At 29.2% G+C, this 57,671-nt stretch carries 53 protein-coding genes (2 of these 53 only partly in view); 19 read left to right on the top strand and 34 right to left on the bottom strand.

Annotated features, from left to right (window positions below):
• Window positions 1-554, top strand: the 3' portion of a protein-coding gene (locus FDT66_RS05910; protein ID WP_138535222.1) for a hypothetical protein. Its footprint begins 1,096 nt before the window's first position; the window shows 554 of its 1,650 coding nt (coding positions 1,097-1,650); the start codon falls outside the window, past its left edge; the stop codon is at window positions 552-554.
• 37 nt (window positions 555-591) lie between these two features.
• On the opposite strand, the gene FDT66_RS05905 is transcribed toward FDT66_RS05910, so the two are convergent.
• From FDT66_RS05905 to FDT66_RS05885, 5 genes are all read right to left on the bottom strand, one after another.
• On the bottom strand, window positions 592-1,254 hold the full coding sequence (locus FDT66_RS05905) for a peptidoglycan-binding domain-containing protein (RefSeq protein WP_138535221.1): 663 nt from the start codon (window positions 1,252-1,254) through the stop codon (window positions 592-594).
• 240 nt (window positions 1,255-1,494) lie between these two features.
• Window positions 1,495-1,854, bottom strand: a complete 360-nt coding sequence (locus tag FDT66_RS05900; protein WP_138535220.1) for a hypothetical protein — start codon at window positions 1,852-1,854, stop codon at window positions 1,495-1,497.
• A gap of 35 nt (window positions 1,855-1,889) precedes the next feature.
• On the bottom strand, window positions 1,890-3,278 hold the full coding sequence (gene mnmE / locus FDT66_RS05895) for a tRNA uridine-5-carboxymethylaminomethyl(34) synthesis GTPase MnmE (protein ID WP_138535219.1): 1,389 nt from the start codon (window positions 3,276-3,278) through the stop codon (window positions 1,890-1,892).
• Between the two features lie 88 nt (window positions 3,279-3,366).
• A complete protein-coding gene (locus FDT66_RS05890; protein WP_138535218.1) occupies window positions 3,367-4,254 on the bottom strand; it encodes a mechanosensitive ion channel family protein in 888 nt (295 codons plus the stop codon).
• Window positions 4,255-4,273: 19 nt separating this feature from the next.
• Window positions 4,274-4,774 carry a Dps family protein gene (locus tag FDT66_RS05885; protein ID WP_138535275.1) on the bottom strand — a complete coding sequence of 167 codons (501 nt, stop codon included), beginning with the start codon at window positions 4,772-4,774 and terminating at the stop codon, window positions 4,274-4,276.
• Window positions 4,775-4,962: 188 nt separating this feature from the next.
• On the opposite strand from FDT66_RS05885, the gene FDT66_RS05880 reads away from it, so the two are divergent.
• Window positions 4,963-5,301 carry a DUF4870 domain-containing protein gene (locus tag FDT66_RS05880; protein WP_138535217.1) on the top strand — a complete coding sequence of 113 codons (339 nt, stop codon included), beginning with the start codon at window positions 4,963-4,965 and terminating at the stop codon, window positions 5,299-5,301.
• Window positions 5,302-5,472: 171 nt separating this feature from the next.
• Here FDT66_RS05880 and FDT66_RS05875 read toward each other — a convergent pair whose 3' ends face one another.
• Window positions 5,473-5,904 (bottom strand): DUF4268 domain-containing protein, encoded by a 432-nt coding sequence (locus tag FDT66_RS05875; protein WP_138535216.1) that lies wholly within the window; start codon window positions 5,902-5,904, stop codon window positions 5,473-5,475.
• Window positions 5,905-5,932: 28 nt separating this feature from the next.
• Window positions 5,933-6,514, bottom strand: a complete 582-nt coding sequence (miaE, locus tag FDT66_RS05870) for a tRNA-(ms[2]io[6]A)-hydroxylase (RefSeq protein ID WP_138535215.1) — start codon at window positions 6,512-6,514, stop codon at window positions 5,933-5,935.
• Between the two features lie 350 nt (window positions 6,515-6,864).
• Between miaE and FDT66_RS05865 the strand changes: the two genes are divergently transcribed.
• Window positions 6,865-8,718 (top strand): cation:proton antiporter, encoded by a 1,854-nt coding sequence (locus FDT66_RS05865; RefSeq protein WP_138535214.1) that lies wholly within the window; start codon window positions 6,865-6,867, stop codon window positions 8,716-8,718.
• 6 nt (window positions 8,719-8,724) lie between these two features.
• Here FDT66_RS05865 and FDT66_RS05860 read toward each other — a convergent pair whose 3' ends face one another.
• A complete protein-coding gene (locus FDT66_RS05860) occupies window positions 8,725-10,449 on the bottom strand; it encodes a DNA polymerase III subunit gamma/tau (protein ID WP_138535213.1) in 1,725 nt (574 codons plus the stop codon).
• A gap of 319 nt (window positions 10,450-10,768) precedes the next feature.
• Here FDT66_RS05860 and msrA point away from each other — a divergent pair, with 319 nt between their 5' ends.
• Window positions 10,769-11,419, top strand: coding sequence for a peptide-methionine (S)-S-oxide reductase MsrA (gene msrA / locus FDT66_RS05855; RefSeq protein WP_138535212.1), 651 nt, complete (start codon window positions 10,769-10,771; stop codon window positions 11,417-11,419).
• Window positions 11,420-11,494: 75 nt separating this feature from the next.
• Here the strand turns inward: msrA and FDT66_RS05850 are convergent, their stop codons facing one another.
• From FDT66_RS05850 to FDT66_RS05820, 7 genes are all read right to left on the bottom strand, one after another.
• Window positions 11,495-13,270: an AMP-dependent synthetase/ligase gene (locus tag FDT66_RS05850; protein ID WP_138535211.1), complete on the bottom strand. Its 1,776-nt coding sequence runs from the start codon at window positions 13,268-13,270 to the stop codon at window positions 11,495-11,497.
• Window positions 13,271-13,594: 324 nt separating this feature from the next.
• Entirely contained in the window at window positions 13,595-14,392 is a 798-nt protein-coding gene (locus tag FDT66_RS05845; protein ID WP_138535210.1) for a pentapeptide repeat-containing protein, read from the bottom strand.
• Window positions 14,393-14,656: 264 nt separating this feature from the next.
• Window positions 14,657-15,466, bottom strand: coding sequence for a helix-turn-helix domain-containing protein (locus FDT66_RS05840; RefSeq protein ID WP_138535209.1), 810 nt, complete (start codon window positions 15,464-15,466; stop codon window positions 14,657-14,659).
• 51 nt (window positions 15,467-15,517) lie between these two features.
• The gene (gene purL / locus FDT66_RS05835) at window positions 15,518-19,204 is read right to left on the bottom strand and encodes a phosphoribosylformylglycinamidine synthase (protein ID WP_138535208.1); all 3,687 of its coding nucleotides are present in this window, start codon (window positions 19,202-19,204) and stop codon (window positions 15,518-15,520) included.
• A gap of 148 nt (window positions 19,205-19,352) precedes the next feature.
• Window positions 19,353-20,441 (bottom strand): endonuclease, encoded by a 1,089-nt coding sequence (locus FDT66_RS05830; RefSeq protein WP_138535207.1) that lies wholly within the window; start codon window positions 20,439-20,441, stop codon window positions 19,353-19,355.
• Window positions 20,441-22,654: an endonuclease gene (locus FDT66_RS05825; protein WP_138535206.1), complete on the bottom strand. Its 2,214-nt coding sequence runs from the start codon at window positions 22,652-22,654 to the stop codon at window positions 20,441-20,443. The genes FDT66_RS05830 and FDT66_RS05825 overlap by 1 nt, the downstream gene beginning before the upstream one ends.
• Window positions 22,655-22,729: 75 nt before the next feature.
• Complete coding sequence (locus FDT66_RS05820; RefSeq protein ID WP_138535205.1) at window positions 22,730-23,941, bottom strand: RsmB/NOP family class I SAM-dependent RNA methyltransferase; 1,212 nt, start codon at window positions 23,939-23,941, stop codon at window positions 22,730-22,732.
• A 78-nt stretch (window positions 23,942-24,019) separates the two neighbouring features.
• Between FDT66_RS05820 and recG the strand changes: the two genes are divergently transcribed.
• Window positions 24,020-26,116, top strand: a complete 2,097-nt coding sequence (recG, locus tag FDT66_RS05815) for an ATP-dependent DNA helicase RecG (protein ID WP_138535204.1) — start codon at window positions 24,020-24,022, stop codon at window positions 26,114-26,116.
• A 13-nt stretch (window positions 26,117-26,129) separates the two neighbouring features.
• Here the strand turns inward: recG and FDT66_RS05810 are convergent, their stop codons facing one another.
• The 6 genes from FDT66_RS05810 to rlmH form a co-directional block, all read right to left on the bottom strand.
• Window positions 26,130-26,426: a hypothetical protein gene (locus FDT66_RS05810; RefSeq protein ID WP_138535203.1), complete on the bottom strand. Its 297-nt coding sequence runs from the start codon at window positions 26,424-26,426 to the stop codon at window positions 26,130-26,132.
• Between the two features lie 223 nt (window positions 26,427-26,649).
• The gene (locus FDT66_RS05805) at window positions 26,650-27,690 is read right to left on the bottom strand and encodes a M28 family metallopeptidase (protein ID WP_138535202.1); all 1,041 of its coding nucleotides are present in this window, start codon (window positions 27,688-27,690) and stop codon (window positions 26,650-26,652) included.
• A 71-nt stretch (window positions 27,691-27,761) separates the two neighbouring features.
• On the bottom strand, window positions 27,762-28,562 hold the full coding sequence (locus FDT66_RS05800; RefSeq protein WP_138535201.1) for an ABC transporter ATP-binding protein: 801 nt from the start codon (window positions 28,560-28,562) through the stop codon (window positions 27,762-27,764).
• Window positions 28,563-29,591, bottom strand: coding sequence for a FecCD family ABC transporter permease (locus tag FDT66_RS05795; protein ID WP_138535200.1), 1,029 nt, complete (start codon window positions 29,589-29,591; stop codon window positions 28,563-28,565).
• A gap of 38 nt (window positions 29,592-29,629) precedes the next feature.
• Complete coding sequence (locus FDT66_RS05790) at window positions 29,630-30,211, bottom strand: non-canonical purine NTP diphosphatase (RefSeq protein ID WP_138535199.1); 582 nt, start codon at window positions 30,209-30,211, stop codon at window positions 29,630-29,632.
• A gap of 137 nt (window positions 30,212-30,348) precedes the next feature.
• Entirely contained in the window at window positions 30,349-30,822 is a 474-nt protein-coding gene (gene rlmH, locus FDT66_RS05785) for a 23S rRNA (pseudouridine(1915)-N(3))-methyltransferase RlmH (protein WP_138535198.1), read from the bottom strand.
• Between the two features lie 168 nt (window positions 30,823-30,990).
• Here rlmH and nadC point away from each other — a divergent pair, with 168 nt between their 5' ends.
• The 6 genes from nadC to folE all read left to right on the top strand — a co-directional run bounded on the left by nadC (window position 30,991) and on the right by folE (window position 36,452).
• The gene (gene nadC / locus FDT66_RS05780; RefSeq protein ID WP_138535197.1) at window positions 30,991-31,848 is read left to right on the top strand and encodes a carboxylating nicotinate-nucleotide diphosphorylase; all 858 of its coding nucleotides are present in this window, start codon (window positions 30,991-30,993) and stop codon (window positions 31,846-31,848) included.
• A complete protein-coding gene (locus FDT66_RS05775; RefSeq protein ID WP_138535196.1) occupies window positions 31,849-32,421 on the top strand; it encodes a pentapeptide repeat-containing protein in 573 nt (190 codons plus the stop codon).
• Window positions 32,418-32,897: a hypothetical protein gene (locus FDT66_RS05770; RefSeq protein WP_138535195.1), complete on the top strand. Its 480-nt coding sequence runs from the start codon at window positions 32,418-32,420 to the stop codon at window positions 32,895-32,897. The genes FDT66_RS05775 and FDT66_RS05770 overlap by 4 nt, the downstream gene beginning before the upstream one ends.
• A 29-nt stretch (window positions 32,898-32,926) precedes the next feature.
• A complete protein-coding gene (locus FDT66_RS05765; protein ID WP_138535194.1) occupies window positions 32,927-33,871 on the top strand; it encodes a YihY/virulence factor BrkB family protein in 945 nt (314 codons plus the stop codon).
• A 110-nt stretch (window positions 33,872-33,981) separates the two neighbouring features.
• Window positions 33,982-35,616: a histidine--tRNA ligase gene (gene hisS, locus FDT66_RS05760; RefSeq protein ID WP_138535193.1), complete on the top strand. Its 1,635-nt coding sequence runs from the start codon at window positions 33,982-33,984 to the stop codon at window positions 35,614-35,616.
• A 149-nt stretch (window positions 35,617-35,765) separates the two neighbouring features.
• Window positions 35,766-36,452 carry a GTP cyclohydrolase I FolE gene (folE, locus tag FDT66_RS05755; RefSeq protein ID WP_138535192.1) on the top strand — a complete coding sequence of 229 codons (687 nt, stop codon included), beginning with the start codon at window positions 35,766-35,768 and terminating at the stop codon, window positions 36,450-36,452.
• A gap of 85 nt (window positions 36,453-36,537) precedes the next feature.
• Here the strand turns inward: folE and FDT66_RS05750 are convergent, their stop codons facing one another.
• A complete protein-coding gene (locus tag FDT66_RS05750) occupies window positions 36,538-37,479 on the bottom strand; it encodes a hydrogen peroxide-inducible genes activator (RefSeq protein ID WP_138535191.1) in 942 nt (313 codons plus the stop codon).
• Window positions 37,480-37,596: 117 nt separating this feature from the next.
• Between FDT66_RS05750 and FDT66_RS05745 the strand changes: the two genes are divergently transcribed.
• Window positions 37,597-38,070 (top strand): Dps family protein, encoded by a 474-nt coding sequence (locus FDT66_RS05745; protein WP_138535190.1) that lies wholly within the window; start codon window positions 37,597-37,599, stop codon window positions 38,068-38,070.
• A 79-nt stretch (window positions 38,071-38,149) separates the two neighbouring features.
• On the opposite strand, the gene FDT66_RS14160 is transcribed toward FDT66_RS05745, so the two are convergent.
• Genes FDT66_RS14160 through fumC form a run of 3 tightly spaced genes read right to left on the bottom strand, consistent with a single transcriptional unit; the run spans window position 38,150 to window position 41,114 of the window.
• A complete protein-coding gene (locus tag FDT66_RS14160) occupies window positions 38,150-38,743 on the bottom strand; it encodes an acyloxyacyl hydrolase (RefSeq protein WP_246034768.1) in 594 nt (197 codons plus the stop codon).
• A 57-nt stretch (window positions 38,744-38,800) separates the two neighbouring features.
• Window positions 38,801-39,688, bottom strand: a complete 888-nt coding sequence (locus FDT66_RS05730) for a 3-hydroxybutyryl-CoA dehydrogenase (protein ID WP_138535189.1) — start codon at window positions 39,686-39,688, stop codon at window positions 38,801-38,803.
• Window positions 39,689-39,713: 25 nt separating this feature from the next.
• Window positions 39,714-41,114 carry a class II fumarate hydratase gene (gene fumC, locus FDT66_RS05725; protein WP_138535188.1) on the bottom strand — a complete coding sequence of 467 codons (1,401 nt, stop codon included), beginning with the start codon at window positions 41,112-41,114 and terminating at the stop codon, window positions 39,714-39,716.
• A 153-nt stretch (window positions 41,115-41,267) separates the two neighbouring features.
• Here fumC and FDT66_RS14000 point away from each other — a divergent pair, with 153 nt between their 5' ends.
• Complete coding sequence (locus tag FDT66_RS14000) at window positions 41,268-41,441, top strand: hypothetical protein (RefSeq protein ID WP_171032326.1); 174 nt, start codon at window positions 41,268-41,270, stop codon at window positions 41,439-41,441.
• A gap of 114 nt (window positions 41,442-41,555) precedes the next feature.
• Here the strand turns inward: FDT66_RS14000 and FDT66_RS05720 are convergent, their stop codons facing one another.
• The 3 genes from FDT66_RS05720 to prfB all read right to left on the bottom strand — a co-directional run bounded on the left by FDT66_RS05720 (window position 41,556) and on the right by prfB (window position 45,601).
• The gene (locus FDT66_RS05720) at window positions 41,556-44,021 is read right to left on the bottom strand and encodes a TonB-dependent receptor domain-containing protein (protein ID WP_171032325.1); all 2,466 of its coding nucleotides are present in this window, start codon (window positions 44,019-44,021) and stop codon (window positions 41,556-41,558) included.
• A 104-nt stretch (window positions 44,022-44,125) separates the two neighbouring features.
• Entirely contained in the window at window positions 44,126-44,467 is a 342-nt protein-coding gene (gene arsC, locus FDT66_RS05715; RefSeq protein ID WP_138535187.1) for an arsenate reductase (glutaredoxin), read from the bottom strand.
• Between the two features lie 36 nt (window positions 44,468-44,503).
• Window positions 44,504-45,601 (bottom strand): peptide chain release factor 2, encoded by a 1,098-nt coding sequence (gene prfB, locus FDT66_RS05710; protein WP_138535186.1) that lies wholly within the window; start codon window positions 45,599-45,601, stop codon window positions 44,504-44,506.
• Between the two features lie 86 nt (window positions 45,602-45,687).
• Between prfB and FDT66_RS05705 the strand changes: the two genes are divergently transcribed.
• Together FDT66_RS05705 and FDT66_RS05700 are read left to right on the top strand one after the other, a co-directional pair.
• Entirely contained in the window at window positions 45,688-48,114 is a 2,427-nt protein-coding gene (locus FDT66_RS05705) for a zinc-dependent metalloprotease (RefSeq protein ID WP_138535185.1), read from the top strand.
• A 13-nt stretch (window positions 48,115-48,127) separates the two neighbouring features.
• Complete coding sequence (locus FDT66_RS05700) at window positions 48,128-49,147, top strand: threonine aldolase family protein (protein ID WP_138535272.1); 1,020 nt, start codon at window positions 48,128-48,130, stop codon at window positions 49,145-49,147.
• Here FDT66_RS05700 and FDT66_RS05695 read toward each other — a convergent pair.
• The 3 genes from FDT66_RS05695 to FDT66_RS05685 are packed head-to-tail and all read right to left on the bottom strand — an operon-like array spanning window position 49,144 to window position 50,750.
• Window positions 49,144-49,629 (bottom strand): hypothetical protein, encoded by a 486-nt coding sequence (locus tag FDT66_RS05695; RefSeq protein ID WP_138535184.1) that lies wholly within the window; start codon window positions 49,627-49,629, stop codon window positions 49,144-49,146. The genes FDT66_RS05700 and FDT66_RS05695 overlap by 4 nt on opposite strands.
• 9 nt (window positions 49,630-49,638) lie before the next feature.
• Window positions 49,639-50,253 (bottom strand): hypothetical protein, encoded by a 615-nt coding sequence (locus tag FDT66_RS05690; protein WP_138535183.1) that lies wholly within the window; start codon window positions 50,251-50,253, stop codon window positions 49,639-49,641.
• A 2-nt stretch (window positions 50,254-50,255) separates the two neighbouring features.
• Window positions 50,256-50,750: an RNA polymerase sigma factor gene (locus tag FDT66_RS05685; RefSeq protein ID WP_138535182.1), complete on the bottom strand. Its 495-nt coding sequence runs from the start codon at window positions 50,748-50,750 to the stop codon at window positions 50,256-50,258.
• A 120-nt stretch (window positions 50,751-50,870) separates the two neighbouring features.
• On the opposite strand from FDT66_RS05685, the gene FDT66_RS05680 reads away from it, so the two are divergent.
• The 4 genes from FDT66_RS05680 to FDT66_RS05665 all read left to right on the top strand — a co-directional run bounded on the left by FDT66_RS05680 (window position 50,871) and on the right by FDT66_RS05665 (window position 54,589).
• Complete coding sequence (locus FDT66_RS05680) at window positions 50,871-51,764, top strand: MerR family transcriptional regulator (protein WP_138535181.1); 894 nt, start codon at window positions 50,871-50,873, stop codon at window positions 51,762-51,764.
• Window positions 51,765-51,825: 61 nt separating this feature from the next.
• Window positions 51,826-53,289 (top strand): phytoene desaturase family protein, encoded by a 1,464-nt coding sequence (locus FDT66_RS05675; protein ID WP_138535180.1) that lies wholly within the window; start codon window positions 51,826-51,828, stop codon window positions 53,287-53,289.
• Between the two features lie 5 nt (window positions 53,290-53,294).
• Window positions 53,295-54,137 carry a phytoene/squalene synthase family protein gene (locus FDT66_RS05670; protein WP_138535179.1) on the top strand — a complete coding sequence of 281 codons (843 nt, stop codon included), beginning with the start codon at window positions 53,295-53,297 and terminating at the stop codon, window positions 54,135-54,137.
• The gene (locus tag FDT66_RS05665) at window positions 54,137-54,589 is read left to right on the top strand and encodes a sterol desaturase family protein (RefSeq protein WP_138535178.1); all 453 of its coding nucleotides are present in this window, start codon (window positions 54,137-54,139) and stop codon (window positions 54,587-54,589) included. The genes FDT66_RS05670 and FDT66_RS05665 overlap by 1 nt, the downstream gene beginning before the upstream one ends.
• 197 nt (window positions 54,590-54,786) lie before the next feature.
• Here the strand turns inward: FDT66_RS05665 and argH are convergent, their stop codons facing one another.
• The 3 genes from argH to argB all read right to left on the bottom strand — a co-directional run.
• Entirely contained in the window at window positions 54,787-56,061 is a 1,275-nt protein-coding gene (gene argH, locus FDT66_RS05660) for an argininosuccinate lyase (RefSeq protein WP_138535177.1), read from the bottom strand.
• Window positions 56,062-56,141: 80 nt separating this feature from the next.
• Complete coding sequence (locus FDT66_RS05655) at window positions 56,142-57,212, bottom strand: M20 family metallo-hydrolase (protein ID WP_138535176.1); 1,071 nt, start codon at window positions 57,210-57,212, stop codon at window positions 56,142-56,144.
• A gap of 2 nt (window positions 57,213-57,214) precedes the next feature.
• Window positions 57,215-57,671, bottom strand: partial view of an acetylglutamate kinase gene (argB, locus tag FDT66_RS05650; RefSeq protein WP_138535175.1) — the 3' portion only. Its footprint extends 320 nt past the window's final position; only the last 457 of its 777 coding nucleotides appear in the window; its start codon lies beyond the right edge, outside the window; the stop codon is at window positions 57,215-57,217.

Raw genomic sequence — 57,671 nt, 5'->3', positions numbered from 1 at the left:
TTTCAAATATTTATTTTTCTTATCATCCAACATTTAACAATCTTATATTTAATTTTTTACTAACCTTAGCGTTGTTTTTAAGTATTTTATTATTCATTTTTAAGACAACAGATATAAAAACTATTTTATTAAGCGTTGTTGCAAGTTTGGTTGTTTTGGTCGTTATTGTTTGGTTAATGTCGAGTTCAAAAAGCTTTTTAGAAGGCGAAAATATTAGAAATTATAGAGAATTTTTAATAATGATGTTTATTTCATTTACCATAATTATTTTAAGCATAATTTCTTACACAAAACATTGGAAAAAATTATTTATTCAGATAATTTGGACGTTAGGTATTTTTGCATTTCCCCTGTTTTTCCTTTTTTCTGGATTTGCTTACAGTAAATATTTGGATTTGTCTCATAAAAAAATATATCCAAAAGATTACGATTATGTGAGTGGTTTCGAAAAGTGGTTTAATGCCTTTGGCTTCTCGACAGTAATCTTAATTTGGCTTATAACAGTATGTATCTATTCTATTTATATTAGAAAGTTAAAAGCAAGACCAGAATAAATAATTTTAAACAACGAATTCAAAAGAGTTCGTTTTTTTATTTTAACAAAGTATCCAAGGTCAATACATCTAATTTTCCATCTGCAAAAAGATTGTTTTTTGCTTCAAAAGATTTAATAGCATTAGAAGTTTCTGCTCTATAAATGCCATCTACAGCAATATCAAAGCCATTTTTTACCAATAGTTTTTGTACTTCAAAAATTAATGCAGTTTTTTGATTGTAAACTATTTTTTTAGAGTCAGCAAACAAGGCTCTCATCCTTTTATTGTAAGAAACCATTTCTTTTTGTTGAAGATGCGTTTTTAAATCAGTGCCAGTTTCTTCTAAAAATTTAATTTCTTTGTTAGAAAGACCTTTTTCTTTTAGTTTTTTAGAGTTTTCTAATATTGACTCATAATATTTTACAGTCGCTAATTTACTAGCATAGGTTTTTACAGCAGATGTTGTTTCAGTATCATCGCTCTCAGGAGCTCTAACATCTATTTCGTTTGCAGTCCACTGTAATTTTACGTAAGTATTTAAATTTTCAACAGCATTATGATAATTTATAAGAGTTTCTTGATTGTAATAATTAAGATCTAAAATTTTATCCGTTTTGTAATCAACATCTGGCGAATTGTATCTTTTGTATTTACTATATTGTCCATAACCAATTATACCGGCAATTATAAGTAACAATAAAATAATTAGTTGTTTCATAAGTTTTGGTTAATTTAATGGTAAATATAACAAATGTATTTATTCTTTTCACAATAGTATTTAATTGATAGTTTTTAAGATTTTTTTAATTTCAAAACTATTCGAATATATAATTGCTTACATATAAATTTGTTGAAAAATATTGAATCGTAAATATCGAAAAGATTACTTATTTGTGAGTTCAGAATGAGGTGTAGAATTGTACAATTCTAAAAAACTAAAAGAAAAAGAGGATTCTAATTAATTTATTATTGATGGAGTGGTTTTTATTCTAAAACAATTTTCTTCTCCTAAATAAAGAGGATTACCATATTGTTCTGACCAAAAACCTTCTAAAATATCTTTATTCAAACATTTGTAAACAACAACTCCTTTGTAAGTTTCGTTTTCATCACCTTGATATTCGAAATTGATAACTAAAATATTATTTTTAAAAAATCCTAACCCAAATTGTTGTTGACTTTTGTTAATTAACCATTTGGCAACAATCCTATTATTTTTATCTAAAGTTAAAGAAAGTAAACCCTTATATGTTTCCTTAGAACCATTTTGATTGCTTCCATTAATTTGATAATTGCCAATTAAATCTTCAACTTTCATTAAAACTTTATTAAAGTACAATTAATTAGTGAACGTTATTTTCCGATACAAAAATTTCCAAAAATATGGCCAAGTATGTCTTTATCAACATCATATTCTCCTGTTATATTTCCAAGATGTCGCAAACACTCTCTAATATCGATGGAAAACAAATCTGTTGAAATATCTAAATCTATACCTTGTTGTACAGAAGTTATTGCAGTTAGGGCATTATTGAGTGCTTCAAAATGACGTGAATTTGTAACAATGGTTTCGTTATTACTTAAAGCTCCTATGTTAACTAAAGAAGTCAACTCATTTTTTAACTCTTCAATTCCTGTTTTATTTTTTGCAGATAAAGGAATTAAATTTTCGATTTCTGATAGTAGAGTAGTAGTTTCATCTTTTGAAATTAAATCTACTTTATTGGCAATAATTAATAAACGTTTATTAGGAAAGCGTTTTTTTATAGTTGCAATTTCTTTTTTTCTTTGTTCTCTTTTTTCTTTTCTGGCATCAATAATAAAAATAATAAGTTGTGCGTTTTCAGCTTTTTCATAGGCTTTTTTTATACCAATATTTTCCACAACATCTTTTGTTTCTCTAATTCCTGCTGTATCAATAAATCTAAAAGCTACACCTTCAATAATTATTTCGTCTTCAATAGCATCTCTTGTGGTACCAGCAATATCAGAAACAATGGCTTTTTCTTCGTTTAAAAGTGTATTTAATAAAGTAGATTTCCCCACATTTGGTTCGCCAATGATAGCAACTGGAATTCCGTTTTTCATAGCGTTTCCAAATGAGAAAGAGTCTATTAATCTTTTTAAAACAAAGGTGATTTTTGTAACTAATTCTTTAAACTTGGTTCTGTCTGCAAATTCTACATCTTCACCAGAAAAATCAAGCTCTAGTTCAATTAATGCTGCAAAATCTAATAATTGATTTCGTAATTCTTTCAATTCATTAGAAATACCACCACGCATTTGCTGAATTGCCATTTGGTGACTAGCTTCGGAATTAGAGGCAATTACATCTGCAACTGCTTCTGCTTGAGATAAATCCATTTTTCCGTTTAAAAAAGCACGCATGGTAAATTCACCATTATCTGCCATTCTACAACCATTTTGTAAAAATAATTGTATAATTTCTTGTTGTATGTAGTTGGAACCATGACAAGAAATTTCCACTACGTTTTCACCTGTATAAGAGTTAGGATTTTTAAAAACGGACACTAAAACTTCATCAATAATAACATTATTATTAATGATATGACCTAAATGTATGGTATGTGTTTTTTGTGTTTTTAATGATTTGTTTTTTTTAATTGACTTAAAATATGCATCAACAATAGCAATTGAATCTTCTCCAGAAAGTCTAATTACAGAAATAGCACCAACTCCAAATGGAGTTGCTAACGCAATAATAGTGTCGTTTTGAATCATATTGCAAAAATACACAAACATTTTATCAGAAAATAAAAAGCTCGTTACAAATTGTAACGAGCTTTTTATATGATTTGTTCAAATTAAATTATGAACTTTCTTTTTCTGTTTCCTGTTCTTTAATTTGAGCCAAGTTTAACTTGTTGTTAGGTACAAATTCTAACGTTCTCATTGGGAATGGAATATTAATATCTGCAGCATCAAAAGCTTTCTTAATTTCAATAATAGCTTTACTTTTTGCTTTTAATTTTTCTAAAGCATTTTCTGAATCTACCCAAAATCTACATAAAAAGTTAATAGAACTATCTCCAAATTCTGTAAAATAAAACTCTACAGTTTTTCCAATTTCATCTTGGTCGAAGTTAGAATTGATTGTTTTTTTAGTTAATTCTTCTACTTTTTCTAAATCTGCTCCATATTCAACACCACATTCAATAGATATTCTCATTTTAGTTGTTAAAGAGTAGTTTTTAAAAGGACTTTCTAATATAGTTTTGTTAGGTATTACAACCATATTATTATCAGCTTCTTTTAAAACAAAATAATTTAAGTTAATATCCATAACTTCACCAGAATAACCACTGGTTTCTACCCAATTTCCAATATTTAAATTTCTTCTGAAAGATAATACCACACCAGAAATAGTATTTGATAATGTTCCTTGTAAAGCCAAACCAATAACAATACCAGATACACCAGCTGCAGAAACAATGGTTTTTAAAGTATCATCAAACTTTAAAACAGTCATTGCTAAATACAAACCAACTAAAATAGTAATTGCTGAGGCAACTCTAGAAACTAAATCTCTAACAGATTTTTGGCTAATTCTACGTCCAATAGTTCTGTTTACAATTTTATTCATTCCTCTAGAAGCAAAATAAGCAATTATTAAAACTACCAATGCAATTGCTAAGTTTGGTATGTTTTTAATAAATATATCTTTCCAATCTTCTAATTTTTCTATAACTTTATTCATATCTTTTTTTTAATTTTTTTTATTTTACAAAACTTGTATTTAATTCATCTTTAGTGTCTTTAGACCAAGCATTTAACATCCAAGTAACTTTTTCTAGCTCTCTAATATAAGCACCAATTAAATCTATAGTTCCTTCGTCTTTAGCCTCATTTGCTTTTTCAATAACTTTATTTAATTGTTCTAAAAGTATTTTATGATCTTCAATAAGTATGGTTACCATTTCTTTATCAGTAAGTAATGGACTAGATTCTTTTATTCTAGAAATTTCTATGTAGTCAGATAATTTACTGATTGGATGGTATTTAAGAGTAATTATTCTTTCAGCAACTTCATCAATTTTAATTTTTGTGTCATTATACATTTCTTCGAACTTTCTATGTAATTCAAAAAAGTTTTTTCCTAAAATATTCCAGTGAAAATTTCTTAATTTTTGATAATACACATGATAATCTGCCAGAAGAACATTTAATTCTGAAACAATTGGTAAAACCCTATCATTTTTTACATTTAAATAATTCATCATTTTGTGTTTTAGTTTATTATACACACCAAAATTAAGACTGATATCAATTTTTTATTACCTCTTACAATTTACATTTTAACGCAAATCATATATATAGAGGAATTAAATTTTAAATTTTGTAAAAGGTAATCGTAACAAAATCAATAAATTTGCGTCTAATAGTTACTAATCAAACTAAAAAAAAAATGAAAGAAGACAAACAATTATTAGTAATAACACACATAAGTCAATTACTAGATTTCGTATCAGGAATTGGTGGTTTTATAGTTCCATTAGTTTTATGGCTAACAAAAAAAGATGAAGTTTTGGGTATGGATTATCACGGAAAAGCAATTTTAAACTTTAGAATTTCCATGTTTTTATACATTTTAATATGTATCCCTCTTATAATATTTTTCGGACTAGGAATTTTGGGTTTAATTGTAGTTGGTATTTTCTATTTAATATTTCCTATCATAAATGCAATTAAAGCAAGTAATAACGAGCCACCAAACTATCCATTTAGCATACAATTTATCAAATAAAATCAAAACCGTTTTTTTTTAAACGGTTTTTTTATTCAAGTCATTTTTTGGGCGTTCCCTTTCAGGTCAGGCTTTTCGCACTCGCTTTTTTTGCAAAAACAAAAAAGAGCTCAAACAATTGCTACAATCCTTAACGCAGGCAAGTTTATTTACAAATAGCAAGCAAAAAAGTTAAATATTTTTTATAATATCTTCGTATTCGTAATAAAAAAGCTCAAATTTTGTCATGTTTTCCATATAAAATTCATAACAATCGCGCCAAGTATTTTTATTATGAATGCTAAACTTACCTTCGTAAGGAATATAAATTCTATGAATTTTTTTTCCACTATCCAAGGTATATTCATCATCAAAAATTACTTCTGGTAAATCAGACTCTAACAAAGTTTTTAATGATAGTAATTGGTCATAGTAAAGCATGTTAACTAATTCATCAGGATTTTCTAAATCCAAAGCAACCATTGCTTTTTTTCTGTCTGCTACAAATTTAAAAGCAACACCCTTAATTTTTGTATTGTACAAAAGCCATTTTCTTGGAAACGATTTTCCGAAACTTGTCCAAAAGTCTTTTCGTAATTTAGCAGCTTCTTCTTTAGAGAACATATTTTTTTAGTTTCTAAATTTGGTATTTCTAACCGTGAATTTTTGCAGCATTTCCTCGCTCACGCATCATTTCAGCTTCAAAAGCTAAGAGTGCATTCCATTTTTCATCAACAATTTTTCTATCTTGATATTCTCTAGCAAACTGTAAAAAAGTAGTGTAATGTCCAGCTTCAGAAATCATTAAATTTTTATAGAATTTTTTTAATTCCTCATCTTCCATGTTTTCAGAAAACACTTTAAATCTTTCGCAACTTCTAGCTTCTATTAAAGCAGCAATTAACAAACGTTGTACTAAGGCATTTGTTCTATCTTTAGTTTTTGGAAAAAATTTCTGTAAACGAATTGCATAATCGTTTTTTTGCTCTCTTCCTAAAACCATACCACGTTTTACCATTAAAAGATGTACCATTTTAAAATGTTGCATTTCTTCGATAGCAATATTGTTCATTTCTTTAACAAGCTCAGTTTCTTCAGAATAATTTATAATAATGGAAACCGCATTAGAAGCTGCTTTTTGCTCTAAAAAAGCATGATCTGTTAATATTTGTTCTAAATTTACTTTGGCAATTTCTGCCCAAGAAGTTTCGGTTTCAAACTGTAGTCCTAACATTGTATATTAATTTTTTATGCTTGCTAAACAATTTATAAAATAATGTTTAAGCTTTAAAGAAAGATAGTTATTATTACTTTTCAAAAGCAAAATTAATTCATCTGTAAAGCAATCTCTAATTTTTTCTACTTTATTTATAGTTTTTTTGTAGATACATCTTATAAATTCAGTCATTAATATATTAGCAATTCTCTCAACTTTAAAAAAAGGTGATTAATTTTTTTTAAAAGTTATGTATTGCTAATCTCTTTCAAGTATAAAAGTAACTTTGGTTACAAGAAAAAAACAGTAAATTTATTTTTATGCTACAGAAACATCCTTAAATTTACTTTTTTGAAAATTGAAAACGTATGTTAGAATTAGCTGGAATTATTATTTTAGGAATATTAGCACAATGGGTTGCTTGGAAATTTAAAATTCCTGCAATTTTACCTTTAATTTTAATAGGTTTATTGGTAGGACCAATAGCTGCAGCATATTTAAGTGAAGATGGTTCTAAATGGATTGAACCTATATGGAATGGACAAAAAGGGCTTTTTCCTGGTGAGAGTTTGTATTATTTTGTTTCTCTTGCTATAAGTATAATTCTTTTTGAAGGAGGTTTAACTCTTAAAAGAGCTGAAATTAAAAATGTAGGTCCTGTAATTACAAAATTAATTACACTAGGTTCTGCTGTTACTTTTTTTGGTTCAGGGGTTATTGCACATTATATTTTTGAATTAAGTTGGGATTTGTCCTTTCTTTTTGCAGGATTAATTATTGTAACTGGACCTACAGTGATTACGCCAATTTTAAGAAACATACCTTTAAAGAAAGATATTTCTACCGTTTTAAAATGGGAAGGAATTTTAATAGACCCAATAGGAGCCTTAGTAGCAGTATTGGTTTTTGAATTTATTAGTGTTGGAGGTGGAGGAGGTTTTACCAAAACAGCTTTAATTGAATTTGGTAAAATTTTGTTATTTGGAACTACTTTCGGATTTACATTCGCTCATGCTTTAGCTTACGCAATTAATAAAAAATTAATTCCTCATTATTTATTAAACGTTGTTTCACTATCAACAGTTTTATTAGTTTTTGTAGAATCCGAACTTTTTGCACACGAATCTGGATTATTAGCAGTAGTGGTTATGGGAATGGTTTTAGGAAATGGAAAATTAAAAAACTTAAAAGAATTACTTTATTTTAAAGAATCTTTAAGTGTTTTATTAATTTCTATTCTTTTTATTTTATTAGCAGCAAACATTGATATTGAAGATTTAATGTTATTATACACTTGGAAAACAGCAGCATTATTTGCAATTGTAGTGTTTGTGATAAGACCAATAGCTGTTTTTGCAAGTACTTACAAGTCCAAATTAAAATTAAATGAAAAACTATTTATAAGTTGGGTAGGCCCAAGAGGTATTGTAGCAGCTGGTATTGCTTCACTATTTGGAAGTAAACTTTTAAAACAAGGTGTAGAAGGTGCAGAATATATTACGCCATTAGTATTTACAATTGTTTTAGGTACTGTACTTTTGAATGCAACTACAGCAAGATTGTTTGCAAAACTTGTGGGTGTTTTTCTAAAAAGTTCAAATGCTATTTTAATAGTTGGAGCATCAAGTCCAGCAAGATTAATTGCACACTACTTAAAAGAAAATAATAAAAGAGTAGTTTTAATAGATTCAAATAAAAACTTCATACAAGAAGCTAATAATATGGATTTAGAAGCATATGCCATTAATATTTATGACGAAGATTTAACTGATAATATTGAGTTAAATGATGTAGGATATTTAATAGCAATGACAGGAAGTGAAGCTGTAAACCAATATGCAATTAACAACTTTACAACAGCATTTGGTGAGCATGGTTCATACAGATTAGCTACTTCCAAAGAAATTAGAAACAAAAATTTAAAAAGTAGAACAGAATTTTTAACTCCAAAAGACGATTACATTAATTTAAGTGAAGCTTTTAGAGACAATCCAAAAATTTACGAAGTAGCTATTAGTACTGAAGATGCTTATGAAGCTATGATTTCTAAACTGTTTAGAGAGTCTAGATCTGTACCTTTATTTGTGAAAAAAGAAGAAGAAATGTATTTAATACCTGAATTTGAGAAATTAGAAGAACCTAAAGAAAACTGTACATTGGTGTATTTAGGAAAACCTTTAGAAGAAAATAAAGAGAGTGATAAATCAAAATTAACGGTTTAAAATCTTTTACAAATCTAACTCAAAGGTTTGACGTAATTTTTCTAAAAGTGGGTTTTTCTCTTTCAGTTTATTAAACTTTTCTTGAGGTGTGTATGCAAACTTTTTTTCTACAGCTTCATTTAAAATTGTTTCTATTGTAATTCCGTAATTATTTAAGTTTTCACGCAAAAACTTAAGCAATTTCGGTCTTCCTTTATGAAACTGATCTTGCATTAATTTGTTTGGAACTGTAAATGTAATTGTAAAAGGTGGTGTAAAATTTGGTTTGTCTGTTCCAACAATAGAAGCCATGCTTTTTTGCCCTTTTTTCTGCAAATTTTTAGCATATTCTTTCCACAAATTTCTAAGCTGAACTTCTGTAAAAGCATCTTTTGGATGATTGTCATAATTTTCTTCAAGCTTAGCTTTAACCGTAGTTTTTTTCTCGTAAATACTGTTTAAAGAATAAGATGATTTTCTTTTGGTAATATTTAATTTAGGTACTTTTTGTACTTGCTTTTTCTTTTCAGTAGTAACAGTAGTTTCTAACGAAATAGCATCTTTTTTATAAACTGATTTTTGTTCAGTTTTTAAAGTTGAAGCTTCAGTTTTTACTACTTGTTTTTTTGCAGGAGATAGTGCTTGAAAAAAAGTTGCTGGAATTATGTAATTAGCTGGCTTTTTTTTTTCTCCATCAAAAGTGATAGAGGCAATTTGCATTAAAGTTAGTTCCACCAGCAAACGTTGGTTTTTGCTTGCTCTATAATTTAAGTCGCAATCATTTGCCTTACTTATTGCTTGCATTAAGAAAGGAATGCTTGCTTTTTCAGCTTGTTTTAAATACTTCTTTTTTGTAGCATCACCAACTTCTAATAAACCTAAAGTTGCTTTGTCTTTGGCAACTAATAAATCTCTAAAGTGACTTGCTAAACCATTTATAAAATGATGTCCCTCAAAACCTTTTTCTAAAACAGTATTTAACGCATTTAATACATCTGGTATTTTGTTTTCTAATGCCAAATCTGTCATATTAAAATACGTTTCGTAATCTAAAACATTTAAATTTTCTGTAACAGCTTCACGCGTTAGGTTTTCTCCTGAAAAACTAACAACTCTATCAAAAATAGATAAAGCATCACGCATTGCACCATCTGCTTTTTGAGCAATAATGTGCAAAGCATCGTCTTCAGCAGTAATATTTTCTTTCTCGCAAATGGTTTTTAAATAGTTTTTAGCATCTAAAACACCAATTCTTTTAAAATCGAATATTTGACAACGCGATAAAATAGTAGGAATTATTTTATGTTTTTCTGTCGTGGCTAAAATAAAAATAGCATGAGCAGGAGGTTCTTCCAATGTTTTTAAAAATGCATTGAAAGCAGATTGAGACAACATATGAACCTCATCAATAATATAAACTTTGTATTTTCCTGTTTGTGGTGGTATACGAACTTGGTCAGTTAAACTTCTTATATCATCTACAGAGTTATTTGAGGCTGCATCTAATTCAAAAATATTAAAGGCAAAATCTTCTTCTTCAGAAATATCTGCATCTTGCTGATTTATTTTTTTTGCCAAAATTCTTGCACAAGATGTTTTTCCAACACCTCTTGGACCAGTAAATAATAAAGCTTGAGCTAAATGATTGTTTTTTATAGCATTATCTAACGTATTTGTAATGGCTTGTTGCCCAACAACATCTTCAAAATTTTGAGGACGATATTTACGTGCTGATACTATAAAATGCTCCATTTATAAAATCTAATTTTTTTTTTTTCAATTAAAGACTTACAATTCGTTAGGATTATTTTTTTCAATTAAAAACAATCTAAAATTTAATCATTATTTAACAAAAATAATCATCTAAAGACTCTTAAACAAATAGGTTTCTTAATAAAATGCTAAAGTTGTAAACAACTGTAAATAGATGTGTAATTTTGCGACTAAATGAATGTTCGAAAGTTATTGTTTTCGAGTTAAAAGTTCCGAAAATTGCACTTTGATTTATTTGTAATATTCTCAGTGCAATTTTTACTTTAAAAAAATGATTTATTCAAAAAAAATAAAATTTATGAAAATTATAAAATCTCTATTAGTGCTTTCTTGTACTATCTTATTAATTTCTTGTTTTGGTTTTTCTAATAAAAAACAAGGTAACCAACAAGCTATGTATACACCACAAGAAGATACCAAAGTCGCTTATTTTGCAAGTGGTTGTTTTTGGTGCGTTGAAGCTATTTTTGAAAGTGTAAATGGAGTAGAGGAAGCTGTTTCTGGTTATGCAGGTGGTAATACATTAAACCCAACTTATGAAAAAATTGGAACAGGAAGAACTGGTCATGCAGAAGCTGTTGCTGTTTACTACAATCCAAAAAAAGTAAGTTTCGAAACTTTAGTTACTGTTTTTTTTGGGTCACATGACCCTACAACTGTAAACGGACAACATCCAGATTATGGTACTCAATATCGTTCAATTGCTTTTTATAAAACTGCAGAAGAAAAGCAAATTATAGAAAATGCAATAAATAAATTAAATAAAGATGTTTACAATGGCAAAATTGTTACAGAAGTTAAAGAGTTAAAGCGTTTTTATAAAGCAGAAGAGTATCATCAAGATTTTGAAAAAAGAAACCCGAATCAAAGCTATGTAAAAGCAGTTTCTGTACCAAGATTAAATCGTTTTAAAAAGAAATTTCCAGAATTACTAAAAGATACTCATTAATTTTATTGGATAATGTTAATAAACTAAAAAAGCAACTCTTTTGAGTTGCTTTTTTAGTTTTGTAAAACTTACTTATTATTCTCTATAAATTTTTTCGTATAAATCATTATAAATATCTTTTATAATGGAACGTTTCATTTTCATAGTTGGCGTTAAGTGTCCTCCATCAATAGACCAAACATCTGGTGTGAGCTCAAAACGTTTTATTTGCTCCCATTTTCCAAAATGTGTGTTGCATTTATCTACTTCTTTTTGAATTCTATTTTTAATTATTTCTGAGTTGATAATTTCTTCGTTGGTTTTTCCAATTTTATGACCTTTTTTATCAATCCAATCTTTTATAAATTCAAAGTTTGGCTGTATGATTGCTGCAGGCATTTTTTCACCTTCACCAACTACCATAATTTGTTCTATAAATAATGATTGTTTTAATTCACCTTCTAATAATGGTGGAACTACATATTTACCTCCAGAAGTTTTAAACATTTCTTTGGTTCTACCAGTAATGCTTAGAAAACCTTCGTCATCAAATTGACCTTTATCACCAGTATGAAAATAGCCATTTTTTAATACTTCTGCAGATTTTTCTTCATCTTTATAATAGCCCATCATAACGTTAGGTCCTTTCACTAAAATTTCTCCGTTTTCAGCAATTTTTACTTCTACATCTCTAATTACTTTACCAACTGTACCTATTTTAAAGCCTTTGTTTCTTTGATCATTTACAGAAACAACAGGCGAAGTTTCTGTTAAACCATAACCTTCCATAATTGGCATATTTGCAGCAGCAAATACTCTAGTTAATCTTGGTTGAAGTGCAGCACTACCTGAAACCATTAACTTTAATTCGCCACCAAGTGCAGCTTGCCATTTAGAAAAAATTAATTTTCTAGCCAAACCTAATTGTTTTTCATACCACCAACCATTAGCGCCATTTGGTTCATATTTTAAACCTAAATTAACTGCCCAAAAGAATAATCCTTTTTTAATACCAGATAAGGTTTCGCCTTTTAAAATGATTTTATCGTAAATTTTTTCATACAAACGTGGTACAGCTGTCATTACGTTTGGTTTAATTTCTTGTGCGTTTTCTGACAGTTTTTCAATAGATTCTGCAAAATAAATTGAAACACCACAGTATTGATATAAATACAAAATCATGCGTTCAAAAATATGACAAACAGGTAAAAAGCTTAGTCCTTTTGAGTTTCCATAATCTAAAGGCACTCTTTCTTTAGAAGCTAAAACATTGGTTACAATATTTTTATGCGAAAGCATTACACCTTTTGGTTTTCCAGTGGTTCCAGAAGTGTATATTAGTGTTGCTAAATCTTCTGTTTTTATAGCAGCTTTTCTTTTATCTAATTCTGGTTGGTTTTCAGTATCTTCTCCAGCAGTTAAAACTTCATTCCAAGATTTTTCACCAGCAATATCATCAAATGTAAATACAGCTTTTAGTTGTGTATTTTTTTTGATTTTATTTATTTTTTCTAATACTTCTGTATCTGAAACAAAACAGTAAATAGATTCTGAGTGGTTTAGTACATACTCATAATCTTCTTTACAAATTGTAGGATATATAGGTACATTTTGTGCACCAGTTTGTAAAATTCCGATATCACAAATATTCCACTCTGTTCTGTTGGTGCTAGAAATAACAGCAATTTTATCATTTGGTTGTACTCCTAAGCGTAACAAGCCTCTACTAATTTTATTAGCGCTATCTATATACTCTTGAGTAGAAATCGTTTTCCATTCATCTTTGTATTTAGAGGTAAATGCGTCTTTTAAATTATAGGTTTCTAATTGATAATAAGGAAAATCAAATAGTCTTTTTATTTCTATTGCCATGTGTGTGTATTAGTATATTGCAAATTAGGAAATTTACGGCTATTTCACAAATACTTATTACGAGTCTTTTTGGTAGTGATTTTAAGAGGTTTTAAGTATATAAAAAGATTCATCAATTAAGATGAACCTTATTTAAAAAAAAATCATTTTAATATGATTTTTGGGGAATATAAACTTTTAATTTTTTGTCTAAAAATACGAAACTAGCTTAATCAAAATTGAAAAAGCTAGCCGTAAACTGATTTTGGTTAGCCCCTAATTCCAACCATAATCTATTAATACAAATTTACAATGTATTATTAAACTGTATATACGTATTAATACCTATTTTTTGTCAATTAGATATTTGCTAAAACTTTTACCATTTACTTTTGTGTACTTAGAATCAATATCATAAGCAACATCCATCCCAGAAATATTAAAATCGCCAGAAACTTTCATGTACTTAATATTTAAATCTTCTTCAAATTTTGTATTTTTAAAAGAAACACCATCGTAAAAGTTTGTATATTTAAATATGGCAGAATCTTTAAAAATTGAATTTGAAAAACTAACGTTTGTCTTAAATTTAGCGTACTTAAAGGTTGCTACTTCATCAAAAGAAGTGTTTTCAAAATTAGCTTTATTATCAAATTTAGCATATTTAAAAGTAGTGTCATCATCAAAAACACTACCTGAAAAGTCTGAATCTCTTTCAAAACGAGAGTATTTAAACATGGCTTTTCTTTCAAAATTACAGTTTTTGAAAATTACATCATTTTCAAAACTAGCAGTAAATGTATAGCCAGAATCTTCATCTGGAATGTATGCTAATACATCATTTCTAAATGTACAATTTACAAATGAAATTTTAACATCAATTAATTTCTTAATTTGGTTTCCATTATTTCCATTGTTATTCCAATTAAACCAGCTATTTTTTTTCTTTTTCGGAAGTTTTTCTAAAGCTTCATCCATATACGTAAAATCCAAAACACCAACAATAGTAACATTGCTATAAGAAATTGTTTTGCCTGCTTTTATGTCTTTAAGTATATCTGAAGCTTCGATGTTGGTTTGAGCAAAAGAAATTGTTGAGATAAATAATACGATAAGTGAGAATAAGGTTAGTGTTTTTTTCATTTTTTAGAATTTAAGTTGTTTTTATTATAAAGACCACACAAAACTTAAAGTGTGACAGTATTCACATATTTTAAATCAACTTAATTCTTTTTTAAAATAAAAAAAGATCGAAATTAATCGATCTTTTTCATTTCATAACAACTTTAGTTAGCTGTTTCTTTTTCATGTAACTTTATATTAAATTATCCCCCTAAATACAATTTAATAAACTAACCAATACAAAGGTAAACTCATTTTTTGTTTAATTTTTGTAAATAATCGTAATTAGTTGTTTTTTAACGCTTTTTTTATGATTGCGTATTCGCTATTAAAGTATTTTTTAGGTGACTGAGAAGTGAAAAGCTTAAAGTCTTTATAGAAATGAGCTTCATCGTAATAATCATACGTATAAATTAAATCTTTTAAGTCTATTTCTTGTTGTTCGTACTTGCGCATTAAATTTATAAAACGATGTAAACGAATGTACTTGCCAGGAGTTAAACCTACAATCATTTTAAACTTTGTTTCTAATGTTTTTTGTCCAATAGGAAGTGTTTTTAGCAAACTTGTAACAGACAACATTCCCTTTGATTCATGAATTTTGTCTATTAAAACATCAATTATTTCTGTGTATTTTGTTTCGTGTAAGGGTAATGATAGAAGAGTTTTTTCTAATTCGGAAAATAATTTTTCTTTATTATTTTTATAATTGATAAATATGGGAGATAATTTATTGTTCAAAAATTTATCAATCTTTTCAAAATAGAGGTGTTTATTTGTGAATTGAGAAACATCTAACTCAGTTAATTTATAAAGACCTGTAGGTTTAAAATTTAAGCCACAAGATTCCCCAGATTTTTGCACACAAAATTTATAAGGTTTATAAAACTGACCGTTAAGAACTAAGTTTTTTAAAACAGTTTCTTTATTATTTTGTACTGCTTTTTGTCCATCATCATAAATAAAGGTTGCTCCAGTAAAACCAAATGGAATTATAGTTGTGGAGTATGGAACAATACTTTCAGAGAATGATAAGGTATAAAACTCAGTAATGAGATGAGAAATTTTAGACGTATCAAAATATGAAAGCTTCATAAGAGCTAAATCAGTTTTTATTTAAAAGTTTTTAATTTAATAAAAACAATATTATTTATTTTCTATCCAATTTTTAGCATTTACAAAAGCTTCTAACCAAGGAGATACTTCGTCTTTTCTTCCAGATGGATAATTTGCCCAATTCCATTGAAAAGTAGAACGCTCTATATGAGGCATTGTTACTAAATGGCGTCCAGTTTTATCGCACATCATAGCAGTGTTAAAATCTGAACCATTTGGGTTGTTTGGATAACCCTCATAACCATATTTGGCAACAATATGATAGTTTTCTTCCGTTTCTGGTAAACTAAATTTTCCTTCTCCGTGAGAAATCCAAACACCTAATTCTGTTCCAGCCAAACTTGATAACATTACAGAATTATTTTCTTTTATTTTTACGGATGTGAAAGAACTTTCGTGCTTTTTAGAATCGTTGTAAGTCATTTTACCATGTACTTTATGCTCTGGATTGATGAGTTCTAATTCCATCCATAATTGGCAACCGTTACAAATTCCCACAGACAAAGTATCTTCTCTTTTAAAGAAGTTTTTCAATGCTTTATTTGCTTTTTCGTTGTATAAAAATGCTCCAGCCCAACCTTTTGCAGAACCTAAAACATCCGAATTAGAAAAACCACCAACAGCACCAATAAACTGAATATCTTCCAGCGTTTCACGACCAGAAATTAAATCGGTCATGTGAACGTCTTTCACGTCAAAACCAGCTAAATACATAGCATTTGCCATTTCACGCTCTGAGTTGGAACCTTTTTCTCTAATTATGGCTGCTTTTGGACGAGATTTCTCGACTGCGCTTGAAATGACAGGTAATTTCCCAGTAAAATGTTTTGGAAAAGTGTATTGTAAAGGCTGCTTTTTATAATTATCAAAACGATGTTTTGCTAATCCGTTTGCAGTTTGTTTATCATCTAATAAATAAGATGTCTTATACCAAACATCTCTCATTTCAGTTACATCAATAGCGAAGGTTTCTTCGTTGTTTTTAATGGTTACTTTTCCTGAATTGTTTGCAGTTCCTATATTGAATGCTGCAATTCCATTGTCTTTTAAAATAGCTTCAACAGACTCATCTGCTTGAAAAACAATTCCTGCATTTTCAGAAAATAATAATTTTATTGTGTCTTCTTCATTCAATTCAGAAAGATTAAAATCGGCTCCTAAATTTACATCAGCAAAACACATTTCTAATAAAGTGGTAATAAATCCGCCAGAAGCAATATCATGCCCAGCAACAATTTTATCGTCTTTTATTAATTTTTGAATCGTATTAAAAACAGTTTTTACATATGTTGGGTTTGTAACATCTGGCGCTTCATTTCCAATAGCATTTAAAGTCTGATTAAAAGAACTTCCACCTAATTTATATTCGTCTTGCGAAATGTTTATGTAGTAGATATTTCCACCATTGACTTGTAAAACAGGTTCTACAACTTTGTTAATTTCGTTACAATTTCCTGCTGCAGAAATAATCACTGTTCCTGGAGAAATTACTTCACCATCTGGATATTTTTGCTTCATAGAAAGCGAATCTTTTCCTGTAGGCACATTAATTCCTAAATCAATAGAAAACTTTGAAACCGCTTTTACAGCTTTGTACAAACGTGCGTCTTCACCTTCGTTTTTACATGGCCACATCCAGTTTGCAGATAATGAAATACTTTTTAAATTATCTTTTAATGGCGCCCAAATCATATTTGTTAATGCTTCTGTAATAGAATTTCTACTTCCAGCTTCTGGATGAATTAATCCAGAAATAGGGGAGTGCCCAATTGTGGTTGCAATACCTTCTTTTCCATGATAATCCAAGGCCATTACACCCACATTATTTAATGGAATTTGTAAAGGACCAACACATTGTTGTTTGGCAACTTTTCCACCCACACATCTATCGACTTTATTTGTTAACCAATCTTTACAAGCCACAGCTTCTAACTGTAAAACTTGCTTTAAATAGATTTCTAAATTCTTGATTTTATAACGCGGATTTTTATAATTTCTGATGACAGTTTTGTCTGTCATAATTGTTTTTGGAGAAGAACCAAACATGTCTTCCAAAGCTAAATCCATTGGTTTTTCGCCAGTAGTTTTAGATTCGAAAGTAAAACGATCGTTTCCAGTAACATCTCCAACAGTATACATTGGCGAGCGCTCGCGCTCTGCTATTTTTTGTAATGTATCTATGTGTTTTTCTGCAATTACCAATCCCATTCTTTCTTGAGATTCGTTACCAATAATTTCTTTTGCAGACAAAGTTGGATCTCCAACAGGTAATTTATCTAAATCTATTTTTCCTCCAGTATCTTCTACCAATTCCGACAAACAATTTAAGTGTCCTCCAGCTCCATGATCGTGAATAGAAACAATAAAATTCTCATCACTTTCTACCATGCCACGAACAGCATTTGCAGCACGTTTTTGCATTTCTGGGTTCGAACGTTGTACAGCATTTAACTCAATTCCTGATGCAAATTCTCCAGTATCTGCAGAAGAAACTGCAGCACCACCCATTCCAATTCTGTAGTTTTCTCCACCCAAAATTACAATTTTATCGCCTTCTTTTGGAATATCTTTTAATGCTTGCTCTGCTTTTCCATAACCTATTCCACCAGCTTGCATAATTACTTTATCGAAACCTAATTTTCTTGGGTTAGCTTCACTTGAAGATGAATTTTCTTCATGCTCAAAAGTTAATACAGACCCTGTAATTAAAGGTTGCCCGAATTTATTACCAAAATCGGATGCTCCATTGGATGCTTTTATTAAAATATCCATAGGAGTTTGGTATAACCAATTTCTTTCTTTGAATTTGTGTTCCCAATATCTATCTTCTTCTAATCTCGAATAAGAAGTCATATACACAGCAGTTCCTGCCAAAGGTAAAGAACCTTTTCCACCAGCCAATCTGTCTCTAATTTCTCCTCCAGAACCAGTAGCAGCTCCATTAAAAGGCTCTACTGTAGTTGGGAAATTGTGCGTTTCTGCTTTTAATGAAATTACAGAATCGAAATCTTTTGTTTCGTAAAAATCGGGTTTGTCTGCTGTTTTCGGCGCAAACTGCTCCACTTTTGGCCCTTTTATAAAGGCTACATTGTCTTTATAGGCAGAAACAATATCATTAGGATTTTCCTTTGAAGTTTCTTTTATCATTTTAAATAGGGAAGTAGGTTGCTCTTCACCATCTATAACAAAAGTTCCGTTAAATATTTTATGACGACAGTGTTCTGAGTTTACTTGACTAAAACCAAATACTTCAGAGTCTGTTAATTTTCTTCCAATTTTTGTAGCAACACCTTCTAAATATTCAACTTCTTCATCACTTAAAGACAAGCCTTCTTGCTGATTGTAAGCAGCAATATCATCAATATTTAAAATGGCTTCTGGTTGTATGTTTATGGTAAATGATTCTTGGTTTAAGCCCTTGAATTTCTCTGAAATCATTGGGTCAAAATCTGTAAAATCTTCTGTAACAGCTGTAAATTCTTCAATTCTTATAATGTCTGAAATTCCCATATTCTGAGTAATTTCTACAGCATTTGTACTCCAAGGTGTAATCATTGCTGATCTTGGACCAACAAAAAAAGCATCTAAATTGGTTTCTTCTATTTTTGGTTGATTGCCAAAAAGCCAAGTCAATTTATCAATTGTTTTTTTAGCTAATTTTTTTGTGGTTTGAACAGCGAATACTTTACTGTTTGTATTTCCAAAGAAATGAATCATTTTAGTGGTGTTTGCGTGTTGTTGTAAAAATGCAAATTTACCTTTTTTCAACTTAATTTTAATAAATTATTTAATTGAAATTTAGGAGTTATTCACGTGTTTATCAACCAAAAAAAAAAGACAACTTTTTAAGAGTTGTCTTTTAATTTTATGATTTTATTAATTTTTTTGTAATGGATTTGTTTTGAGAAATTATTTTTATCAAATAAACTCCTTTGTTTAAATTGGAGAGGTTAATTGTATTATTTGAGGCATTTACACATTCGGAAATAACAAGCTTACCAATAACATTGTAAATTTGAACTTCACAGTTTTGTGTTGTTTTTACAAATAAATTGTTTCCGTTTGTAGGATTTGGATATATCTTAATATTATTTATTGTAGAAAAGTTTTCAGTAGATAATACTGCACCCCAAATTTGATTTACATATTCAGGATGATCTACAAAAGGATTTCTATTTTTTTGATGTTTAAAAATTTCATCATTTCTATCCAATTCTTTTTGGCTTACAGGATCTTCTAAATGCCAGTGATACAACATGTCTAAAGCCCACTGCTCAAAAACCTTATCACTAGTTCCATTAAGCATATTGTCAGCTCCATTGTTATTGTTTTCCCAGTTATTGATTTCATCTTGATAACGAACTGAAACGTAAAATAATGCTCTAGCAATATCTCCCTTATATTCATTTATGGGCTCAAAAACTTTATCATTTGGTCCAGTAATACTACTTGTACCTCTTTTAGAACCATTATTCGAAGTATAATCTGCAGTTAAAACTTCACCAAAAGCATAATTGCTTCTTATTCCGTTTACTTTTTTATCTGAAGGAAAAACATGATGCGCATCTCCTCTTAAGGGATGTGAGTTGCTGCCTCCATACCAGCTTTGTGCAAAAGTATGCTCTCTATTATACTTATCGCATTCTGTTGTACCTCCAGAACCTCTATCTTGATCTGTTGAAAAGGTAAAGTTACAATTGCTATAAATATCCCAAACTTTTCCATCATTTCTTACGTCTGATGTTTCATACAAATCCCACAAATCACCATAAGTTACACTTGTATCGTGAAAGGCTTGTCCATTTTCATCATTTATATTGTCTATAATTGATTTCAATTGTGTTTTTAATGAGTAACCACTTGCTGTTGCATTATCATAATATCCTGTAGGAATTTGTGAATAACCAAGTAATGTGGTTGACAAAAATAAAAAAATAAGTAATTTTTGTTTCATTACTTTTTAATGAATTTAGTACTATAAATAGTGTTATTTATATTGAATTTTATAAAATATACTCCATTACTTAGAGTAGAAACATCTATATTATTTTCAGGTTTTTTTACGGTGATTATTTTTTTACCTAAATAATTAAATATTGTCATGTTTTTAATGTCAATATTATTTTTATTGTCTATAAATAAAGTTGAATCAGCTGGATTAGGATATAAATAAATTTCATTTTCTAAAAACGATTCGACATTTAAAATTGCGCTATGTGTTCCAATTCCATCTACAGTATCTTTTGGTAAAATATCCCATTCGTTATCAAGATCAAAAGCAGTATTTGGTTGTACCACTCCATTTTTTCTTCGTAAGGTTTTATCTTTTCCAAAATTTCCACCTCCACTATTATAGGTTCCAACAATATCTATTAAAACATCGTTCTTAAACAACCCAATAGGATCATCACCATTAAAGTTTATTGGTGCACCAAAATTTGTTTCACTTGCATTTGGCTGAATAAAATCTGCTTTAGAAATTAAAAAGTCTCCTGCTATAGCTACATTAGGGTCACTTGAAGATGAGCTAAATTCTGCACCACCATTTACAATAACATACACCATTTTAGACTTTATAGTTCCAGAGAGTTTTAGTTCGTTTTCCCAATCATCTCCAGCGTCTTTACCTCCATTTTTTTGTCTTTTTAAACTATATGCACTCAAATCGATATCATTTGAAGTTACGTTTACTATTTCTACTGCCTTATTATTAGATGAACCTTCTACATATTCAGAAAAAAATAATTCATTGGCAGTAGTTGTAGAACCATCTGTAGTTGTTGCATTTACAGCTGTACTTAAAGGAGATTTATTGTTTACAGCATCTTTTGCTGAAATTTGTACAGCATAAGTCGTAGAAGTAGAAAGATTTGCAACAGTATATGTTAGTTCTTGTGTTGAAGCTAAAAAACTTCCATCTACAAAAACGTCATAACCTATAACTGCTGTATTGTCTGTAGCCGCATTCCAAGAAGCTACAAAAGAAGTACCAGATTGATTACTTATAACAATATTTGTTGGTATAGATGGTGCTTCAGTATCTTCTAAAGTTGTAGTATTTATTGCTGTGCTTTGAGCAGAAGTATTATTGGCTATGTCTTTTGCTAAAACTGTAAAAGAATAGTTTGTATTTGAATTTAAGTTGTTAATAGTTGTAGAAGTTTCAGTTGTGTTTTTGGCTAAAACACCATCAACAAAAACATCGTAACTAGTTACTGCTGTATTATCTGTTGAGGCTGTCCAAGAAATATCAACCGAAAAAGTGGTAATGTTTGAAACTATTAAATTATTAGGTATTGATGGTGCTTCAGTATCTGAACTGGTATAAATACCCCAAGTATCTTCTGCTTTTGGACCTCCCCAAATTCTAGTTGCTAAAATAGGATTGTCAATAAATGGGTTTCTATTTCCTTGCGCATGTTGGTTTGCAGTATTTTCATGATAGTTGTTTCTTGCTTTTTCAAAATCGGAAACTGGATCTTCTACATTCCATTTTAAAAATAAATCGATCATATCATCTGGAGTAGAAGAGGAGCTACCTAAACCAACATTTGTTGGTAAGCATCTGTCACCATAACGTAAATACATATACATAATCATTCTTGCAACATCTCCTTTCCATTCATCTCCAGGAAACCAACCAAATGAATTTGTACCATCTATTGGATCTATATAAGATTCTGTAGTGGCTCCAGAACTAGCACCAGAACCATCAGAAAAAAATCTGTTTCCTCTTGATGAATTTCTTTGAACGTCTGAAGGTCTTAAATGATGTGCATCTGATCCAGGACCAGCTTCTCCAAGATTTGGAGTTCCTAAAGAACGAGAAAAAATATGCTCTCTATTCCAATCTCCAGAACTTCCGCTAAAATCATTTATACCTCGAGTTCTGTTGTTTGTAACATCTGAATCTGTTCCGTTTTCCCAACCATAAACTAACAAAACCTCTTGAGGGTTTGTAGGGTTTACATCTGTTGCTTGTGAAGCATTCCAAATTTGGTCATAAAATAAAAATTGCGAATGTGTAGCAATAATTTTAGTAGCTAACTCTTCTTTTAGAGTAATACCTGTTAAGTTTAAATTAACATCTGAATAATAACTTTCTTGAGAGAAACTTATAAGTGATGTAAATACTATGAATGAAAAAGAAAAAAATCTTTTTAACATATAAAATTGATTTTAAGATTAGACTATTTTTTCTTTTTCAATTATTTAAAATTTCAACTAGCAATTATTGAAATTTTACTTTTTTTCTAGTAAAGCCATATAAAATCCATCAAAACCAGATTTGTGAGCTAACACTTTTTTGTCGGATACAAAGGTAAACTCTTTTCCGGCTTCTGATGTTAAGAAAGTATTAACTTGATTTTGATTTTCTGATGGTAATATAGAGCATGTTGCATACACCATTTTTCCTCCAGGTTTTACCATTTTAGAATAACTTTGTAATATTTCTTGTTGAACTTTTTTAATATTATCTATAAATTCTGGCTGTAATTTCCATTTAGAATCTGGGTTTCTACGAATAACTCCTAAACCTGAACAAGGGGCATCAATTAAAACTCTGTCTGCTTTACCATAAAGTTTTTTAATAGGTTTTGTAGAGTCAATTACTCGCATATCTATGTTATGTGCTTTGTTTCTTTTAGCTCTAACTTTTAATTTACGAAGTTTGCTTTCGTAAATATCCATGGCAATAATTTGTCCTTTATTTTCCATTAAGGCAGATAGGTGTAGTGTTTTACCACCAGCTCCAGCACAAGTATCTACAACTTTCATACCTGGTTTAACATCTAAGTAAGCTGCAACTAATTGAGAAGAAGCATCTTGAACTTCAAAAAAACCATTGTGAAAAGCTTCTGTTTTAAAAACATTGGCTCTTTCTGGAAGCAATAAAGCATCTGGATGATTAGGTACAAATTCAGTATCTACATTTTCAGATTTTAATTTCTTTTGAAGAACTTCTTTGGAAATATTTAATGTATTGGTTCTTAAAATTACTTTTGCTTGTTCGTTTAAAGCAGCAATTTCTTTTGTCCAAACTTCTTCACTTAATTCAGCTACACAAAGTTCATCCATCCAATCAGGAATAGATTCTCTATATTTTCTTATTTTAGATAATTCAGCAAAACGTCCTTTAATTCTTCTTTCTGGAACATCACCAATTTGATTCCAATCAGGTAAAGAAATTCCTCTTAAAATACACCAAACAGAAAATAACCTCCAAATATTATCTCTGTCATAAGGTATTTTTACTTCGGCAATTTCTGCATATAATCGGTTCCAACGAACAATATCATAAATAGTTTCAGCAACAAATTTACGATCTCTTGCTCCCCAGCGTTTGTCTCTTTTTAAGGCTTTTTCAACAGCTTTATCTGCATAAACACCTTCATTAAATATATCTCTAATGCTATCTATTACAGCAAATGTTAAATTTCTATGTAATCTCATTTTTCAATTATAAATCGAGTGCAAAGATACGTGAAATAAAAGGTATTTCGTATTTTCGTTTTTACAAACTTATTAAAGTTGAATTTAAGCTATCCAATTACATATATCAAAGGAATTAGTGTACAAAGAGCAGCGCTTTTGTATACAGAATTAGGAATAAAAACCTGTAATGATTTATTAAATTTTTTTCCTTTTAGATATATTGATAAAACTCAATTTTATGCCATCAAAGATTTGCAACCCAACTCTTCAGAAGTTCAAATTGTTGGTAAAATAACTCATGTAAAGTCTGTTGCGCAAAAAAGAGGAAGTAGGTTAGTGGCAACATTTCAAGATGCTACTGGAACTATGGAATTGGTTTGGTTTAAAGGACAAAAATGGATTAAAGACTCCTTAAAAGTTAACGAACCTTATGTGGTTTATGGTAAGCTGAATCATTATAATGGTAGTTTTAGCATTCCGCATCCAGAAATGGAACTAGTTACAGAGTACAAAAAAAAGTTGCAAACGAAAATGCAACCAGTTTATCCTTCTACAGAAAAATTAACCAACTCTGGAGTTTCTAATAAGTTGATGCGTAATTATATTCAAAACTTACTACAACAAGTTTATGACTCAATTCAAGAAAGTTTATCACAAGAAATTATAGACGATTTTAAATTGATGAAAAAGAGAGATGCATTATTAAATGTACATTTTCCTCAAAGTCAAGAAAATTTAGCAAAAGCTCAAAATCGATTAAAGTTTGAAGAGCTATTTTTTATACAATTACAATTATTACGAAAAAAACTCATTAATAAAGCGCAAATAAAAGGATTTGTTTTTGAAAATGTTGGTGAAGTTTTTAATCAATTTTATACTGAAAAATTACCATTTGAATTAACGAATGCCCAAAAAAGAGTTGTAAAAGAAATACGCAATGATGTTTCTACTGGCGCACAAATGAATCGTCTTTTACAAGGAGATGTGGGTTCAGGAAAAACAATAGTAGCTTTATTAACAATGCTTTTAGCTATTGATAACGGTTTTCAAGCCACAATTATGGCTCCAACAGAAATACTTGCAAATCAACATTACACTGCAGTTTCCGAACTTTTATCAGGAATGAATATTAAAGTTGATATTTTAACAGGTTCTGTAAAAACAAAAAAGCGAAGAGAAATTCATACGAGTTTAGAAGATGGAAGTTTGCACATTCTAGTTGGAACACATGCTTTACTTGAAGATAAAGTAAAATTTAAAAACTTAGGAGTAGCAATAATAGATGAGCAACACAGGTTTGGAGTCGCTCAAAGAGCAAAATTGTGGACAAAAAACACATTGCCTCCACATATTTTAGTGATGACTGCCACACCAATTCCAAGAACTTTAGCCATGTCTGTTTATGGCGATTTAGATATTTCTGTAATTGATGAATTACCTCCAGGAAGAAAAGAAGTTAAAACAGTTCATAGATTTGATAGTAACAGACTGTCTGTTTTTAAATTCATGAAAGACGAAATTGCAAAAGGAAGACAGATATACATAGTATATCCATTAATTGAAGAATCTGAAGCGATGGATTATAAAGATCTAATGGATGGTTATGAAAGCGTATCAAGAGAGTTTCCATCACCAAAATATCAAATAAGTATTGTTCATGGTAAAATGAAACCTGCAGATAAAGATATTGAAATGCAACGTTTTGTTAATGGCGAAACACAAATTATGGTTGCAACTACTGTAATTGAAGTAGGTGTAAATGTACCCAATGCAAGTGTTATGATTATTGAAAGTGCAGAACGTTTTGGGCTATCTCAATTACATCAATTACGAGGAAGAGTTGGAAGAGGTGCAGACCAAAGTTATTGTATTTTACTATCTAGCTATAAATTATCGGAAGAAGCAAAAACTCGATTGCAAACAATGGTAGAAACTACAGATGGTTTTAAAATAGCTGAAGTAGATTTAAAATTACGTGGTCCTGGAAATTTGATGGGAACACAACAAAGTGGTGTTTTAAATTTGAAAATTGCAGATGTTGTAAAAGATTCTAAAATACTAGTAGCTGCTAGAAATACTGCTATATCAATTTTACAAGAAGATAGCACTTTGTCTCAAGAAAAAAACCTACCAATAAAACAAGCCTATACAAAAATGACCAAATCATCTAAGATTTGGTCAAATATAAGTTAGGTTTAATTTTTTTTTAATTCTGCCAAGGCTTGTAGTTTTTAGCTTTTGGCCCTGTAACCTTTCTAATTTTAGTATTTCTTGCAAGAACAATTTTATTATCAGATAATTTTCTTTCCCAGATTTTAAGGTTTTTAAATTCTGGACCTTTCAAATCTAATTTTTCAAAACTATTCAAAGTGATTATAGTTGGAACTTTTTTATGTTCCCAATATTTATAATTTTTAGCTTCAGGACCCTGAACCTTTTTGGTGTTTTGTGCAACTGCATTAAAACCAAATAGAACTGCAATAAAAAATAATATTTTTTTCATAAGTATTAGTTTAAAATGATTGATTCTTAGCTAGTACAAATATAAAAAATCTACTTTTTTAAATTGTTAATTTTTTGTGAATTTGGTATTTTTTAAAGTTCAAAATGTTTATTCTTTAATATAAGTTCTTTTAATTATTTAAAAATCTATTTTTTAACATTTAGAATAAAAAAAACCGAGCAACATGCTCGGTTTTAGTTTGTTATGCGTAAAAACTAATGTTTTATTGTTTTGGTGTTGCTTTATCAGCAATAATTCTGGTATCCATATTTGCTACTTCCCAAGCTGTATGAAAAACCAAACGTGTTCTGTTTTCTAACAATTCGTAGTTTATTTTATCTGGAGTGTCAGAAGGTCTGTGGTAATCTGCATGAGTTCCATTAAAATAGAAAATAATTGGAACATTGTTTTTTACAAAGTTGTAATGATCAGATCTGTAATAAAATCTATTCGGATCATTTTCATCATTGTATTTATAATCTAAATTAATATTCATATATTTTTTATTCATTGCTTCAGAAATTGTGTGCAATTCTGTACTTAACTTATCAGAACCAATTAAATATACGTAGTTTGGGTCAGCTTTATGTCTATCATCAATTCTACCAATCATATCAATATTTAAATCACAAACAGTGTTTTCTAGAGGAAAAATAGGATCTACATCTGTATAGTACTTAGAACCTAACAAACCTTTTTCTTCACCTGTTACGTGTAAAAATAAGATGGAACGTTTTGGACCTTTACCATTTTTTGCTGCCATTTGAAAAGCCTGAGCAATCTCTAAAATAGCAACAGTTCCAGATCCATCATCATCTGCACCATTATAAACTTCTCCATTTTTTATTCCTTCATGATCTAAGTGAGCAGAAATAACCACAATTTCATCTGGCTTTTCTGATCCTTTTATAAACGCTACAACATTCTCAGAGTCTTTGTATTTTCCTCTTCTAACATTTTTGTTAATCCATTCTGCTGGAACTTCTTGAAAATAGTCATCACCACCTAAAGGAGAAACAATACCTTCTGAAACATAAAAGTTTTTTAAATATTCAACTGCTTTTTTCTGTCCAGGTTCACCAGTTTCTCTACCTTCAAACTCATCTGAAGCGTAAGTAAATAGATGTGCACCTAAGTCTTTTGCAGTAATTGTTGCTGCATATTTAGCAGCTTGATCTACGTTAGCATCTTCATTAGATGCAGTTTTACTAGAACCACAAGCCATAAAAGCAATTGCACTAGCAACATAAAGTATTTTTTTCATCGATTAAAAAAGTGTTTTTATTGTTGTAAATAAGTATTCAAATGTAACAAAAAGTTACAAGCGCATCAAAATTAATTTTTGTTGATAACAAATTGTTGTAACTTTTTGTTAAAGTTTATAATATTTTTAGGAAATAAATCATCAAAAGCATTCATTTCAATTAATGTTGATGCATCTCCAGAAAATATGGTTTTTTCAGTTAATAAAACTATTTGGTCAGCTAATTGAATAGCTAAGTTTACTTCGTGTGAAGAAATGATAATTGTTTTAGAAGTTTCTGCAACCAATTTTTGTAATAATGAAAATATTCTTAAAGTATGATGCATGTCTAAATGTGCAGTAGGTTCATCTAAAATAATAATTTCAGTATCTTGTGCCAAGGCTCTAGCAATTAAAACACGTTGTAATTGTCCATCACTTAATTCGTAAAATCGATTGTTTTTTAGATGTCCAATTTCAGTTTGTTCTATTGCGATATTAACTTTGTCAATATCATCATTAGAAAGCTTATCAATCCAATTTGTATAGGGTTGTCTTCCAAGTGCAATGAGTTCAAAAACGGTTAATTGACTTTCAGGCAAACGCTCTGTTAAAACCAAACTTAATTTTTTAGAAAGTTCTTTTTCTGAATAACTATTTAAATTTATGTCATTTAAAAATATATTTCCACTAATTGGCTTTTGAACTTTAGAAAGTGTTCTTAATAAAGTTGATTTTCCGATACCATTTTTACCCAAAACACTAATTAATTTTCCTTTCTCCAAAGATAAGTTTACATCAGAAAAAATAATTTTATCCTTTTTTTTCTGCTGATAACCAATCGTTAGGTTTTCGGTTTTTAAGATGGTATTTTTAGCGTTAGTAAAAGTCATTTACACAAATATTTTCTTTTTACGGATTAATAACCAAATTACAATAGGAGCACCAAAAAGTGATGTTATTGCGTTTATTGGTAATGTAAATTCGCTTGTTGGTAATTGTGCAATACTATCACAAATAAGCATAATTATGGAACCTAAAAGAATAACTGCAGGTATTAATATTTTATGATTTGATGTAAAAAAAAGCATTTTTGCAATATGTGGTACAGCCAAACCTATAAAAGCAATTGGTCCTGCAAAAGCTGTGATAACACCTGTTAAAATACTAGTAATTAATAAAATTATATTCCTGTTTTTTTTTACATTAATACCTAAACTTTTAGCGTAATTTTCTCCCAATAAAAAACTATTTAAAGGCTTTATTATTAAAGTAGTTCCTAAAATTCCAATTAGGTAAATACCACTAAAAACTAAAAGCTCATTCCAAGAAAGATTACCCAAACTACCAAAACTCCAAAACAAATATTGCTGAATTTTAGAGGCTTCACTAAAATAAGCTAAAACACTAATAATTGCTGCTGTTAAACTACCAAACATCAATCCTATAATTAAAATAGACATCGTGTTTCTGACTTTATTTGCGGCGATAATTACAGCAGATAAAACTAAAAAAGAACCCAAACTTGCTGCAATAGGTAAAGACCAATTAGAGACTGAGTTCGTTAGAAAAAAACCACCAAAAAGCGATGATCCTAAAATGAATAATGCAACTCCTAAACTTGCTCCTGAAGAAATACCTAAAACAAATGGACCCGCTAAAGGGTTTCTAAACAATGTTTGCATTAACAAACCACAAACAGACAAACCAGAACCGACTAAAATTGCTGTAATTGCTTTGGGTAACCTAAATTGTAAAATAATCGTTTGCCAACTTTCTTTGGATGCAATGCCACCAGATAATGTATTGAAGATATCTTTAAAAGGAATGGAAACAGAACCCAAACTAATATTCATAAAAAACAAAACCACCAACAAAATGGATAGCAGTATAAAGTGTTTTTTGAATGATTTTTGTTCCATTTATAAATATCTGGATAAGTATTGTAAACTTTTATGAATTATTTTTGATACTCTTTTAAGAAGGTAACCAACTTATTTATAGCTAAACCTCTATGAGAAATTTTATTTTTTTCTTCGGAATTCATTTCAGCAAAAGATTGCTCAAATCCTTCAGGTTTAAAAATAGGGTCGTAACCAAAACCTTTTTCTCCTTGTTTTTGTGTTAAAATTTCTCCTTTGCAAATTCCTTCAAACAAAAAATGTTTACCATCTAAATTTAAACAAATAGCTGTTCTAAATTGTGCTTTTCTGTTTTCTTTGGTTTGTAATGCTAATAATAATTTTTGCATATTGTTTTCAGAGTTAGCAGGTTCACCTGCAAAACGAGCTGAATAAACTCCTGGTTTTCCGTTCAAACTTTCAACTTCTAAACCTGTATCATCTGCAAAACAATTGTAGCCAAATGTTTTGGTAATGTAGTTGGCTTTTAATTTTGCATTTCCTTCTAAAGTAGTTTCAGTTTCATCCACTTCATCAAAACAATTAATGTCTTTTAAACTCAATAATTCTATTGAATTTGGAAGCATTTCTTGAACTTCTTTTAATTTGTTAAGATTGTTGGTTGCAAATACGAGTTTCATACTCTATAATTCAAAGTTTAAAATTTAATGTTCAAAGTTACAAAAGTTAAGACACGAATTTCACTAATTTTATAAATCATAATAGATTTTTAAGAGAGATTGAAGTTCCTTCCCTTTGGGAAGGTTAGGATGGGATATTATTCATGATGATAAGGCTCATTTTTTAAAATGGTAAATCCTCTATATAGTTGTTCAACAATAAACAAGCGAATCATTTGGTGGGAAAATGTCATTTTAGATAATGATATTTTTCCACTAGCTTTTTTATAAACAGCATCAGAAAAACCATAAGGACCACCAATCACTAAAACCAACTGTTTAATTCCGGCATTCATTTTCTTTTGAAGATATTTTGAAAACTCGATAGAAGTGTAGTGTTTTCCTTTGTCATCAAGCAAAACCAAAACATCTGTGTTTTGTAATTTAGATAAAATTAATTCTCCTTCTTTTTCTTTTTGTTGAACTTCACTCAAATTTTTCACATTTTTAATATCCGGAATTATCTCTAATTCGAATTTTATATAATGTTTTAAACGTTTTTGATATTCATCAATTAACTGAATCAAATTTTTATTATCCGTTTTGCCAATGGCGAGTAATTTAATTTTCATGGTTACTGTCAGGTCGAGCGCAGTCGAGACCTTATTAAAACCTCTCGACTGCGCTCGAGGAGACAAATATTGTCACAACAAATTTATCAGTTTTAAAACATAAAATCATCAGAACTTCTTAAAAGTTGAAAATCATTACTATTTTTACATCAGAATTAAACTTTATATATGATTTCAGAAGCACAATTTCAACACGAATTAGACCTCATTATAAAAAATGCCATTAGAGAAGATATTGGAGATGGCGATCATACTTCGCTTTCTTGTATTCCTGCAGATGCTGAAGGTAAAGCAAAATTACTTGTAAAAGATGACGGAATTATTGCAGGAGTTGAATTCGCAAAACAAGTTTTTAAATATGTTGATGCAGCTTTAAACGTAGAAACTTTTATAAACGATGGCGAAAAAGTAAAATATGGTGATGTTGTTTTTCATGTTTCTGGGAAATCACAATCCATTTTAATGGCTGAACGTTTAGTGCTAAATGCAATGCAAAGAATGAGTGCTATTGCAACCAAAACTGCATTTTTTGCAGATTTATTAAAAGGCACAAAAACAAAAGTTTTAGACACTAGAAAAACAACACCTGGTATTAGAGCCTTAGAAAAATGGGCAGTAAAAATTGGAGGTGGAGAAAATCACAGATTTGCTTTGTATGATATGGTAATGATTAAAGACAATCATATTGATTTTGCTGGCGGAATTACTGCAGCAATTACAAAAACCAAGAAATATTTAGCAGAAAAAGGCTTAGATATAAAAATAATTGTAGAAGCAAGAAGTTTAGAAGAAATTAAGGAAATTCTTTCTAATGAAGGTGTTTATCGAATTTTAATTGATAACTTTAATTATGAAGATACAAGAAAAGCAGTTGCTTTAATTGGCGATACTTGCCTAACAGAATCTTCTGGAGGAATTAACGAAGAAACCATTAGAAAATATGCAGAATGTGGTGTCGATTTTATTTCATCTGGCGCATTAACGCATTCGGTTTATAATTTAGATTTGAGCCTTAAAGCTATTTAAATGTTTGAACATCATTTTTATAATGAACATTTCAAAAAAATAGACCCAACTGTATCTAAAATCCAGAAAGGTGAATATGATAGCTGTACTTTCGAAAATTGTAATTTTGAAAACATGCATATTTCTAACATTCAGTTTATAGAATGTGAGTTTATCGATTGTAATTTTAGCAACTCCATTGTAAAAGACACTTCCTTTAAAGATGTAAATTTTACAAATTGTAAAATGATAGGAGTAAAGTTTCATGAGTGTAATCCGTTTTTATTGCAGTTATCGTTTACAGATTGTCAGTTGAGCTTCTCATCATTTTATCAATTAAAAACGCCAAATACTATTTTTAAAAAATGTAATTTAGAAGAAGTAGATTTTACTGAGGCAATTATTCATAACAGTATTTTTGAAAATTGTGATTTAAAAAACGCCATTTTTGAAGAAACCAATTTAGAAAAGTCAGATTTTAGAACTTCGTATAACTTTACAATCCATCCAGAAAAAAATCGTTTAAAAAACGCAAAATTTAGTAAAGAAAATTTGTTAGGCTTATTAACAAATTATAAAATTATTGTTGAATGAAAAAAGTAATTGTAAGTATTGTATTTATTAGTTTACTTATTTTTTCTTGTAAAAGAAAACAAGTTGACGTTCCCATTTTTTCATATTCAATTTTAAATGATAGCGTTAAAAATTTCAAATTAAATATAAACGAAAAACAAGCTACTATTTATTATGAATATCTTCATCAAAACGACTCAATTAAAAAATTATATTTAACGTATAATAATGATAAAGATATTTTAATTTCAAATTTAGATACATTTCATTTTAATAAAAAAACGTATAACTCTAAGAGTTTACAATTTAAATTCTATCAAAAAAAAGAAATTAACAATCATAATAGATCTTTAGTTTTTAATGAAAATTATGGTCTTTTAGCTAATTTAGCTTATGGTTCAGATTATTTATTTTTAAAAGATTCTATTTCTAAAACGGATAAAAAATTACTTTTTAAAGCCTTATTTTACGATTTAAATAAAATAGAAACCGATTAAATAAAATTTGCAACTTTGTAATTCTAATAATGACAAAAGAAATAGAAGATAGCTTAGAAAAAATTCCAATTATAGGAATTCTCGTAAAACTTGGAAAAAAAATAAAAATTCCAGGTTTAGAAGGCATGTCTTTATACGACTTATTAGAAATGTATTTTATTGGCATTATTGAAGGAGCTTTAACAACGAGAGCAGGAGGAATTGCTTACAGCTTTTTTATGGCTATTTTTCCATTTCTGTTATTTGTACTCACATTAATTCCTTTTGTTCCAATTGAGGGCGCTCAAGAAGGTTTGTTATCTATTATTTCAGACGTTTTACCACCAAAAACTTTTGATGCAGTAGATTCTGTTTTGGTTGATATTATTAGCAATCAATATGGAGGTTTGCTTTCTTTTGGTTTTATAGGATCTATTTTTTTAATGACAAATGGAGTAAATGCAATTTTTGGTGGCTTTGAATATTCTTATCATGTAAAAGAAGTTAGAAACGTATTTAGAGCGTACTTTATAGCAATGTTAGTATCCATTGTAATTGTAATGTTTTTGTTGCTTTCTGTTATCCTAATCATCTTTTTTGAGTTAATTTTAAAAGACATGGTTTCTTTAGGTTGGTTAGAAGATAACCTAATTTGGATTCAGTTAAGTCGTGGACTCATATTTTTAATCATGATTTTTATTACAGTTTCTATGCTGTATCATTATGGTGTAAAAGAAGCAAAACACTCTCGGTTTTTCTCTCCAGGAGCAGTATTTACAACTATTTTATCAATTTTAACCTTTTATCTATTTGGGTTTTACGTAAACGAATTTGCAAAATATAATGAGCTGTATGGTTCCATTGGTACGTTGTTAATTTTAATGTTATTTATTTGGCTAAATGCCATTATTTTACTTTTAGGTTTTGAGTTAAACGCAACTATATACAGTTTAAGAAGGCAAAATAAAACCTTTGTAACCTCTAAAAAATTATAACTTTTTCACGATATTTGCGCTCGCAATTTATAATTACACGTGTTAAGTTTTAAGTAATTAGTTTTAAAACTACAACTAAAAACTAAAACCCGACATCTAAAAACTATTTAATGAAGCCAAGTATCCCAAAAGGAACCAGAGATTTTTCTCCAACAGAAGTTGCCAATCGTACGTATATTATGAATACGATAAAAACGGCTTTTGAAACTTTCGGTTTTCAACCCATTGAAACTCCAAGTTTTGAAAATTCATCAACTTTAATGGGAAAATATGGTGATGAAGGGGATCGTTTGATTTTTAAAATTTTGAATTCTGGAGATTTTTTAGCTAAAGCTGATGATTTATACGAATTTAAAAATTCTTTAAAAAAACAAATAAATTTAATTATAAAATCAATTGATGAATATATTTCAAATAATAATTTTGGAAAAGACGAATATTATAATTCTGAATTTAAATCAAATGTTTTATTTTACTTAAAAAGTAAAATAGAAGATAAATTTAGTTTGTTAAAAGATGAGTTTGTTATAAAAAACTTACTAGACATAAAATTTACTCATAAGTTTGCAATGAGAGATTTTGATACTGTTAACAAATTAGAAGATTTTCTATACAAAAATAAAAGGTCAGTAAGAATTACTTCTCAAATCTCCGAAAAAGCACTTCGTTACGATTTAACAGTACCATTTGCAAGGTATGTAGTGCAACATCAAAACGAAATTACATTTCCTTTTAAAAGATATCAAGTGCAACCTGTTTGGCGAGCAGACAGACCACAAAAAGGACGTTTTAGAGAGTTTTTTCAATGTGATGCAGATGTTGTTGGAAGTGATTCTTTATGGCAAGAAGTAGAGTTTATTCAGTTGTATGACAACGTTTTTACCAAATTAGGTTTATCAGGAACAACCATTAAAATAAACAACAGAAAAATACTTTCTGGAATTGCAGAAGTAATTGGTGCACAAGATAAATTAATCGATTTTACAGTGGCTTTAGATAAGTTAGATAAAATTGGTCAAGAAAAAGTAGAAGCAGAAATGATTTCTAAAGGAATTTCTGAAGAAGCAATTCAAAAAGTACAACCATTATTTAGTTTTAAAGGTTCTAATTTAGAAAATTTAGATGCTTTAGAAAAAATGTTGCAAACTTCAGAAGAAGGTAAAAAAGGAGTAGAGGAGTTGCGTTTTGTTATAAACTCGGTAACTGAATTGGGTTTAAATTCAGCGAATTTAGAAGTAGATGTTACTTTGGCGAGAGGTTTAAATTATTACACTGGTGCTATTTTTGAAGTTGCAGCACCAAAAGGAGTAAAAATGGGGTCTATTGGTGGTGGAGGAAGATATGACGATTTAACCGGAATTTTTGGTTTAAAAGATGTTTCTGGAGTTGGAATTTCTTTTGGATTAGACAGGATTTATTTGGTTTTAGAGGAATTAGGTTTATTCAAAACAGTAGATTTACCAAAACCAAAAGTGCTTTTTGTTAATTTTGGTGAAAAAGAAGCTTTGTATTCCATGAAAGCAATTACAAAACTGAGAGCAGAAAATGTAAAATCAGAATTGTATCCAGATGCTGCAAAAATGAAAAAACAAATGAATTATGCCAACAAACGTGAAATAGAATTTGTGGTGCTTGTTGGTTCAAGAGAAATGGAAAACCAAGAATTTACGCTAAAAAATATGGTTTCTGGTGAGCAAGATAATTTATCATTAACCACGTTAATTAATAAACTAAAACAATCTTAAACAAACAAATACCTATTAACGCTAAATAAACTGCATATATAACAGTTAAAACAACTTGCCTAAATTTATAGAATTATAGTTAGAATTTATATAAAAACTAAAATAATACATTCTAAACACGTAAATTTGCACTTTAATAAACGATTGAAATGTTTGAATTGAACAGCAAAATGAATGAAGAAAGAATTGATGAAATAGGTGAAAACCATGTGGCAACTTCTGCGGAAAATCCAATAAGACCAGATGCTTTTGATATTTCTGATCAAGAAAAAATAGCTAAAATTGAAGAAAGTGTAAAAGATATTCTGCACACTTTAGGAATGGATTTAACTGACGATAGCATCCAAGGAACTCCTAAAAGAGTTGCTAAAGCATTTATAAACGAAATGTTTATGGGCTTAAACCCTAAAAATAAACCAACAGCTTCCACTTTTGATAATAATTATAATTATGGCGAAATGTTGGTAGAAAAAAACATTGTTGTTTATTCTACTTGCGAACACCATTTGTTACCAATTATAGGAAGAGCACATGTTGCATATATTTCTGGAGGTAAAGTAATTGGATTATCTAAAATGAACAGAATTGTGGAATATTTTGCCAAAAGACCACAAGTTCAAGAGCGCTTAACAATGCAAATTGTACAAGCAATGCAAGAAGCTTTAGGTACTCAAGATGTAGCTTGTGTTATAGATGCAAAACATTTATGTGTAAATTCTAGAGGAATTAAAGATATTGAAAGCTCTACTGTAACATCAGAGTTTGGTGGAAAGTTTAAAGAGAAGGAAACTAAAAAAGAGTTTTTGCAATACCTGCAAATGGATACTCAGTTTTAATTACTTGAACTCATAAAAAAATAAAAATCCGTTTTGATAATCATCAAAACGGATTTTTTTTTATTTTAATTGTAATTCGTAAAATTTACATTTTATTAATAGGGCTAATAATTTTTACATCAGCAAAAGAAATAGCACCTCTAACAACACCATCAATAGTTTTCTTTAAAGCTTCAATTAATTGCATTTTTAATTGCGATTTGTGGTAAATTAAACTCACTTCTCTTGCTGGTGGTGGATTTTCAAATTCACGCAAATGACTTTTATCCAACTCATTTAAGTCTAAAGTATGTAAATAAGGTAGCAAAGTCATACCTAAACCTTCTTTTGAAAGTTTGATAAGCGTATCAAAACTTCCACTTTCTAATTGAAATTTCTTTTTATTGTCAATTTTATGATTTCTGCATAAATTTATAACGCTATCTTTAAAACAATGGCCATCTTCTAACAATAAAATATCTTCCATTTCTAATTCTTCGGAAGTAATTTGTTTGTTCTTAAAAAGCCTGTGATTTTGAGGAATTAAACCAACAAAAGGCTCATAATATAAAGGACGCTCTTTAATAGCTTCATTTTCTAAAGGAGTCGCAGCAATAGCAGCATCTATATGTCCGTCAGTTAATTTTCTAACAATTTCTTCTGTAGTAAGTTCTTGTATAACTAATTTTACTTTTGGATATTTTTTCGTGAAATTGTTTAAAAACATTGGTAATAATGTAGGCATAATCGTAGGAATAATTCCTAATTTAAATTCGCCACCAATAAAACCTTTTTGTTGATGTACAATGTCTAAAATTCTATTGCTTTCATCAACAATTACTTTTGCTTGTTGTACTATTTTTTTACCAACTTCTGTCAATTCAATTGGTTTTTTAGAACGATTAAAAATTTGAACATCAAGTTCGTCTTCTAACTTTTGTATTTGCATACTCAAAGTAGGTTGTGTAACAAAACTATGTTCAGCAGCTACTGTGAAATTTTGGTACTCAGCTACTGATAAAACGTATTTTAATTGGGTAATTGTCATTGTAAATAAGAAATTTTGATAAAGATATTAAAACTATCAATAATAATTATATTAAAAGGAAATTAATTTCTTTTAATTTTGAAATAGAATAAAAATAATAAAATAAATAAAGAAAAAATGATAGAAACAGTTTTAGGTTTAGATAAAAAAGATAGCGCAAATTTAGTAGACAATTTAAATGGATTATTGTCCAATTTTCAAATATATTACCAAAATTTAAGAGGATTGCATTGGAATATCAAAGGAAAAAACTTTTTTGATTTACATAATAAGTTCGAAGAATTATATACTGGAGCACAAGTAGAAATAGATGATATTGCAGAACGTATTTTAACTCTACAAGGCAAGCCTTTACATACTTTTACAGATTATATTAATAACTCTTCTGTACCTGTTGGAAAAGATATTTCTAATGATGAGAAAGCTGTAGAATTGGTGGTAAACTCTCTTTCAGAATTATTAAAAATAGAAAGGGTAATTTTAAATTTATCTGACGAAGCAAATGATGAAGGTACAAATGCAATGATGAGTGATTTAATTTCAGAACAAGAAAAAACAATTTGGATGTTAAACTCTTGGTTGGGTAAATAGTCTGTTCGATTTTAGTTATTGAAAAAGCTTTAAAACACGAAAATGTTTTAAAGCTTTTTTGTTTACATACTATGAGTTTTTAATCTAATAAATAAGAAAAACCAACTTCTAAGCCTATTATATTGTATCCATTATTGGGTGATTGAGTATCAAAGTTTGAAACATGCCCAATATTACTTCCTAAATATAAAATTGTATTTTTTGTAGTTTGATATGTGAAGCCCAAAGAGCCATTTTCAATAAAAGTAAAACCTTTTGCTAAACGTTCTGTTTTAGTATCAATAGTTCCAAAACCTAAACCAATGGTTAATTGAACATGTAGTTTTTTAACTAACTGTTTTTTGACGACAAAACCTAATTCAATTGCATATAAATGCATTGTTTTTAAGGTTGTAAATTCTTCTCTTTTTGCTATATAATTGTCTTCATCTGGAGTTACAAATTGCTCATTCAACAATTGATGTTTCAAAATTTGAAGTTGAGGTTGTATAATCAATTCAAAATTAAAAGATTTCCAAGTTCCTAAATTATAAAATGCTTGTAATTTAAAGGTGTTTGTTGTGTAATAATAATCTTTATCATCAAACAAAAAGTTTTTTTCGTTCGCATTATTATACAAAAAACCAATTTTTTTGGGAATTAGAAAACCTCTTTCAATTTCTTGACTTTGCATTTTAAAAGCAATAAAACAAAGAAATATAAAGAGGCTACTTTTTTTTATCATTTATAATTAGCTAAACATTTTAGCAACTGTTTCTGCTTTTCTGTTTTCAGAATAATCATAAAAACCTTCACCGGATTTTACACCCAATTTACCCGCCATAACCATATTTACTAGTAATGGGCAAGGTGCATATTTTGGATTTTTAAAGCCATCATGCATCACATTTAAAATAGATAAACAAACATCTAAACCAATAAAATCTGCCAATTGTAGTGGACCCATAGGATGTGCCATTCCTAACATCATAACTGTATCAATTTCTTTAACACCAGCAACTCCATTGTAAAGTGTTTCAATAGATTCGTTAATCATTGGCATTAAAATTCGGTTGGCAACAAAACCAGGATAATCATTAACTTCTACAGGAGTTTTATTAATTTCTTTAGATAAATGTACAATTGTATCCATTACTTCATCAGAAGTGTTGTATCCTCTAATAATTTCAACCAACTTCATAATTGGTACAGGATTCATAAAATGCATTCCAATTACTTTATCTGCTCTATTGGTAACTGCAGCAATTTGAGTAATTGATATTGAAGAGGTGTTTGTAGCTAAAATCGTATTTTCATTACAAACTTCATCTAATTCTTTAAATATTTTAGATTTTAATGAAACATTTTCTGTAGCTGCTTCAACAACTAAATCTACATTTTTAGCACCGTCTTTTATGGATGTAAATGTGTTGATATTTTCTAACGTTTTAGTTTTATCAGCTTCAGAAATTTTTTCTTTAGCTACCATTCTATCTAAATTTTTAGAAATAGTAGCAATTCCCTTGTCTAAAGCTGCTTGCGAAACATCAATTAAATGTACGTTATAATTAAATTGAGCAAATGTGTGTGCAATACCATTTCCCATTGTTCCAGCGCCAATTACTGCTATGTTTTTCATATTAAATTGTATTTTTATTTAAATGTTATTTTAAGCTACCAGTCATTTCTTCTGGTTTTACCCAAGCATCATATTCTTCCTCTGTAACATATCCTAAGCGTACAGCTTCTGTTTTTAAAGTTGTTCCGTTTTCATGAGCAGTGTTTGCAATTTCAGCAGCTTTGTAATAACCAATTTTAGTATTTAACGCAGTAACTAGCATTAAAGAATTATTTACCAACTCTGTAATTCTTTTTTGATTTGGCTCAATACCTGCAGCACAATTTTCTTCAAAAGAAGTACATGCATCTCCAATTAATTGAGCAGATTGTAACACATTTGCTGCCATCATTGGTTTAAAAACATTTAGTTCATAATGCCCTTGTGTACCACCAACAGTTACAGCAACATCATTCCCCATAACTTGTGCACATACCATAGTTATAGCTTCTGCTTGTGTAGGATTTACTTTACCAGGCATAATTGAAGAACCAGGTTCGTTTGCAGGAATGATAATTTCACCAATTCCAGATCTTGGACCAGAAGCCATTAAACGAATATCGTTTGCAATTTTATTTAAAGAAACTGCGATTTGTTTTAAAGCACCATGAGTTTCTACTAAAGCATCATGAGCAGCTAAAGCTTCAAATTTGTTTTCTGCTGTTACAAATGGTAAGTCTGTAAATTCTGCAATATATTTTGCAACTAAAACATCATAACCTTTTGGTGTGTTTAAACCTGTTCCTACAGCTGTTCCTCCTAAAGCTAACTGACTTAAGTGTGGTAAAGTGTTTTCTAACGCTTTTAAACCAAAATCTAACTGCGCTACGTAACCAGAAAATTCTTGTCCTAATGTAAGTGGAGTAGCGTCCATTAAATGCGTTCTTCCAATTTTAACAATATCTTTAAAAGCTACAGCTTTGTCATTTAATGTGTTTCTAAGTTTTATAATACCTGGAATGGTAATTTCTTTTAATTTTTTATAAATAGCAATGTGCATTCCTGTTGGAAAAGTGTCATTAGAAGATTGCGATTTATTTACATCGTCATTTGGTTGAATCGTTTTTTCACCTTTACCAATTACTTTTCCTGCGATTTCATGAGCTCTGTTGGCAATAACTTCGTTTACATTCATGTTAGATTGTGTACCAGAACCTGTTTGCCAAATAACTAAAGGAAACTGATTATCGTGTTTACCTTCTAAAATTTCATCACATACTTGTGCAATTAAATCACGTTTTTCTTCAGCTAAAACACCTAATTCTGTATTTGTATAAGCAGCTGCTTTTTTCAAATAAGCAAAACCATACACTATTTCTAACGGCATTGATGCTGGTGAACCTATTTTAAAATTGTTGCGAGATCGCTCTGTTTGTGCACCCCAATATTTGTCTGCAGGTACTTCTACATTACCCATTGTATCTTTTTCGATTCTAAACTTTGTCATTTTATTTGAAATTTTAGGATTACAAATTTACAAAAAGCAGGTAATACTTTATGAACATTTCTGGTGAAATACTGTTGAAAAAAATTAAATTTTGATGGTGAAATCTGAAAATATGTGTTATTTTTGCAATGTTAATTATTCAAATAGAAACAAATGTTAGATTTTTCTCAATTTTCAGGTTTAGTTTTATTCATGTTTATTTTTACAGCTGGTTTTTGGTTGTTAATATTCTTATTAACATTTGTAGTTCCTTATTGGATTGGTGGAACTATCTGGGAAAACTTAAAATTAAAAAAAGAAGCAAAACAAGCTGCTGAAGGAAAGTAGTTTTAAATCATATTTATAAAAAAAACTCGTTCAAATATATTTGAACGAGTTTTTTTATGGGTTTAAATTAGTGCTTTTAATTTTAAAAGCACTAATTTGATTTCTTTCTTAATTTTATCCTTCAAAATCTTCTCCACCACCATCATCTTCTCTATTTTCTCTAAAACTCTTTTTCTTTTGGTTGAATCTGTATACAAAACTCACTCTAAATTGTGGCTCTCTCCATTGAAATTCTGAGTATTGATTTAAAACATTTGGTATTTCTGTAGTTCTTCTACTAATTCTACTGTTAAAAACGTCGCTAAAGTTTAAACTTATTGAAGCTTTTTCATTAAATATATCTTTACTAGCAGCCAAATTTAAACTAAAAACACCTTTGCTTGTAGTTTGTGCATTTTGAGATGGACCTCTATAGTTTGTATTTATTTGTAAATCTGTTTTTCCTGGTAAGGTTATTTTTTGATTTAATCTTATAAAGTATGAGGTGTTTTCAAAATCGAAATTTTGAGTTGTATTGGTTACAGGATTTGTGTAATCACCATCAGTTTTAACTTTAAACAAGTTAAAATCACTATTAATATTCCAAATTTTAAAAGGTCTGTAGTTTAAAGTAAATTCTAAACCAACTCTTTCTTCTGTAGATAAATTTACTGGGAATCTTCTTATAATAGGATCTCCATTATCTGTAATTTCACCAGTATCTTCTTGAATTCTTTCCCAGTTATCTTCACTTCTGTTGTAGTAAATAGAACTGCTTAAAGTAAATTTGTCCCATCTTTTTAAGTAACCAAAGTCAAAAGCATCTGTAATTACAGGGTTTAAATCTACGTTACCACTATAAATGTTACTCTCACTAGATCTGCTTGGAAACGGATTTAAACTTCTACCTCTTGGTCTTCTAATTCTTCTATTATAGCCTAAAGTAATGTTTTCTCCGTCTTTAAATTCGTAGCCTAAATTTATGGTTGGAAATAAATTTCCATAACTTCTTTCATCGGTTATTGTAGCTGTTTCTTGATCAATTTTAATAGATGTGTATTCATATCTTACACCTGCTAATAAAGATATTTTGTTGAATTTTTGACCATATTGAAAATAAGCAGCATTTACAAATTCTTCATAGTTGAATGAGTTATTTAAACCAGTATCTGGAATCAAAGGACCATCAGGAAATACTTGTCTTTCAGCTAAATAAAAACTGTTAAAAATATCTCTATAATTTCCTCTATAACCAGCTTCATACTGAATGTTTTCTCCAACAGGGTGTACATAATCTATTTGTAACAAACCTCTGTTTTCATTTTGATCTTCTATAACTTGTTCTAAATCGTTTAGTAGGTTTGTTTGAGTATCAATTTCTGTAATATTATTGTTTTTGTCTTCTGCCTCTGTTGAATATTGTAAGTTAACGGTTAGCTTTTTACCAGAATCATTAAAATTATTTACATAATCTAATGTATATTGAATTCTTTGTTCATCTTCTCCTTCATTTTCAGTTCTTAATGTTGCTTCATTAATATTTCCATTTGAGTCAAACCTGTCAATGTCGTTTGTATTAACGTCATCATCATTTCCACCATTATAAACAATATTACCAATAATGCTAGAATTGTCTGAAATATAATATTCTGCACCGAAACTGGTAAAAATAGACCTTCCTAATCGTCCAAAATTTCTACGTTCTATAACTTTCGCGTTTTGTGCTGAGGAAGATAAAAAATCTGAATCTGTTGATGCATTTCCTGGTGTTTCATTATACCTGAAACCTGTATTTGTAAAAAGATTCCATTTTTTTGTACGCCAATTTGCGTTAAATGCAGTACCAACTCTTTCAGGAATTCCTAAATCTAATTGTAAAGAACCATTAAAACCTGTTAGTTTATTTTTTCTTAAAATAATATTTAAAATACCAGCTGTTCCTTCAGCATCATATCTAGAAGAAGGCGAAGTAATAACTTCTACTTTTTCAATTGCTTCTGCAGGTATTTGTCTTAAAGCTTCTGCACCGTTTAAACCGACTAAAGCACTTGGTCTACCATCAATTAAAATAGTTACATTTTCATTACCACGTAAACTTACAGTACCTTCAACATCAACTTGAACAGATGGAACGTTTCCTAAAACATCGCTTGCATTTCCACCTCTTATTGATAAATCTTTACCAATGTTAAATATTTTTTTATCTAAGCGAATATCTACAGTTGTTTTTTCTGCTACGATTACTATTTCGTCTAAATTATTCGTGTCTTCAGAAAGTTCAATAGTACCAAAATTCTTGTTTTGTGTAATATTTTCTGCGGGAAATTTTATAGGTTTAAATGAAATAAACTCTATACTGATAAGGTAATTTGCTTTTGGAGTTTCTATATTAAACTTTCCCTTAACGTCTGTAATACCTCCAGATACAGAATTTGTTTTGGTGTTTTTTAAAATAATGGTTGCGTACTCTAAAGGTTGCTTTGTTTTAGCATCAACAACAGTACCTGTTATTTTAATATTTTCTTTTTTTGATGTTTCTTGAGCAAAGAAAGTTGTTGCTATTAATAAACAACATAAAAGCGTAGTAATTTTTTTAGTCAAAACTTAATTATTTATCTAGTTAGTTTTTGTTTGACTGCAAATCTCTACTTTAGTTTAGTTTAATAAGGTTAAAAAAAAGTTAAACAATTTTTTAAAATTGTTATTTAGATGATTTCTATAATATTAGAAGATGGTCTGCCAATAACAGCTTTTTTATTATTAATAACTATAGGTCTTTCAATTAACTTAGGGTTTTGAACCATCGCAGAAATAATTTCTGAATCTGATAGTTCTTTACCCTTAAAGGTTTCTTTCCAAATTTTTTCTGTTTTTCGAACTAATTGAATGGGAGAAATGTTTAATAAATTTATGATTCTTGATAATTCTTTTTCTGTAGGAATTTCTTCTAAGTATTTAATCACCTCAAATTCTTTTCCAGAGTTTTCTAAAATTTCTAATCCTTCTCTAGACTTTCTACAACGCGGATTGTGGTATATTTTTATCATAATTAAGTTTTTTTTTTGAATTGTTTTTCAGCAAATTTAAGATGAAGTTTTTTGTCCATTTAACATTAAATAAGCTTTTAAAAATGCATTTATATTTCCATCCATAACAGCATCTACATTTCCTGTTTCATGAGCAGTTCTTACGTCTTTTACCAATTTATATGGATGCATAACGTAATTTCTAATTTGGCTTCCCCACTCATTTTTCATTTTGTTTGCTTCAATATCATCTCTTGCAGCTTGTTGCTTTTTTAACTCAATTTCATATAATTGAGATTTTAGCATTTGCATTGCAGTAGCTCTATTATCATGTTGAGAACGAGAGTTTGAACAAGAAATTTGTATTCCAGAGGGTTTATGTGATAATTGTACTTTCGTTTCTACTTTATTTACATTTTGTCCTCCAGCACCACTTGAACGAGCAGTAGTAATTTCTATGTCAGCAGGATTTATATCAATTTCTATAGAATCATCTGCAACAGGATATACATAAACAGAAGCAAAACTAGTGTGTCTTTTCGCGTTAGAATCAAATGGAGAAATACGAACTAACCTATGCACGCCATTTTCGCCTTTTAACCAACCAAAAGCATAATCTCCTTCAACTTCTACAGTAACTGTTTTAATTCCTGCAGCATCTCCAGCCTGATAATTAAGCGTTTTTAATTTAAAACCTTGCTTTTCTGCCCACATTGTGTACATTCTAAACAACATTTCAGCCCAATCACAACTTTCTGTACCTCCAGCTCCAGCAGTAATTTGTATTACAGCAGATAAGGCGTCACCTTCATCAGAAAGCATATTTTTAAATTCAATATCTTCTAAAAGAGTTATTGTTTTCTCATATTGATTTTCTACATCTTTTTCTTCAGCTTCACCTTCTTTATAAAAATCATAAAACACATTTAAATCTTCATTTAGTTGAATTATTTTATTGTAATCTTCAACCCACTTTTTTTTAAAACGTAATTCTTTCATTACTGTTTCTGCTGCTTTTGGGTCATTCCAAAAGTCTGGATTTGCCGTTTTTTCCTCTTCGTTGGCAATTTCAATCAATTTTTTATCAATCTCTAAATAAGATTTCAATTTTTCAATTCTTTCAGAAATATCTTTAAGTTGGTCTTGTGTAATCATAGTCACTACAAAAATAAATGAAATTTTAGGAAATCTTCTTTTAAAACACGATTGTTATTTATAGATTTATAGAAAATATTTCAAACATGAAAAAATTACTACTACTATTATTATTTACTTCAATATCAATTAATGGATTTTCACAATTTTTCACCGAGAAAACAGGTGATAAATTTCAAAAAGGAATAACTAAATATGAAGGTTATTTTACTTTTTATTATGATGAAAATAAAGATAAAATCTTTTTACAAATTAATGATTTAGAAAAAGAATTTTTATATGTGCGTTCACTTTCAGAAGGTGTTGGCTCTAATGATATTGGTTTAGATCGAGGACAATTAGGAAGCGGAGTAGTAGTTCACCTAAAAAAAGCAGGTAATAAGATTATGCTAATTCAGCCGAATTTAGATTATCGAGCAATTACGGATAATAAAGAGGAAAAACAATCTGTAAAAGAAGCATTTGCAAAATCTGTGTTGCATGGTTTTGTGATTAAAGAAGAAAAAAATGGTGTTTTTTTAGTAGATGCAACAGATTTTTTTATGCGAGATGCACATGGAGTAGCAAATACTTTAGCACGTAATAATCAAGGAAATTATAGTTTAGACAAAAATAAATCTGCATTTAATTTAGAGAGAACAAAGGCATTTCCTAAAAATATTGAATTTGATGTAATGCTAACTTTTAAAGGATCTCCAAAAGGATACAATATAAGAAGTGTTACTCCAGATGCGAGTTTGGTTACTGTACATCAGCACCATTCTTTTGTAGAATTACCAGATAATAATTACAAACCAAGAGTTTTTCATCCACGTTCTGGAAGTTTTCCAATGTCTTATTTAGACTATGCAACACCTGTAAATCAACCTATTAAAAAACGTTTTATTTACAGACATCGTTTGGAAAAGAAAAACCCGAATGCTAAAATTTCTGAACCAAAAGAACCTATTATTTATTATTTAGATAGAGGAACTCCAGAACCAGTTCGTTCTGCATTACTAGATGGAGGAAGTTGGTGGAATCAAGCTTTTGAGGCAATTGGTTATAAAAATGCTTTTCAAATTAAAATGTTGCCTGAAGGTGCAGATCCTTTAGATGTCCGTTATAATATGGTGCAATGGGTGCATAGATCTACAAGAGGTTGGAGTTATGGAGGTAGTATTTCAGACCCAAGAACTGGCGAAATTATAAAAGGTCATGTTAGTTTAGGGAGTTTACGAATTCGTCAAGATTTTTTAATTGCACAAGCATTACAAGCGCCATATAAAAATAATACTGTAGCAGATGATTTTGCCTTACAAATGGCAATTGCAAGAATAAGGCAATTGTCTGCCCATGAAATAGGTCATACTTTAGGGTTTGCACATAATTTTTCTGCAAGTACAAATGGTAGAGCTTCTGTGATGGATTATCCACATCCAAAATTTAGTTTGAATAACGGTAAAATTGATTTTTCTGATGCTTATGATACAAAAATTGGAGCTTGGGATAAAGTAACAGTTGCCTACTCATATCAAGATTTTCCTGAAAGTGTAAATGAAGAAGAGGAACTTCGTAAAATTTTAGAAAATGCTGCAGAAAACGGATTAAAATATTTGTCAGACCAAGATGCAAGAAGTCAAGGAAGTGCTAGTATTTCTGCTCATTTATGGGATAATGGAGGGAATATTCATGACGAATTGTACAATATTTTAAAAATCAGAAAAACGGCAATTGACAATTTTTCGGCAGACAACATTAAAACAAATGAGCCTTATTCTGTATTAGAAGATGTATTTGTACCGCTTTATTTTTTCCATCGATTTCAAACAGAAGCAACTGTAAAATTGATTGGTGGTTTAGAGTATTCTTATGCAGTAAAAGGCGATAATCAAACCGTTGTAAAACAAGTTTCTGGAACAACAGAAAGAATTGCATTACAAGCTGTTTTACAAACTATTAATGTTGATGAAATTGCGATTCCGAAAGAAAAATTAGAGCTTTTTCCACCAAGAGCAATGGGTTATGGAAGAAGTAGAGAGTCTTTTAGCAGCAAGTTAGGGGTTGCTTTTGATGCATTTTCTGCAGTGGAAACTGCTACAGAAATGACTTTGAATTTATTATTAAATCCTCAAAGATCTTCTAGGTTAATTGCGCATAAAAGTTTGAATAAAAATCAGTTAGGTTTAGAAGAATTAATTGATGAATTGGTAAATAAAACTATCAAAAAAACATATAAAGATGCTTATTATCAAGAGTTACAAAACGTTGTAAATACAAAGGTTTTAGAACAGTTGTTTGCTTTGGGTTCAAATACTTTTTCGTATGCACAAGTAAACGCAATTGTACATTTTAAAATTGATGAAATAAAATCGATTTTAAAAAATGTAAAATCAACAGGAGTTCAAAAAATGTATCACAAAGCAATGATTAAAATGATTGAAGATTTTCAGAAAAACCCTACTTCATTCAAGAAAAACTATGCTCCAAAAATTCCTGATGGATCGCCAATAGGAACAAACTATAAATTTTAAAATGAAAAAAAATATTACAATTGATTTAATTTCAGATACCGTTACAAAACCTACAAAACAAATGTTGGAAGCTATGATTAGTGCAAAAGTTGGTGATGATGTTTTTAAAATGGATCCAACAGTAAATGAGTTGCAAGAAAAAGCTGCAAAAATGTTTGGTATGGAAGATGCCTTGTTTTTCCCTTCAGGAACCATGGCAAATCAAACCGCAATAAAATTACACACACAACCAGGAGATAAATTAATTTGTGATAAATATGCACATGTTTATAATTATGAAGGTGGAGGAGCAGCATTCAATTCTGGAGTTACTTGTAAATTGATTGATGGAAACAGAGGAATGTTTACAGCAAAACAATTAGAAGAGGCAGTTGCAGGAAGAAATGATATTCATGTTCCGTTTTCTAGTTTGGTTTGTATTGAAAATACTACAAATAAAGGAGGTGGAGCTTGTTGGAGTTTTTCTGAATTAGAAAAACTACAAAAAATTTCTAAAAAAAATAACTTAAGTTTTCATCTTGATGGAGCACGTTTATTTAATGCTTTAGTAGCTAAAAATGAAAATCCGAAACAAAATGGAGCATTGTTTGACACCATTTCTATTTGTTTGTCTAAAGGTTTAGGAGCGCCAGTAGGTTCTATTTTATTAGGTAGCAAAGTACATATTGCAAAAGCATTAAGAATTCGAAAATTATTTGGTGGAGCCATGAGACAAGTTGGTTTTTTGGCAGCTGCTGGAATTTATGCGTTAGATAATCATGTAGAAAGATTGGCAGAAGATCATCAGAAAGCACAAGAAATAGGCACTGTTTTAAAGTCAGTACCTTATGTTACAAAAGTGGAAACAATTGAAACAAATATCATCATATTTTATGTAGATGAAAAAATAGGAGCAGATAATTTTATCAATAAAATGAAAGAAAAAAATATTTTACTAACTCCAATGGGTGAAGGTAGAATAAGAATTGTTACACATTTAGATTATACCAATGAAATGCATGAAGTTTTGCTAAAAGAACTGAAAAATTTTTAGAAGTAAAAACGAACAACTGGCGAAAAAGGTGAAGCAAAAACACTTTTGTTTTTATCGTATAAAACATCGTATCTTAAACCAAAAGCAAAACTACCTTGGTTGTATGCAATACCTAAATGTAGCGCTGGGAAATTTGTTCTTACTGAATTATTTGAGTTAAAATCTGTTTGTTTTGCAAAATGGTAATCTAAATCTCCAGAAAATTGAACTCCAAAATTTGTTTGATATAATGATATAATACTAGCGCCGTAAAGATTTGTAGTAAAATCATTAATTTCTGAATATAAATAATTAACACCTGCGCCTAAAGCGAAACCATTATCAAAATTATAAATGGCACTTGGTGAAATACCAATGGTTGTTTGACTTCCAAAACCTAAAGTAAAACCACCACCATATTGTACATGATCCCAAAAATTAGATTTTTGTGCGTAAAAATTTGTAGAAAAAGCTAACAACAAAAAAACAATAATTTTTTTCATAGACTTGTTTTAATTAATACGGTCTAATTTAGCAATTTCTTTATAATTTCTGTTTAGTTTTCTTAATAAAATTCCATAAAGTAACTGGTAGAATAACCACAGTCCACCTAAAATAACCAAAGTTAATACAAGGGTTAACAATACAATTAGTAAAATTTGTTTGGTGTTTAAATCTTCAAACTTTAAGTTAATTTCTGCAGCCATTACTATAAACATAATTAAGGCCATATAACTTAAATTAAAAATCACATAATTTCTTACTGTTTTTCGTGTTTTTATAATTTTTTTCATCAAAACTCTTGTAGAATCTGACGTTGATATTTTTTTATAATTCAAATAAAACATTCCTAAAAAGTAAAAAATAATTACATATGCCAATATTTGAGAATAATGTATAAAGTTTTCTAAACCTATTTTTTTATACTCAGCATAAGCTTCATCCATATCAACAAAAAAGTACATAGAGTTTAAAATTACAAACTCTAAAATACCAATTATAAAAATCCATTTTACAATTGATGATGATCTTGAATGTGCAAGTTTGTAAATTTCTAGTTCAGAAAATTTACTAACTTCTTCTGGTTGATTGTCCCAGGCTTTTTTATAATTTTCTAATAAATCCATAACTATGGGTTTAAAATGTTTTTTAATTTTTCTTTTGCTCTATTCATTTTTACTCTTGCATTTACACTAGAAATACCTAAAGTTTCTGATATTTCTTTATAAGGTTTATCTTCCAAGTATAAAAAAATTAGTGCTTTATCAATATCATTTAATTGATGTACTGCTTTGTACAATGCTTTTAATTGTAACTCTTCTGTATCATCATAATCTGTCGATTTTATTTTAAAAGCGATATCGTCAAAATCTTGAGTTTTTATGGTTCTTGTAGATTTCCTATACAGCGAAATAGCTGTATTCAATGCTACTCTATACATCCATGTACTAAATTTGGAATCTCCTCTAAATTTTGGGTAGTTTTTCCAAACTTGTATAGTAATTTCTTGAAACAAATCATTATGAGCACTTTGGTTTGTAGTATAAAGCCTACAAATTTTGTGTGCAATATTTTGGTTCGCTTCAAAATCCGATAAAAATTTAGCTTCTAAATCTTTCTTCAAATCTGTTTCGTTAGTTGTTAACTTATAAGTAGGTAAAAAATAAAAAATGTTACAATTTTGATAAAAAAAAAAATTGTAACATAAAAATTTTTACATTTGTTGAATAATAAATTATAAAAATTGAACAATATAAAGCAAGATTTTACGATTAAAGACCTTGAAAACATTTCAGGAATCAAGGCTCATACTATACGTATATGGGAAAAACGATATAATTTATTACAGCCTAAAAGAACTGATACCAATATCCGATATTATTCTCATAGTAATTTACAAAAACTATTAAATGTTGTTTTGTTAAACAAAAACAACTACAAAGTTTCTAAAATTGCTAAAATGAATGTCGAAGAAATAAAACTTCAAGCAAGAGAATTGGCATTTGCAGAAGCAATTGATGATGAAGCTATAAATTCATTTAAGTTGGCAATGCTACAGTTTGATAAAGCGTTGTTTAATAATACTTACGACCAATTATTGCATAAAAAAACATTCCGTGAAATTTTTAAAGATGTATTTATACCCTTTTTAGATCATATTGGTTTGTTATGGCAAACAGATACTGTTTTACCTGCACATGAGCATTTTATATCTAATTTAATTGCTCAAAAAATACATATTAACACAGAAAAATTACAATACAGTATTCCTAAATCTAATAAAACATATGTTTTATTTTTACCCGAAAACGAAATTCATGAATTGGGCTTATTATATTTGAATTATGAATTGGTTTTAAGAGGTACTCATACTATTTATTTAGGACAAAGTTTACCATTAGACAATCTGTCTTACTTTTTTGAAAACAAAAGAGAAATCACGTTTGTTACTTCATTAACTGTACAACCTTATGATGATAAGCTTATTCCATATTTTAAAGAAATTGAAGGTGTTTTACAAAATACACATCATAAATTTATAGCAATTGGCTATAAAACAGAGCAATTGAACATAGATGATTTCGATTTTAATCTATCTATTTTTAGTTCGGTAAAAGATGTGTTAAAAGTATTATAATTATTTTTTTAAAAAATTAAACTGTTTAATAATTTAATATATTTGTTAAACAAAAATACATATGAATAAAGAAATACACATCATTGGTTCTGGTTTTTCTGCATTAGCAGCATCTTGCTATCTTTCAAAAGAAGGTTATAAAGTAACTGTTTTAGAAAAAAACGATACTTTAGGAGGTAGAGCTAGACAATATAAAAAAGATGGTTTTACGTTTGATTTAGGTCCTTCTTGGTATTGGATGCCAGATGTTTTTGAACGCTTTTTTGCTGATTTTGGTAAAAAACCTTCAGATTATTATACTTTAGATAAGCTAAACCCTGGTTATGAAGTATATTTTGGAGAAAATTCTTCGCTTAAAATATCAGAGAATTTAAATGATATTTATGAAATGTTCGAAAAAGAAGAAAAAGGAAGTGCAAAACATTTAAAAACCTTTTTAGATTCTGCAAAATCAAACTACGAAACTGCTATTTTAGATTTGGTTTACAAACCAGGAATTTCTCCATTAGAGCTAGTAACTACAACAACTATTGCAAGAGTAACTCAGTTTTTCTCAACAATAAGAAAACAAGTTCGTAAAAACATAAAGAGCAATAAATTAATTCAAATATTAGAGTTTCCAGTACTTTTCTTAGGAGCAAAACCAAGTAATACACCTGCTTTTTATAATTTTATGAATTATGCCGATTTTGGTTTAGGTACTTGGCATCCAAGAGGAGGAATGTACAAGGTAATTGAAGGTATGGTTACATTAGCTACTTCATTGGGTGTACATTTTGAAGTTAATGCAAACGTAGAAAAAATAAATACAGATGCAAATAACAATGTTTCTAGTTTAATAGTAAATGGTAAAACCATTGAAACGAATTTAGTTTTAAGTGGTGCAGACTATCATCATACAGAAACATTATTAGATGAAAATTTAAGACAATATTCAGAAAAATATTGGAGTAAAAAAATATTTGCACCATCATCATTACTGTTTTATGTTGGTTTTGATAAAAAAATAAAAAATGCTAGCCATCATACATTGTTTTTTGATACAGATTTTGATTTGCATGCTGAAGAAATTTACGACAATCCAAAATGGCCAACAAATCCATTATTTTATGCTAATTTTACTTCTATGACAGATGTAACATCTGCACCAGAAGGTAAAGAAGCTGGCTTTTTCTTAATTCCGTTAGCACCAGGTATTGAAGATACAGAAGAGTTAAGAGAACAATATTTTCATAAAATAATTGATAGATTTGAAAAGCTTACAAACCAAAAAGTGAAAGAAAATGTATTGTTTAAAAGCTCTTTTTGTGTTAAAGATTTTAAAGAAGAATACAACTCATATAAAGGAAATGCTTATGGAATGGCAAATACTTTATTGCAAACTGCGTTTTTAAGACCAAATATTAAAAGCAGTAAAGTAAATAATTTGTATTTTACAGGGCAATTAACAGTTCCAGGTCCAGGAGTTCCACCAGCATTAATTTCTGGTAAAATTGCATCAGAACTAATAAAAAAAAGTAAATAAAATTTATGAAAGAGTTATTTGATAAGGTTTCTAATGATTGCAGCAAGTTGGTGACTGAGAAATACAGCACCTCTTTTTCAATGGCTGTAAATACATTGTCACCAAAAATTAGAACAGATATTTACAATATTTACGGTTTTGTTCGTTTTGCAGATGAAATTGTAGACACTTTTCATGATTTTGATAAAGAACTATTAATGGCGCATTTTGAGCGTGATTATTATATGGCAAAAGAACAAGGAATTAGTTTAAATCCAATTTTAAACTCATTTCAGCAAACAGTAGCACGTTATAATATTCCTGACGAAATGGTGCAGGCTTTCTTAAAAAGTATGAAAGCAGATTTACACAAAACAGAATATACAACAAAAGCAGAGTATGATGAGTATATTTATGGTTCTGCAGATGTTGTTGGTTTAATGTGTTTAAAAGTTTTTGTAAACGGAGATGACACAAAATATGAAGAATTAAAAGATGCTGCAATGCGTTTGGGATCTGCTTTTCAAAAAGTAAATTTTTTAAGAGATTTAAAAGACGATTTTGAGCTTTTAAACAGGTCTTATTTTCCAAACATCGATTTAGGAAAATTAGATACCGCCTCAAAACAATTAATAATAGATGAAATTGAAGCCGATTTCGATTATGCGTTTAAAAACGGAATTTTAAAATTACCTAGAGAAGCAAAATTTGGAGTGTATATGGCTTACAGATATTACAGAAGATTATTAAAAAAATTAAATAAAGTACCTTCAGAAAAAATTATGGATACTAGAATTAGAATCTCAGATCCAATGAAAATTAATCTTTTAGCAAGAAGTTACGTTAAATACAAATTGAATATAATATAATGATTTACGCTTTAATTACTTTAGCTGTTTTTTTAACTATGGAAGGTGTAACTTGGCTTACACACAAATATGTAATGCACGGTTTTGGTTGGTTTTTGCATGAAGATCATCATGAACCTGGATATCCTCACGTGTTCGAAAAAAATGATGCTTTTTTTATAGTATTTGCAGTACCAAGTATGGCATTATTTTATTTTGGAACCTACACAGCTCATACCTATTTATTTTTTATTGGTTTAGGTATTTTATGTTATGGTATTGCCTATTTTTTAGTGCATGATGTTTTAATTCATCAACGTTTTAAATGGTTTAAAAACACCAACAATAAATACTTAAAAGCGTTAAGAAAAGCCCATAAAGTACATCATAAAAACATGGGAAAAGAAGATAGTCAATGTTTTGGTATGCTGTTTGTCCCTTTAAAATACTTTAGAGAACAAAAATTAATTTAACTTTTTTTGGGCGTTTTAACAGGCTTTTCGTTGCAATCTTTTGCCAGAAAAAGGCAAAAGGATTTCCACTGCAATCCTTAACGCAGCTTGTTTATTAACAAAAGTGATGTATCATAAATAGTTTAAAACATAAAAAAAATCCTTCTAGTTATTAAACCTGAAGGATTTTTTTATGAATAAAATAACGTATTGAAAAATTATTTAGGATATTTCTCCGCAATTTTATCCAACCCTAAATTGTGGATGCTACCTAAATGAGAGTGTTGCTTTCCTAAGTCTGGTTTATAAGTTCCTTCTTGAACTTGACTTCCAATTTTTTGATAAGCTTCTCTAAATGACATTCCTTCAACCACCAAATTATTGATTGAATCTACTGTAAATAAATATTGATATTTCTCATCATTCAAATCGATATCTTTTACAATCACTTGTTGTATTGAGTAATTAAAAATGTCTAAAATATCTTTTACATCTTCAAAAGCAGCAATAATATTTTCTTTTAATAACTGAAAATCTCTATGGTAACCTGTTGGCAAGTTATTGGTAATCAATAACATTTCAGAATGTAAAGCCTGAATTTTATTACATTTTCCTCGAATCAATTCAAACACATCAGGATTTTTCTTGTGAGGCATAATGCTACTTCCTGTGGTTAATTCATCAGGAAAAGAAATAAATCCAAAATTCTGACTCATATACAAACAAACATCCATAGCAAAACGAGCCATTGTGTTACACAAACCTCCTAAAGCAGCTGCAATAGAACGTTCACTTTTTCCTCTGCTTAATTGTGCAGCAACTACATTATATTTTAAGGTTGCAAAATTCAATTCTTTAGTTGTTAATTCTCTATCAATAGGGAAGGAACTTCCATAACCAGCAGCAGAACCTAAAGGATTTTGATCTACCACTTTTGACACTGCATTTAGTACATAAACATCATCAATTAATAATTCTGCATAAGCAGAAAACCACAATCCAAATGATGATGGCATTGCTACTTGCAAATGCGTATAACCAGGTAACAAGCTGTCTTTATGAGTTTCAGCCAAACTTAACAAGGTATCAAACAACGTTTTTACTTTATCATTTACAATGGCTAAATTCTCTTTATAATACAATTGTAAAGCCACTAAAACTTGATCATTTCTAGAACGAGCAGTATGAATTTTTTTACCAACTTCACCTAATTTGTTGGTCAATTCCCATTCAATTTTAGAATGTACATCTTCAAAAGAAGGTTCAATTACAAAATCTCCATTTTCAATGTCTGTTGCTAATTCTTGTAATCCTTTTTTTAGGTCAGCTAATTCATCAGTAGTAATAATACCAATAGAATCCAACATTATTGCGTGTGCTAAAGAAGCTTGCACATCATATTTTGCAATGTGTATGTCAATTTCTCTGTCATTACCTACAGTAAAATTTTCTATTTGTTTGTCTATTGAAAATCCTTTATCCCAAAGTTTCATATTTTCTTAGTTTTTGGTTTTTGGTTTTTGGTTTTTAGTTGGAGCTTTAAAACTACTAACTAAAAACCATTAACCATCAACTATTTTTTAATTACTCGATTCAACAATTCCACATAAATCTGTATTCCTTCTTCAATTTCCGATAAATAGATAAATTCATCTGCAGAATGAGAACGTGTGCTATCTCCTGGACCTAACTTTAAAGATTGGCAAGATAACACAGATTGATCAGACAACGTTGGTGATCCATAAGTTGTTCTTCCCATAGCAATTCCAGCTTTTACCAAGTCGTGGTTAATTGAAATAGAAGAGGAGTTCAATCGTAAACTTCTTGGAGTTATTTTACTACAAGGTGACTGTTCTTGCAAAATGTCCGCAATTTCTTGATTGGAATAGGCATCATTTACACGAACATCAACTACTAAATCTACGTGACCAGGAACTACATTATGTTGTGAACCTGCATTAATTTGAGTGACTGTCATTTTTACATCACCTAAAGCATCTGAAGATTTTTCAAACTTAAAATCTTTAAACCACTGTAAAACTTCAATGGTGTTGTAAATGGAATTGTTATCATTTGGATGTGCTGCGTGACTTGGAGTTCCATCAACTTGCGCATCAAAAACTACCAAACCTTTTTCTGCAACTGCTAAATTCATTAAAGTAGGTTCACCTACAATGGCCACATCAATATGAGGAATTATAGGTAGCATAGAGTTTAACCCATTATTTCCACTGTTTTCTTCTTCTGCAGAAGCTACAATAACCAAATTGTATTTTAAATTGTCTTGTGCATAAAAATTGGTAAACGTTGCGATTAAAGAAACCAAGCAACCACCTGCATCATTACTTCCTAAACCGTATAATTTACCATCTTTTACAATTGCTTTAAAAGGATCGTTTGTGTATTTTGAATTTGGGTGTACAGTATCGTGATGAGAATTTAACAACAAAGTAGGTTTGCTTTCATCAAAATATTTGTTGGTTGCCCAAATGTTATTTTTTGTTCTTTTAAACGGAATTTGGTATTCTTTAAACCATCCTTCAATTAATAACGCAGTGTTTTCTTCTTCTTCAGAAAAAGATTGTGTTTCAATCAAATTCTTTAAAAGTGCTATTGCGTCTTTTGTTAATTTTTCTAAGGTCATAATTATAAAGTGATTGTTGTAAACAACTCGTTTTCTTTGGTTAACATAGATGTATTTCCAATATGTACTTTTTGTACACCATTTTTTAAAGCATCAAAACAATTGTCTAATTTAGGAATCATTCCATCAGAAATAACTCCATTTTTTAATAATTCTTGATAGGTTTTTGAGTTGATATGTTTAATGACAGATGCTTTATCATCAAAATCTTGTAAAACCCCATTCAATTCAAAGCAATAATAAATTGAAGTATCATAAAGTTCACTCATTCCTACAGCAATTGTACTTGTAATGGTATCTGCATTTGTGTTTAGTAATTGTCCTTTTCCATCGTGAGTAATCGCACAAAAAACGGGTGTAAAATCCGCTTGAATTAATTTGTCAATTGAATTATTTGCCACTTTTTTCACATCACCTACAAAACCAAAATCAATTTCTTTTACAGGTCTTTTATCAGAT

Source organism: Polaribacter aestuariivivens, from assembly GCF_005885675.1.
Lineage (GTDB): Bacteria > Bacteroidota > Bacteroidia > Flavobacteriales > Flavobacteriaceae > Polaribacter > Polaribacter aestuariivivens.
Note: the sequence above shows the minus strand (reverse complement) of the source record. Positions and strands in the feature narration are given on the sequence as shown.

What these genes read in the sequence shown, in the direction of transcription:
- FDT66_RS05905 (WP_138535221.1), bottom strand. Translation starts at nt 1,254, where the DNA reads ATGAAACAACTAATTATTTTATTGTTACTTATAATTGCCGGTATAATT.
- FDT66_RS05900 (WP_138535220.1), bottom strand. Translation starts at nt 1,854, where the DNA reads ATGAAAGTTGAAGATTTAATTGGCAATTATCAAATTAATGGAAGCAAT.
- mnmE (WP_138535219.1), bottom strand. Translation starts at nt 3,278, where the DNA reads ATGATTCAAAACGACACTATTATTGCGTTAGCAACTCCATTTGGAGTT.
- FDT66_RS05890 (WP_138535218.1), bottom strand. Translation starts at nt 4,254, where the DNA reads ATGAATAAAGTTATAGAAAAATTAGAAGATTGGAAAGATATATTTATT.
- FDT66_RS05885 (WP_138535275.1), bottom strand. Translation starts at nt 4,774, where the DNA reads ATGAATTATTTAAATGTAAAAAATGATAGGGTTTTACCAATTGTTTCA.
- FDT66_RS05880 (WP_138535217.1), top strand. Translation starts at nt 4,963, where the DNA reads ATGAAAGAAGACAAACAATTATTAGTAATAACACACATAAGTCAATTA.
- FDT66_RS05875 (WP_138535216.1), bottom strand. Translation starts at nt 5,904, where the DNA reads ATGTTCTCTAAAGAAGAAGCTGCTAAATTACGAAAAGACTTTTGGACA.
- miaE (WP_138535215.1), bottom strand. Translation starts at nt 6,514, where the DNA reads ATGTTAGGACTACAGTTTGAAACCGAAACTTCTTGGGCAGAAATTGCC.
- FDT66_RS05865 (WP_138535214.1), top strand. Translation starts at nt 6,865, where the DNA reads ATGTTAGAATTAGCTGGAATTATTATTTTAGGAATATTAGCACAATGG.
- FDT66_RS05860 (WP_138535213.1), bottom strand. Translation starts at nt 10,449, where the DNA reads ATGGAGCATTTTATAGTATCAGCACGTAAATATCGTCCTCAAAATTTT.
- msrA (WP_138535212.1), top strand. Translation starts at nt 10,769, where the DNA reads ATGAAAATTATAAAATCTCTATTAGTGCTTTCTTGTACTATCTTATTA.
- FDT66_RS05850 (WP_138535211.1), bottom strand. Translation starts at nt 13,270, where the DNA reads ATGGCAATAGAAATAAAAAGACTATTTGATTTTCCTTATTATCAATTA.
- FDT66_RS05845 (WP_138535210.1), bottom strand. Translation starts at nt 14,392, where the DNA reads ATGAAAAAAACACTAACCTTATTCTCACTTATCGTATTATTTATCTCA.
- FDT66_RS05840 (WP_138535209.1), bottom strand. Translation starts at nt 15,466, where the DNA reads ATGAAGCTTTCATATTTTGATACGTCTAAAATTTCTCATCTCATTACT.
- purL (WP_138535208.1), bottom strand. Translation starts at nt 19,204, where the DNA reads ATGATTCATTTCTTTGGAAATACAAACAGTAAAGTATTCGCTGTTCAA.
- FDT66_RS05830 (WP_138535207.1), bottom strand. Translation starts at nt 20,441, where the DNA reads ATGAAACAAAAATTACTTATTTTTTTATTTTTGTCAACCACATTACTT.
- FDT66_RS05825 (WP_138535206.1), bottom strand. Translation starts at nt 22,654, where the DNA reads ATGTTAAAAAGATTTTTTTCTTTTTCATTCATAGTATTTACATCACTT.
- FDT66_RS05820 (WP_138535205.1), bottom strand. Translation starts at nt 23,941, where the DNA reads ATGAGATTACATAGAAATTTAACATTTGCTGTAATAGATAGCATTAGA.
- FDT66_RS05810 (WP_138535203.1), bottom strand. Translation starts at nt 26,426, where the DNA reads ATGAAAAAAATATTATTTTTTATTGCAGTTCTATTTGGTTTTAATGCA.
- FDT66_RS05805 (WP_138535202.1), bottom strand. Translation starts at nt 27,690, where the DNA reads ATGAAAAAAATACTTTATGTTGCTAGTGCAATTGCTTTTATGGCTTGT.
- FDT66_RS05800 (WP_138535201.1), bottom strand. Translation starts at nt 28,562, where the DNA reads ATGACTTTTACTAACGCTAAAAATACCATCTTAAAAACCGAAAACCTA.
- FDT66_RS05795 (WP_138535200.1), bottom strand. Translation starts at nt 29,591, where the DNA reads ATGGAACAAAAATCATTCAAAAAACACTTTATACTGCTATCCATTTTG.
- FDT66_RS05790 (WP_138535199.1), bottom strand. Translation starts at nt 30,211, where the DNA reads ATGAAACTCGTATTTGCAACCAACAATCTTAACAAATTAAAAGAAGTT.
- rlmH (WP_138535198.1), bottom strand. Translation starts at nt 30,822, where the DNA reads ATGAAAATTAAATTACTCGCCATTGGCAAAACGGATAATAAAAATTTG.
- nadC (WP_138535197.1), top strand. Translation starts at nt 30,991, where the DNA reads ATGATTTCAGAAGCACAATTTCAACACGAATTAGACCTCATTATAAAA.
- FDT66_RS05775 (WP_138535196.1), top strand. Translation starts at nt 31,849, where the DNA reads ATGTTTGAACATCATTTTTATAATGAACATTTCAAAAAAATAGACCCA.
- FDT66_RS05770 (WP_138535195.1), top strand. Translation starts at nt 32,418, where the DNA reads ATGAAAAAAGTAATTGTAAGTATTGTATTTATTAGTTTACTTATTTTT.
- FDT66_RS05765 (WP_138535194.1), top strand. Translation starts at nt 32,927, where the DNA reads ATGACAAAAGAAATAGAAGATAGCTTAGAAAAAATTCCAATTATAGGA.
- hisS (WP_138535193.1), top strand. Translation starts at nt 33,982, where the DNA reads ATGAAGCCAAGTATCCCAAAAGGAACCAGAGATTTTTCTCCAACAGAA.
- folE (WP_138535192.1), top strand. Translation starts at nt 35,766, where the DNA reads ATGTTTGAATTGAACAGCAAAATGAATGAAGAAAGAATTGATGAAATA.
- FDT66_RS05750 (WP_138535191.1), bottom strand. Translation starts at nt 37,479, where the DNA reads ATGACAATTACCCAATTAAAATACGTTTTATCAGTAGCTGAGTACCAA.
- FDT66_RS05745 (WP_138535190.1), top strand. Translation starts at nt 37,597, where the DNA reads ATGATAGAAACAGTTTTAGGTTTAGATAAAAAAGATAGCGCAAATTTA.
- FDT66_RS14160 (WP_246034768.1), bottom strand. Translation starts at nt 38,743, where the DNA reads ATGCAAAGTCAAGAAATTGAAAGAGGTTTTCTAATTCCCAAAAAAATT.
- FDT66_RS05730 (WP_138535189.1), bottom strand. Translation starts at nt 39,688, where the DNA reads ATGAAAAACATAGCAGTAATTGGCGCTGGAACAATGGGAAATGGTATT.
- fumC (WP_138535188.1), bottom strand. Translation starts at nt 41,114, where the DNA reads ATGACAAAGTTTAGAATCGAAAAAGATACAATGGGTAATGTAGAAGTA.
- FDT66_RS14000 (WP_171032326.1), top strand. Translation starts at nt 41,268, where the DNA reads ATGTTAGATTTTTCTCAATTTTCAGGTTTAGTTTTATTCATGTTTATT.
- arsC (WP_138535187.1), bottom strand. Translation starts at nt 44,467, where the DNA reads ATGATAAAAATATACCACAATCCGCGTTGTAGAAAGTCTAGAGAAGGA.
- prfB (WP_138535186.1), bottom strand. Translation starts at nt 45,601, where the DNA reads ATGATTACACAAGACCAACTTAAAGATATTTCTGAAAGAATTGAAAAA.
- FDT66_RS05705 (WP_138535185.1), top strand. Translation starts at nt 45,688, where the DNA reads ATGAAAAAATTACTACTACTATTATTATTTACTTCAATATCAATTAAT.
- FDT66_RS05695 (WP_138535184.1), bottom strand. Translation starts at nt 49,629, where the DNA reads ATGAAAAAAATTATTGTTTTTTTGTTGTTAGCTTTTTCTACAAATTTT.
- FDT66_RS05690 (WP_138535183.1), bottom strand. Translation starts at nt 50,253, where the DNA reads ATGGATTTATTAGAAAATTATAAAAAAGCCTGGGACAATCAACCAGAA.
- FDT66_RS05675 (WP_138535180.1), top strand. Translation starts at nt 51,826, where the DNA reads ATGAATAAAGAAATACACATCATTGGTTCTGGTTTTTCTGCATTAGCA.
- FDT66_RS05670 (WP_138535179.1), top strand. Translation starts at nt 53,295, where the DNA reads ATGAAAGAGTTATTTGATAAGGTTTCTAATGATTGCAGCAAGTTGGTG.
- FDT66_RS05665 (WP_138535178.1), top strand. Translation starts at nt 54,137, where the DNA reads ATGATTTACGCTTTAATTACTTTAGCTGTTTTTTTAACTATGGAAGGT.
- argH (WP_138535177.1), bottom strand. Translation starts at nt 56,061, where the DNA reads ATGAAACTTTGGGATAAAGGATTTTCAATAGACAAACAAATAGAAAAT.
- FDT66_RS05655 (WP_138535176.1), bottom strand. Translation starts at nt 57,212, where the DNA reads ATGACCTTAGAAAAATTAACAAAAGACGCAATAGCACTTTTAAAGAAT.